This window comes from Marinobacter gudaonensis, assembly GCF_900115175.1.
In the GTDB taxonomy this organism is placed as follows: Bacteria; Pseudomonadota; Gammaproteobacteria; order Pseudomonadales; family Oleiphilaceae; genus Marinobacter; species Marinobacter gudaonensis.
Genome location: NZ_FOYV01000001.1, coordinates 113,125 through 170,352, shown reverse-complemented (window position 1 = coordinate 170,352; position 57,228 = coordinate 113,125). Strand labels below are relative to the sequence as shown.

The 57,228-nt window shown below is 59.4% G+C and carries 52 protein-coding genes and 1 tRNA gene (2 of these 53 cut by a window edge); 13 read left to right on the top strand and 40 right to left on the bottom strand.

What is annotated here, in order from left to right:
* The 3 genes in view from BM344_RS00850 to pta are tightly spaced (at most 36 nt apart) and all read left to right on the top strand, a layout consistent with a single transcriptional unit that may run on beyond the window.
* Positions 1 to 1,979: the 3' portion of a bifunctional diguanylate cyclase/phosphodiesterase gene (locus BM344_RS00850; RefSeq protein ID WP_091990644.1), read on the top strand. 433 nt of this gene lie to the left of the window's left edge; the window shows 1,979 of its 2,412 coding nt (coding positions 434–2,412); the start codon falls outside the window, past its left edge; it ends in the stop codon at positions 1,977 to 1,979.
* A 36-nt stretch (positions 1,980 to 2,015) separates the two neighbouring features.
* Entirely contained in the window at positions 2,016 to 3,212 is a 1,197-nt protein-coding gene (locus BM344_RS00845; RefSeq protein WP_091984915.1) for an acetate/propionate family kinase, read from the top strand.
* Between the two features lie 24 nt (positions 3,213 to 3,236).
* Positions 3,237 to 5,390 (top strand): phosphate acetyltransferase, encoded by a 2,154-nt coding sequence (pta, locus tag BM344_RS00840; protein ID WP_091984912.1) that lies wholly within the window; start codon positions 3,237 to 3,239, stop codon positions 5,388 to 5,390.
* 3 nt (positions 5,391 to 5,393) lie between these two features.
* Here pta and der read toward each other — a convergent pair whose 3' ends face one another.
* The 13 genes from der to trmJ all read right to left on the bottom strand — a co-directional run bounded on the left by der (position 5,394) and on the right by trmJ (position 18,149).
* The gene (gene der / locus BM344_RS00835) at positions 5,394 to 6,815 is read right to left on the bottom strand and encodes a ribosome biogenesis GTPase Der (protein WP_091984909.1); all 1,422 of its coding nucleotides are present in this window, start codon (positions 6,813 to 6,815) and stop codon (positions 5,394 to 5,396) included.
* Between the two features lie 9 nt (positions 6,816 to 6,824).
* Complete coding sequence (gene bamB / locus BM344_RS00830) at positions 6,825 to 7,994, bottom strand: outer membrane protein assembly factor BamB (protein ID WP_091984906.1); 1,170 nt, start codon at positions 7,992 to 7,994, stop codon at positions 6,825 to 6,827.
* Positions 7,994 to 8,650 carry a YfgM family protein gene (locus BM344_RS00825; protein ID WP_091984903.1) on the bottom strand — a complete coding sequence of 219 codons (657 nt, stop codon included), beginning with the start codon at positions 8,648 to 8,650 and terminating at the stop codon, positions 7,994 to 7,996. Before BM344_RS00825 ends, bamB begins: the two co-directional genes overlap by 1 nt.
* A gap of 52 nt (positions 8,651 to 8,702) precedes the next feature.
* Positions 8,703 to 9,983 carry a histidine--tRNA ligase gene (gene hisS, locus BM344_RS00820; RefSeq protein ID WP_091984900.1) on the bottom strand — a complete coding sequence of 427 codons (1,281 nt, stop codon included), beginning with the start codon at positions 9,981 to 9,983 and terminating at the stop codon, positions 8,703 to 8,705.
* Between the two features lie 49 nt (positions 9,984 to 10,032).
* Complete coding sequence (ispG, locus tag BM344_RS00815; protein WP_091984897.1) at positions 10,033 to 11,151, bottom strand: flavodoxin-dependent (E)-4-hydroxy-3-methylbut-2-enyl-diphosphate synthase; 1,119 nt, start codon at positions 11,149 to 11,151, stop codon at positions 10,033 to 10,035.
* 46 nt (positions 11,152 to 11,197) lie between these two features.
* Positions 11,198 to 12,265 (bottom strand): RodZ domain-containing protein, encoded by a 1,068-nt coding sequence (locus BM344_RS00810; RefSeq protein WP_091984894.1) that lies wholly within the window; start codon positions 12,263 to 12,265, stop codon positions 11,198 to 11,200.
* Positions 12,255 to 13,016, bottom strand: coding sequence for a type IV pilus biogenesis/stability protein PilW (gene pilW, locus BM344_RS00805; protein ID WP_091984891.1), 762 nt, complete (start codon positions 13,014 to 13,016; stop codon positions 12,255 to 12,257). Before pilW ends, BM344_RS00810 begins: the two co-directional genes overlap by 11 nt.
* A gap of 85 nt (positions 13,017 to 13,101) precedes the next feature.
* Entirely contained in the window at positions 13,102 to 14,214 is a 1,113-nt protein-coding gene (gene rlmN, locus BM344_RS00800; RefSeq protein ID WP_091984888.1) for a 23S rRNA (adenine(2503)-C(2))-methyltransferase RlmN, read from the bottom strand.
* A gap of 63 nt (positions 14,215 to 14,277) precedes the next feature.
* Entirely contained in the window at positions 14,278 to 14,706 is a 429-nt protein-coding gene (ndk, locus tag BM344_RS00795) for a nucleoside-diphosphate kinase (RefSeq protein WP_091984885.1), read from the bottom strand.
* A 68-nt stretch (positions 14,707 to 14,774) separates the two neighbouring features.
* Positions 14,775 to 15,923: an IscS subfamily cysteine desulfurase gene (locus BM344_RS00790; RefSeq protein ID WP_091984881.1), complete on the bottom strand. Its 1,149-nt coding sequence runs from the start codon at positions 15,921 to 15,923 to the stop codon at positions 14,775 to 14,777.
* Positions 15,924 to 15,946: 23 nt separating this feature from the next.
* Complete coding sequence (gene iscR, locus BM344_RS00785) at positions 15,947 to 16,444, bottom strand: Fe-S cluster assembly transcriptional regulator IscR (protein WP_091984878.1); 498 nt, start codon at positions 16,442 to 16,444, stop codon at positions 15,947 to 15,949.
* Positions 16,445 to 16,519: 75 nt separating this feature from the next.
* A complete protein-coding gene (gene cysE, locus BM344_RS00780) occupies positions 16,520 to 17,293 on the bottom strand; it encodes a serine O-acetyltransferase (RefSeq protein ID WP_091984875.1) in 774 nt (257 codons plus the stop codon).
* Complete coding sequence (gene trmJ, locus BM344_RS00775) at positions 17,286 to 18,149, bottom strand: tRNA (cytosine(32)/uridine(32)-2'-O)-methyltransferase TrmJ (RefSeq protein WP_091984873.1); 864 nt, start codon at positions 18,147 to 18,149, stop codon at positions 17,286 to 17,288. Before trmJ ends, cysE begins: the two co-directional genes overlap by 8 nt.
* Positions 18,150 to 18,333: 184 nt before the next feature.
* On the opposite strand from trmJ, the gene BM344_RS00770 reads away from it, so the two are divergent.
* Positions 18,334 to 19,134 carry an inositol monophosphatase family protein gene (locus tag BM344_RS00770; RefSeq protein WP_091990641.1) on the top strand — a complete coding sequence of 267 codons (801 nt, stop codon included), beginning with the start codon at positions 18,334 to 18,336 and terminating at the stop codon, positions 19,132 to 19,134.
* Between the two features lie 66 nt (positions 19,135 to 19,200).
* On the opposite strand, the gene secF is transcribed toward BM344_RS00770, so the two are convergent.
* The 18 genes from secF to BM344_RS00680 form a co-directional block, all read right to left on the bottom strand.
* Positions 19,201 to 20,154, bottom strand: coding sequence for a protein translocase subunit SecF (secF, locus tag BM344_RS00765; protein WP_091984870.1), 954 nt, complete (start codon positions 20,152 to 20,154; stop codon positions 19,201 to 19,203).
* Positions 20,147 to 22,021, bottom strand: coding sequence for a protein translocase subunit SecD (gene secD, locus BM344_RS00760; RefSeq protein WP_091984867.1), 1,875 nt, complete (start codon positions 22,019 to 22,021; stop codon positions 20,147 to 20,149). Before secD ends, secF begins: the two co-directional genes overlap by 8 nt.
* A gap of 94 nt (positions 22,022 to 22,115) precedes the next feature.
* Positions 22,116 to 22,394, bottom strand: coding sequence for a preprotein translocase subunit YajC (yajC, locus tag BM344_RS00755; protein WP_407656833.1), 279 nt, complete (start codon positions 22,392 to 22,394; stop codon positions 22,116 to 22,118).
* A 113-nt stretch (positions 22,395 to 22,507) separates the two neighbouring features.
* Positions 22,508 to 23,629 (bottom strand): tRNA guanosine(34) transglycosylase Tgt, encoded by a 1,122-nt coding sequence (tgt, locus tag BM344_RS00750; protein ID WP_091990640.1) that lies wholly within the window; start codon positions 23,627 to 23,629, stop codon positions 22,508 to 22,510.
* A 14-nt stretch (positions 23,630 to 23,643) separates the two neighbouring features.
* Positions 23,644 to 24,696, bottom strand: coding sequence for a tRNA preQ1(34) S-adenosylmethionine ribosyltransferase-isomerase QueA (gene queA / locus BM344_RS00745; RefSeq protein WP_091984861.1), 1,053 nt, complete (start codon positions 24,694 to 24,696; stop codon positions 23,644 to 23,646).
* Positions 24,697 to 24,731: 35 nt separating this feature from the next.
* Positions 24,732 to 24,818: transfer RNA gene (locus tag BM344_RS00740), tRNA-Leu, on the bottom strand.
* A gap of 82 nt (positions 24,819 to 24,900) precedes the next feature.
* Positions 24,901 to 26,124 (bottom strand): flagellar hook-associated protein FlgL, encoded by a 1,224-nt coding sequence (flgL, locus tag BM344_RS00735; RefSeq protein WP_091984858.1) that lies wholly within the window; start codon positions 26,122 to 26,124, stop codon positions 24,901 to 24,903.
* Positions 26,125 to 26,142: 18 nt separating this feature from the next.
* Positions 26,143 to 28,179, bottom strand: a complete 2,037-nt coding sequence (gene flgK, locus BM344_RS00730; protein WP_091984855.1) for a flagellar hook-associated protein FlgK — start codon at positions 28,177 to 28,179, stop codon at positions 26,143 to 26,145.
* Between the two features lie 5 nt (positions 28,180 to 28,184).
* Positions 28,185 to 29,171, bottom strand: coding sequence for a flagellar assembly peptidoglycan hydrolase FlgJ (flgJ, locus tag BM344_RS00725; RefSeq protein WP_091990637.1), 987 nt, complete (start codon positions 29,169 to 29,171; stop codon positions 28,185 to 28,187).
* A gap of 8 nt (positions 29,172 to 29,179) precedes the next feature.
* A complete protein-coding gene (locus tag BM344_RS00720; protein ID WP_091984852.1) occupies positions 29,180 to 30,277 on the bottom strand; it encodes a flagellar basal body P-ring protein FlgI in 1,098 nt (365 codons plus the stop codon).
* The gene (flgH, locus tag BM344_RS00715; RefSeq protein ID WP_407656785.1) at positions 30,274 to 30,975 is read right to left on the bottom strand and encodes a flagellar basal body L-ring protein FlgH; all 702 of its coding nucleotides are present in this window, start codon (positions 30,973 to 30,975) and stop codon (positions 30,274 to 30,276) included. Before flgH ends, BM344_RS00720 begins: the two co-directional genes overlap by 4 nt.
* A gap of 19 nt (positions 30,976 to 30,994) precedes the next feature.
* Positions 30,995 to 31,783 (bottom strand): flagellar basal-body rod protein FlgG, encoded by a 789-nt coding sequence (gene flgG, locus BM344_RS00710; protein WP_091984846.1) that lies wholly within the window; start codon positions 31,781 to 31,783, stop codon positions 30,995 to 30,997.
* Positions 31,784 to 31,865: 82 nt separating this feature from the next.
* On the bottom strand, positions 31,866 to 32,618 hold the full coding sequence (locus tag BM344_RS00705) for a flagellar basal body rod protein FlgF (protein ID WP_091984844.1): 753 nt from the start codon (positions 32,616 to 32,618) through the stop codon (positions 31,866 to 31,868).
* A gap of 91 nt (positions 32,619 to 32,709) precedes the next feature.
* The gene (locus BM344_RS00700) at positions 32,710 to 34,608 is read right to left on the bottom strand and encodes a flagellar hook protein FlgE (RefSeq protein ID WP_091984841.1); all 1,899 of its coding nucleotides are present in this window, start codon (positions 34,606 to 34,608) and stop codon (positions 32,710 to 32,712) included.
* Between the two features lie 27 nt (positions 34,609 to 34,635).
* On the bottom strand, positions 34,636 to 35,313 hold the full coding sequence (locus BM344_RS00695) for a flagellar hook assembly protein FlgD (RefSeq protein WP_091984838.1): 678 nt from the start codon (positions 35,311 to 35,313) through the stop codon (positions 34,636 to 34,638).
* 18 nt (positions 35,314 to 35,331) lie between these two features.
* Positions 35,332 to 35,781 carry a flagellar basal body rod protein FlgC gene (flgC, locus tag BM344_RS00690; protein WP_091984835.1) on the bottom strand — a complete coding sequence of 150 codons (450 nt, stop codon included), beginning with the start codon at positions 35,779 to 35,781 and terminating at the stop codon, positions 35,332 to 35,334.
* A gap of 28 nt (positions 35,782 to 35,809) precedes the next feature.
* Positions 35,810 to 36,208, bottom strand: a complete 399-nt coding sequence (gene flgB / locus BM344_RS00685) for a flagellar basal body rod protein FlgB (protein WP_091984832.1) — start codon at positions 36,206 to 36,208, stop codon at positions 35,810 to 35,812.
* A 227-nt stretch (positions 36,209 to 36,435) separates the two neighbouring features.
* Entirely contained in the window at positions 36,436 to 36,987 is a 552-nt protein-coding gene (locus BM344_RS00680) for a nitroreductase family protein (RefSeq protein WP_091984829.1), read from the bottom strand.
* A gap of 176 nt (positions 36,988 to 37,163) precedes the next feature.
* Between BM344_RS00680 and BM344_RS00675 the strand changes: the two genes are divergently transcribed.
* Together BM344_RS00675 and BM344_RS00670 are read left to right on the top strand one after the other, a co-directional pair.
* On the top strand, positions 37,164 to 37,475 hold the full coding sequence (locus BM344_RS00675) for an Mpo1-like protein (protein ID WP_091984826.1): 312 nt from the start codon (positions 37,164 to 37,166) through the stop codon (positions 37,473 to 37,475).
* 1 nt (position 37,476) lies between these two features.
* On the top strand, positions 37,477 to 38,916 hold the full coding sequence (locus BM344_RS00670; RefSeq protein ID WP_091984823.1) for an adenylate/guanylate cyclase domain-containing protein: 1,440 nt from the start codon (positions 37,477 to 37,479) through the stop codon (positions 38,914 to 38,916).
* Positions 38,917 to 38,919: 3 nt separating this feature from the next.
* Here BM344_RS00670 and queF read toward each other — a convergent pair whose 3' ends face one another.
* The 3 genes from queF to BM344_RS00655 are packed head-to-tail and all read right to left on the bottom strand — an operon-like array spanning position 38,920 to position 41,473.
* Complete coding sequence (gene queF / locus BM344_RS00665) at positions 38,920 to 39,738, bottom strand: NADPH-dependent 7-cyano-7-deazaguanine reductase QueF (protein ID WP_091984820.1); 819 nt, start codon at positions 39,736 to 39,738, stop codon at positions 38,920 to 38,922.
* Between the two features lie 14 nt (positions 39,739 to 39,752).
* Entirely contained in the window at positions 39,753 to 40,526 is a 774-nt protein-coding gene (locus tag BM344_RS00660) for an ABC transporter permease (protein WP_091984817.1), read from the bottom strand.
* Positions 40,523 to 41,473 carry an ABC transporter ATP-binding protein gene (locus tag BM344_RS00655; protein ID WP_091984814.1) on the bottom strand — a complete coding sequence of 317 codons (951 nt, stop codon included), beginning with the start codon at positions 41,471 to 41,473 and terminating at the stop codon, positions 40,523 to 40,525. The genes BM344_RS00660 and BM344_RS00655 overlap by 4 nt, the downstream gene beginning before the upstream one ends.
* Before the next feature lie 268 nt (positions 41,474 to 41,741).
* Here BM344_RS00655 and BM344_RS00650 point away from each other — a divergent pair, with 268 nt between their 5' ends.
* A complete protein-coding gene (locus tag BM344_RS00650) occupies positions 41,742 to 42,863 on the top strand; it encodes an organic solvent ABC transporter permease (RefSeq protein ID WP_091984811.1) in 1,122 nt (373 codons plus the stop codon).
* Here BM344_RS00650 and BM344_RS00645 read toward each other — a convergent pair.
* From BM344_RS00645 to BM344_RS00635, 3 genes are all read right to left on the bottom strand, one after another.
* The gene (locus BM344_RS00645) at positions 42,853 to 44,157 is read right to left on the bottom strand and encodes an HD-GYP domain-containing protein (RefSeq protein ID WP_091984808.1); all 1,305 of its coding nucleotides are present in this window, start codon (positions 44,155 to 44,157) and stop codon (positions 42,853 to 42,855) included. The genes BM344_RS00650 and BM344_RS00645 overlap by 11 nt on opposite strands.
* Positions 44,158 to 44,334: 177 nt before the next feature.
* Positions 44,335 to 44,871, bottom strand: a complete 537-nt coding sequence (locus BM344_RS00640; protein ID WP_228143512.1) for a hypothetical protein — start codon at positions 44,869 to 44,871, stop codon at positions 44,335 to 44,337.
* A 181-nt stretch (positions 44,872 to 45,052) separates the two neighbouring features.
* Entirely contained in the window at positions 45,053 to 45,331 is a 279-nt protein-coding gene (locus BM344_RS00635) for a PilZ domain-containing protein (protein WP_091984805.1), read from the bottom strand.
* Positions 45,332 to 45,518: 187 nt separating this feature from the next.
* Between BM344_RS00635 and BM344_RS00630 the strand changes: the two genes are divergently transcribed.
* Both BM344_RS00630 and BM344_RS00625 read left to right on the top strand, forming a co-directional pair.
* Positions 45,519 to 46,535 (top strand): Fe(3+) ABC transporter substrate-binding protein, encoded by a 1,017-nt coding sequence (locus BM344_RS00630; protein WP_091984802.1) that lies wholly within the window; start codon positions 45,519 to 45,521, stop codon positions 46,533 to 46,535.
* A gap of 147 nt (positions 46,536 to 46,682) precedes the next feature.
* A complete protein-coding gene (locus BM344_RS00625) occupies positions 46,683 to 48,371 on the top strand; it encodes an ABC transporter permease (RefSeq protein ID WP_091984799.1) in 1,689 nt (562 codons plus the stop codon).
* 40 nt (positions 48,372 to 48,411) lie between these two features.
* On the opposite strand, the gene BM344_RS00620 is transcribed toward BM344_RS00625, so the two are convergent.
* Together BM344_RS00620 and BM344_RS00615 are read right to left on the bottom strand one after the other, a co-directional pair.
* A complete protein-coding gene (locus BM344_RS00620) occupies positions 48,412 to 48,897 on the bottom strand; it encodes a thioesterase domain-containing protein (RefSeq protein WP_091984796.1) in 486 nt (161 codons plus the stop codon).
* Between the two features lie 132 nt (positions 48,898 to 49,029).
* Positions 49,030 to 50,697 (bottom strand): AMP-binding protein, encoded by a 1,668-nt coding sequence (locus BM344_RS00615; protein WP_091984794.1) that lies wholly within the window; start codon positions 50,695 to 50,697, stop codon positions 49,030 to 49,032.
* 276 nt (positions 50,698 to 50,973) lie between these two features.
* On the opposite strand from BM344_RS00615, the gene BM344_RS00610 reads away from it, so the two are divergent.
* The 3 genes from BM344_RS00610 to BM344_RS00600 all read left to right on the top strand — a co-directional run bounded on the left by BM344_RS00610 (position 50,974) and on the right by BM344_RS00600 (position 53,721).
* Positions 50,974 to 51,948 carry an ABC transporter substrate-binding protein gene (locus BM344_RS00610; RefSeq protein WP_091984792.1) on the top strand — a complete coding sequence of 325 codons (975 nt, stop codon included), beginning with the start codon at positions 50,974 to 50,976 and terminating at the stop codon, positions 51,946 to 51,948.
* Positions 51,949 to 52,014: 66 nt separating this feature from the next.
* Entirely contained in the window at positions 52,015 to 52,917 is a 903-nt protein-coding gene (locus tag BM344_RS00605) for an ABC transporter permease (RefSeq protein WP_091984790.1), read from the top strand.
* A 9-nt stretch (positions 52,918 to 52,926) separates the two neighbouring features.
* Positions 52,927 to 53,721 (top strand): ABC transporter ATP-binding protein, encoded by a 795-nt coding sequence (locus tag BM344_RS00600; protein ID WP_091984787.1) that lies wholly within the window; start codon positions 52,927 to 52,929, stop codon positions 53,719 to 53,721.
* A gap of 64 nt (positions 53,722 to 53,785) precedes the next feature.
* Here the strand turns inward: BM344_RS00600 and BM344_RS00595 are convergent, their stop codons facing one another.
* Entirely contained in the window at positions 53,786 to 54,595 is an 810-nt protein-coding gene (locus BM344_RS00595; protein WP_091984785.1) for a DUF6160 family protein, read from the bottom strand.
* 573 nt (positions 54,596 to 55,168) lie between these two features.
* Here BM344_RS00595 and BM344_RS00590 point away from each other — a divergent pair.
* Positions 55,169 to 57,228, top strand: the 5' portion of a protein-coding gene (locus BM344_RS00590) for an adenosylcobalamin-dependent ribonucleoside-diphosphate reductase (RefSeq protein WP_091984781.1). Its footprint extends 79 nt past the window's final position; the window shows 2,060 of its 2,139 coding nt (coding positions 1–2,060); its start codon is at positions 55,169 to 55,171; the stop codon falls past the right edge of the window.

Genomic DNA, 57,228 nt, shown 5'->3' with positions numbered 1-57,228 from the left:
TGTACGACGACCTCAAACGCAAGGTCGGCGTAATTCTGCTCACACAGTTTCTCAAGACGTTCTTTGTCTCCATCCTGATCATCTGGATATTTCAGCATTTTGTTGCCCGGCATCTCACGACCATGGCCAATTACGCCCGGGATTTCTCGCTCGAGTCCGGATCCCAACCACTGGTTCTGGATCGGCCAAACACCCCTGGCAACCGCAATGACGAACTGGGGCGGGTTACCGAGGCCATCAATCAGATGCGCGAACGCCTCAATGCCGACATGGAGCGCCAACAGAGAGATGCCGCCGAAATCCGGAAATTCTCCAAGGCGATTGAGCAAAGCCCCTCGTCGGTATTGATCTGCGATCGGCAGTGGCGGGTCGAGTTTGCCAACCAGAAATTCACGCAGCTGACTGGATACGAGGCCAGCAGCATTATTGGCAAACACCCGGGTGCGCTGGGCGACAACGACATCGAAAACCGCGAGAACCGGCACCTATGGCAGTCCATCCGGTTGCAGGTCCAGCGAGTGGGCGTCTGGCAGGGGGAAGTGAACAGCGTCCGACGCAACGGAGAACGCTTCTGGGAACAGCTCATCGTAACCCCCATCAAAGATGAGAGCGGCTCAACCACGGGCTATCTTATCCTCGGTGAGGACATCAGCATCCGTAAGCGTTATGAACAACAGCTGTTGCGTCAGGCGAATTACGACATCCTGACCGGCCTGCCTAACCGGATGCTGGCGCTGGACCGACTGAAGCTCGCTTTGGCCCAGGCACGGCGTGAAAACTCGCTGGTGGGCGTGATGTTCCTCGACCTTGATAATTTCAAGCATATCAATGACACCCTGGGACACGATGCCGGCGACAACCTGCTGATCGAAGCGGCAAGGCGGATTTCAAGCTGTCTGCGGGGCACCAGCACAGTCGCACGCCTGGGCGGCGATGAATTTCTCGTGATCCTCCCGGGACTGACCGGCCCGGAAGCCTCCTCCCAGGTGGCGGAGCGGATCCTGAAAACCTTCACACCGCCCTATATCCTGAACGGCCAGGAAGTTTTCGTCACCACGAGCATCGGCATTGCCATCTTCCCGACCGATTCCGACAACAGCGGCACCCTGCTCCAGCATGCCGATGCCGCCATGTACCAGGCCAAGCACATGGGCAAGAGCTCCTTCGCCCATTTTGCTCCGGAAATGACCGAGGTGTCCCACGAACGCCTGAAGATGGAATCGAGCATGCGCCGGGCCCTGGAGCTCAAGGAGTTCGAGCTCTACTTCCAGCCCATCGTTAACACGGATTCTGGCACCCTGGTCTCGGCCGAAGCCCTGCTGCGCTGGAACAATCCCTCCATGGGCATGGTTATGCCCGACCGCTTCATTCCTCTTGCCGAGGAAACCGGATTGATCACGCCCATCGGGGAATGGGTGCTGGAGGAGTCCTGTCGGGCCGCCGTTGCCTGGAAACGGGCCACGGGCCGGGACATCGGCATCTCGGTGAATGTGTCTCCCCGCCAGTTCCGGGACCCGGGCTTCACCGATGCCGTGATGCGGGCACTGTCTGCCAGCGGTCTTGCCCCGGACCAGCTCGAACTGGAAATCACCGAGCGTCTGATTCTCGACAACTCCATTGAGACAGCCGAGATTCTGCGCCAGCTCGACAAGGCCGGGATTCGGCTTTCGGTGGATGATTTCGGCACTGGCTACTCGGCACTCAGCTATCTCAAGAGCTATCCCTTTGATACGTTGAAAATCGATAAATCCTTTGTTCAGGATGTGATGAAGGAGCCCGAGGATGCCTCGCTGGTACGCGCCATTATCAACATGGCTCACAGCCTGGGTTTACGAGTGATTGCCGAAGGCGTGGAAGAGGAGTCGCAGACCCATTTCCTCAAGAAGGAAGGCTGCGACTTTTCCCAGGGCTATTTCTACAGCCGGCCATTACCGGCCCCGGACTTCGAAGCCTGGCTGTCCACAAATCACCGGGTGTAGACCCTCACATCCCTTAATCGCCGGACGTTTTTTGCCATGGAAGATACCGTACTTGTCGTCAACTGCGGCAGCTCATCGCTCAAGCTCGCTCTTTTCGATAACCGCCTGCAGAAACAGGCATCGGCCCTCGCCGAACGTCTTGGCCAGGACGATGCGTTCGCCCGCCTTGGGCACGAGGACACCCCGCTCACGCTGCCACCGGGAGCCAGTCACAGTCAGGCCCTGGAATCACTGGTGGAAGTCTTTCGTGAGCGCGGGTTGATGAGTTCTGCCCCCGTCGCAGTTGGCCACCGGGTGGTTCACGGGGGCGAAACATTCCGCGAGGCCGCCCTGATTGATGATAGCGTCATCAACGCTATCGAAAACTGTGCCGCGCTGGCGCCTCTGCACAATCCGGTCAACCTCTCAGGAATCCGGGCCACCCTGTCACAGTTTCCAGACGTACCGCAGACCGCAGTCTTTGATACCGCCTTTCACCAGACCCTGCCCAAACGGGCCTATCTGTATGCCGTTCCTGAGGCCTGGTATCAGGACTGGGGCGTTAGACGCTACGGTTTCCACGGTACCAGCCATGCCTACATAGTCCTTGAAGCTGCCCGCCTGTTGGACAAAACACCGGCGACAACGTCCATCATCTCCGCCCATCTCGGTAACGGCTGCAGCGTTACCGCCATTCGAGACGGCATCAGTGTGGATACCAGCATGGGGCTCACCCCGCTCGAGGGCCTGGTCATGGGAACACGAAGCGGCGATGTCGACCCGGGGCTCTTCGACTTCCTGGCCAGCAAGGGCATGGCGGCCGATGAGGTGCACCGAAGCCTGAATCAACGGGGTGGCCTGTTGGGGCTCTCGGGCCAGACCAATGACATGCGCACCCTGTGCGAGCTGGCCGACCACGGCCACGAGCCATCCAGGAATGCCATCGATGTGTTCTGTTTCCGGTTAGCCCGGTACATTGGTGCGATGATGGCGTCAGTGAAGGAACTTGATGGCCTGGTGTTCACCGGTGGCATCGGCGAAAACAGTGCCCGGATCCGACAGCAGACCATCGACAACCTGGAAATCTTCGGATACAAGCTGAGTACCGACCTCAATAACCATCACGGAGAATACAGCGATGGCCGGATAGAAAGCGCCGAATCCCGGTATCCGGTGCTGGTCATTCCGACCAATGAAGAGCTGATGATCGCTCGCGAGGCGCTGCAGCTTGCTGAAAATACCCCCAACGCGTGACCGATAACGCAAAGGAACCGCCCCATGGCCAAAAGCCTTTTCATTGCCCCGACCTCCATGGATTCCGGCCTCACGTCTGTCTGCCTGGGTCTGTTACGGGCCCTGGAGCGGGTCGGCGTCAGCGTCGGCTTCTATAAGCCCTTCCGCCAGACCGTTCACCAGGCTGAGGCTGTGCATAATGAAGGTCAGGATTCCTCCGTGGCCTTCGTTCGTGCCAGCAGCCACATGAATCCCCCCGACCCGCTGCCCCTGAAGCAGGCCCAGCAGCAACTAAACCGGGGCAAGTCTGACGAACTGATGGAAACCGTGGTCGGTGAATATCAGAAAGTCGCCCGGGAATTCGATGTGGTCATTATCGAGGGGCTGGTGCCTGACCGGACCGAGGCCTACATTGCCCGCCTGAATGTGGAAGTTGCCCGCAACCTCGGCTCCGAGGTCATCCTGGTGAGCACGCCCGGCCACCAGACCGCTCAACAGCTCGATGAAGAGCTGGACTTCTCCGCCCGCCTGTTCGCCGACCCGAGCGATCCGGACGTGATCGGCATTATCCTGAACAAGGTGGGCGAACCGGAGAAATCCGGCCTGGAACCACGGTCGTCAGATGATCAGGGCCCGGTTTCCGTAAAGTACCGCACCGAATGCCGGGTTTTCCGGGAGGAGCGCTTTCGGCTGATCGCGGAGATACCCTGGCAGCCCGAACTGCTGGCACCCCGAATCTCCGACATCGTCCGCGAACTCAAGCTTCCGGTCCTCAGTGAGGGGCAAATGAATGCCCGACGGGTTCAGCGGGTATCCGTGTGCGCCCGAAGCATCCGCAATATGACCGAGACGCTGCGACCCGGCACGCTGATGGTCACACCGGGCGACCGCGAAGACATCATTGTAACGACCGCCCTCGCCGCCCTGAACGGGGTTCCCCTGGCCGGCCTGATGCTGACCGGCGGACTGTTGCCGGATCAGCGCGTGATCGATCTCTGCCACAGCGCACTGCAAACCGGTCTGCCAGTGCTGGGTTCCGATGCCAATACCTACGAATCTGCCCATATGTTGGCGAACCTGTCCAACGCCATTCCTGTGGATGATCCGGCACGGATCGAAAAAGCCATGGAAGCCGTTGCAACCCGTATAGACACCGACTGGCTGCAGCAGCATCTTCGGGTGGAACGCCAGAGCCGGCTCTCTCCACCTGCCTTTCGCTACCAGCTTTCGGAGCGTGCCCGGGCGGCTGCCAAGCGGATTGTGCTGCCCGAGGGCAACGAACCGCGTACGGTACAGGCCGCCATCATCTGCCACCAGCGCAAGCTGGCCCGCTGCGCCCTGATTGGCAAGCCAGATGAAATCCGCCGGGTGGCCGGCTCCCAGGACCTGGAGCTGCCGGAGGATATCGAGATCATTGACCCCGCCGAAGTAAGAGAACGTTATATCGCACCCATGGTGGAACTGCGCAAGCACAAGGGCCTGACCTCTGATATGGCCGAGGCGATGCTGGAGGACAATGTGGTTCTGGGAACCATGATGGTAGCCCTTGACGAGGCCGACGGCCTGGTGTCCGGTGCTGTCCACACCACCGCCAACACCGTTCGGCCAGCCCTTCAGTTGATCAAGACCCACGACCACGCCAAGGTGGTGTCGTCGGTGTTCTTCATGCTGTTGCCGCAACAGGTGGTGGTTTACGGCGACTGTGCCATCAACCCGGACCCCACCGCGGAAGAGCTCGCGGACATCGCGATCCAGAGCGCCGAGTCTGCTGAAGCGTTTGGCATTGAGCCGCGGGTGGCGATGATCAGTTACAGCACTGGCGAGTCCGGCAGCGGCCAGGATGTCGACAAAGTGCGGGAAGCCACCCGGCTTGCCCGCGAACGTCGCCCCGACCTGCTGCTCGACGGCCCGCTGCAATACGATGCGGCCGCCATCGAGAGCGTCGGAAAGAGCAAGGCACCGGACAGCAAGGTGGCCGGCAAGGCGACCGTCTTCGTATTCCCGGACCTTAACACCGGCAATACCACCTACAAGGCGGTACAGCGCAGCGCCAATGTGGTGAGTATCGGGCCCATGCTTCAGGGCCTCAGAAAGCCGGTGAACGATCTTTCGAGAGGAGCCCTGGTGGAGGATATCGTGTTTACGATTGCCTTGACCGCCGTACAGGCGAGGCAGGTGGAAAACGCCACCAGGGGCTGAGGGTCAGCGCTTGACGCTTTTCTGGCGCTGCTTTTTGGGACGGCGACCCTGCTTGAGGTCGTTGTCCTTTTTGACCTTTTGCCGTGGTGTGAGTCGGTCAACCTTGCCAGCGAACGGGTTTTCACCAGCCTTGAACTCGAACCGGATGGGCGACCCGGTTACATTCAACACCTTCCGGAAGGTGTTCTCCAGGTACCGTTTGTAGGCACCAGGCAACGCATCCACCTGGTTGCCGTGGACTACGATTACTGGCGGGTTGGAACCACCCTGGTGGGCATACCGGAGCTTGATTCGACGCCCATGGACCATGGGCGGCTGATGCTGGGCAACCGCGTCCTGGAGGATGGCAGTCAGCCGGTTGGTCGGCCATTTCGCCATCGCAGACTCATAACAGGCTTGCACGGATTCGTACATCACTCCGACCCCAGAGCCATGAAGCGCCGAAATGTAGTGTTTGTCAGCGTAATCGAGGAAGTCCAGTCGCCGCTGCACCTGCTCCTTCACACGGGCCCTGTCCTCGGGGTCCATGCCATCCCACTTGTTAACGGCAATCACCAGGGAACGCCCGGCGTCCAGCACAAAACCGATCAGGTGCAGGTCCTGGTCCACGAGTCCTTCCCGCGCGTCGATCACAAGGATTACCACGTGGGCATCATCAATGGCCTGCAGCGTCTTGATAATGGAAAACTTTTCCACCACCTCGCGAACGTTCTTGCGACGGCGCACACCCGCGGTATCAATCAGGGTGTACTGATGCCCCAGGCGTTCGTAAGGAATATAGACGCTGTCTCGGGTGGTACCGGGCATGTCGTAGACCACCACGCGATCTTCGCCCAGCATTCGGTTAACCAGGGTGGACTTGCCCACGTTGGGTCGGCCGACCACTCCAATGCGAATGCCAGGGTACCGGTCAGCCCGATCCTGCTCCTGCTGCTCTTCGTCCGAAGGCAGAAGCAGGTCCAGCATGGACCGGATGCCCCGGTTGTGAGAAGCCGCAATCAGGAACGTGGACTCAAAGCCCAGGCTGTAAAAGTCAGAGGCGGCAATATCGGGATCCTGGCCATCGGTTTTGTTGACCACCAGATGGGCTGTTTTGCCGGACCGGCGCAGATTATCGGCAATCAGCTCATCGCCGGCAGTCAGGCCAGCACGGCCGTCCACCAGGAACAGCACGATGTCTGCTTCTTCAACCGCCTGCATGGACTGCCGGGCCATCTCGAGATCCAGACCTTGCTCATCGCCAGTCAGGCCGCCGGTATCGATTACGATAAAGCGCTGGCCCTCATAATAGCCCTCGCCGTACTTACGGTCCCGGGTCAGTCCGGGAAAATCGGCAACCAGGGCATCCCGCGAACGGGTCATCTGGTTGAATAGCGTGGATTTGCCAACGTTGGGACGTCCGACAAGGGCGATTACTGGCGTCATAATAGGGAATCAATCCTGAGGCTGAACCTTGAAAACAGCCATTTCGCCGCTGTTTCCAAAAACGAGCAGGTTACCATTGGCCAGCCGCTGTGCCGGTACGCGGATACCCTCATCGTCAAACTCGAGCTGCCCCACCAGGGCGCCGTCCTCACGGTTGAGTGCGTGCAGATACCCTTCAAAATCACCCACTACCAGGTAATCGTTGTACAACATGGGCTGAGTGAGCTGCCTCCACGCCAAGCGGTCCTGAGTCCATATTTCCCGGCGATCGGAACCGCGCAGGGCCACCAGATCGCCGTTGGCTGAGGCAAGGTAGATATCACCACCACCGACCATCGGTGAGTACAGACTGGAGGCCTTGCGGCTCCAGATTTCCTGCCCGGTACGGATATCCACCAGGGCAAGCTTGCCCTGGTAGCCAACCGCCAGGATGGCAGAATCCAGCACCAGTGGCTGGCCGGTTATATCAACCAGGCGCTCAAGCTCTGTACGGCCCTGGGGCTGGCCCACTTCGTACTGCCATACCGGCTGGCCCGCGTCGGCGGTGAGCGCGATCATCCGACCACTGGCAAAAGACGCTATCACTATGTCGCCGCCCACCAGGGGCGCGGCTGCCCCGCGAATGGAAAGTACCGGTACCGTGCCGTCGTACTGCCAGAGCTTCTCGCCACTGGCGGCATTGAAGCCCAGTACTTTGCCATCGATGGTGTGCGTCACCACCAGATTACCGTTGGACTGGGGGGCCGAGAGCACTTCCGTAGGCAGAGACTGACGCCAGAGTTCGGTGCCATCGGCCCGGGACAGCGCCACCAGTTCGGCGTCCTCTGTGGTCAGGTAGAGCCGGTCGTTATCGCCGCCGAGACCCGAAAAGATTCGGTCGTTGGTCTCACGTTGCCAGACCACCTTGCCCGCCTCGGACTCCACGGCGTACAGCTCGCCATCAGCCGATGCCGCATAGATGAGATCTCCGGCGTTGAGCGGCGCCAGGTACAGGAAATCGCCATCGTGGCCATCGCCCACCGACATGCTCCAGACTCGCTTGAACTCGGCCGTGGCTTCAATCTCTGGCAGAGGTGCTGGTTGCTCAAAGGTGTCGGTCGTACTGCACCCGGCCATTCCGGCCAGTAACAGCACCAGCAGTATGGCGCGTCCCCGTAGCCTGTTGTACAAAGAAGGCATCAAGCCCCCTCCCCGACACCCAGGTCTGCCAGTTTCAGCTCCAGCACCCCGCTACGGCCCTGCTGGCTTTGCTCACGGGCGGCCAGGTAGGCTTCACGGGCACCGTCGCGATCGCCCTGGGCAAGCAGGATGTCGCCGCGAAGTTCGGAGAAGATGGCATCAAAAGCGTCGGCGCTGCCGGCGGCATCGATGGTAGCCAGGGCGTCGTCGTATTGCCCGGCAGAGAACTGGGCCCGTGCCAGGCGATTACGAACCACCAGCGCCAGGGCCTGGTGCTCACCGGACTTTTCCAGGGCCCATTTCAGCGAGTCGATGGCCGCCTCGGGGTTCTCCTGCTGCATCATCTGCTGACGGGCAAGAATCAGGTTGCCGTAGATGGCGTAGGCGCTGTCGGTATAGTCATTCCGCAGGGTCTCGGCCACAAAAGCCACGGTCTCGCCACTTTGCTCGTCACTCTGGTCGCTGAACGCATTGAGCAGGTTGGCAAACTGGTTCGCCGCCTCGGTGCGCTGCTGAGCCTCGTAGTTCTGCCACGCCTGCCAGCCAAATACGATGGCCAGCGCGGCGCCAATACCAATGAGCAGGGAGCTGCCGTTTTTCTTCCACCAGTCCTTGATGGCCTGGATCTGTTCCTCTTCGGTGCGCAACTCTGCCATGAAAACTCCTGTCGTCGAATTTTTGCTTTTGTATCGGTCAATCGGTTCTGGTTCAGCCGCCTAGCACGTCGGCCAGCACGCCGGCGAGTTCGGCCTGCGCCACTTCGCTCTGGGGCTCATCCGCTCGCAGGGGTTTCAGCCCAACGGTCTGGCTGGCCACTTCGTTCTCGCCGAGAATGACGGCGTAGCGGGCGCCGCTGCGGTCGGCTTTCTTCATCTGGCTCTTGAAACTGCCACCGCCACAATGGCAGACAATCACGCGACCGGGCAGTGCAGCCCGCAGCTGTTCCGAGAGCACCAGGGCCGGCGCCAGAGCACCCTCACCCATGGCTGTCACATAGACATCCGCGTTGCTGTTCACCTCATCCGGAATCAGTCCCAGCGTCTCGAGCAGCAGGATCAGGCGCTCGAGGCCCATGGCAAAGCCAACGGCAACGGTAGGCTTGCCGCCGAGCTGCTCGACCAGTCCGTCGTAGCGACCGCCGGCACATACTGTGCCCTGGGCGCCGAGGCTGTCGGTGATCCACTCAAAAACGGTCTTGCCGTAGTAATCAAGTCCTCGAACCAGCGCCGGATTCACCGAGTAGCGAACGCCGGCAGCGTCGAGCAACGCTTTCAGCCGCTCGAAATGTTCCCGGGATTCCTCGTCGAGATAATCATCCAGGCTCGGAGCCTGCTCCAGGATCTTCCGGGTTCCCGGATCCTTACTGTCGAGGATACGCAAGGGATTGCTTTCCAGCCGGCGCTGGCTGTCGGCGTCCAGCTCGGATTTGAACTGGCTCAGGTAGTCCACGAGCGCTGAACGATAGACCTTCCTGGCCTCGGAGGTACCGATGGAATTGATTTCCAGGCGGGTGTGTTCGGCGAGCCCGAGTTCCCGCCAGAGGCGGGCCGTCAGGATCAGCAGCTCGGCATCTATGTCCGGTCCCGGGATGCCAAAACATTCCACGCCAATCTGGTGAAACTGCCGATACCGGCCCTTCTGCGGACGCTCGTGGCGGAACATCGGCCCCGTGTACCACAAACGCCGGGTCTGGTTGAACAGCAGGCCATGCTCCTCAGCAGCGCGCACGCAGCCGGCGGTGCCCTCAGGACGGAGGGTCAGGCTATCGCCGTTGCGGTCCTCGAAGGTGTACATTTCTTTCTCGACAATGTCGGTCACCTCGCCGATCGACCGCTTGAACAGGTCTGTCTGTTCCACGATGGGCATTCGGATTTCCTGGTACCCGTACTGGGCCAACACCCGGCGCACCGTGGACTCCACAAATTGCCACACGGGCGTCTGCTCCGGCAGGATATCGTTCATCCCGCGAATTGCCTGAATCTTTGCCAATGTAAACCCTTAAATCTTTCTGGATGGTGTGCCTGGATCTCGCAGCGGATCAGCTCTCCGAACGGGCAATGATCGCGTCTTCCTGCTCTTTTCGACGCGCTACTTCCTCGCGGATCAGCCGCTCAAGGTCATCGGTCAGGGTCGCGTTGTCCAGCTTCTGGTTGGGCTTGCCCGCCATGTAGAACAGGTTTTTCGGGCTACCCCCGGTCAACCCCATATCCGCAACCTTGGCTTCACCGGGGCCATTCACAATGCAGCCGATAATGGCGACATCCATGGATGTATTGACGTCTTCCAGACGGGCTTCCAGATCGTTCATGGTCTGGATCACATCGAAGTTCTGGCGTGAACAGCTAGGACAGGCAATAAAGTTGATGCCCCGGCTTCTCAGGCGAAGACTCTTGAGGATGTCGTACCCGACCTTGATCTCCTGGACCGGGTCAGCTGCCAGAGATACGCGAATGGTATCGCCGATGCCATCCATGAGCAGCATGCCAAGACCAATGGACGACTTGACGGTGCCTGAGCGAAAACCGCCGGCCTCAGTGATGCCTAGGTGCAGGGGCTGCTCGATCTGCGCGGCGATCTTGCGATAGGCAGCAACCGTCATGAACACTTCCGACGCCTTGAGGCTCACCTTGAAGTCCTGGAAATCATGGCGATCAAGAATATCGATGTGGCGCATGGCCGACTCGACCAGAGCTTCCGGCGTGGGCTCTCCGTACTTCCGCTGAAGCGCTTTTTCCAGCGAGCCGGCGTTAACGCCAATCCGGATGGGGATGTTGCGATCACGGGCGGCGCTGATTACCGCACTGACCCGATCATCTCGGCCGATATTGCCGGGGTTGATACGGAGGCAGTCGACACCGAGTTCCGCCACTCTCAATGCAATCTTGTAGTCAAAGTGGATATCCGCCACCAGCGGAAGCGACACCTGCTTGCGGATCCGGCCAAAGGCCTCTGCGGCGTCCATGGACGGGACCGACACACGCACAATATCGGCGCCGGCGTCCTGCAATGCGCGGATCTGGCCTACCGTTGCGTCCACATCGCAGGTGTTGGTGTTGGTCATGCTCTGCACCGATATCGGCGCGTCGCCTCCAACGGGAACATTACCCACCATGATCTGGCGGGATTTGCGTCTGACTATCGGGGAATCCTGTTTCATGTCGTGCTGACCGAGATCGAAAATTGAGCCAAATTCAGAATGTCATTCAGAGCGTCAGGGTAAATTCTGTCCGGTTATTAACAACCCGGAACCCGTCGATATCCACCGGTTCACCCTCAAAACGAATGGATTCAACCGCATCAACCGCGCCAATGACAACCCTCAGCGGCGCCGCGCCGGTTACATCAATCCGGTCACCGTCCCGCTGAAGGGAATTCACCAGTCGATTGCCGGTCGAGTCACTGACCTGAACCCAGCAATCGCCATTAAACACGATCTGAAGCCGACCGGAATCCGAGGCTTCACCAAACCCGTTCGGGTCTTCCAGCACCGGCTCGGGACTCTGCACGACCTGAGGAATCGGCTCAGACACCGGTGCTTCCTCCGCCTGCATTTCTTCGGCCGGCGCTTCTTCTTCGGCAGTGGACTGGATATCGATCGTCGAATCCACCGCGCTCACTTCAACCGCTGTACTGGCAGAAGCCTCAGGCTCCTCGCTTACTGCGGTTTCCTGTGCCGGGAACTCGGACGCAGACTCCGACGCCATCAAGTCCGACTGGGCCGATGGCGAATCCGCGACCGGCTCTGAAGCCGACTCAGCACTACCGCTACCCGCGGCCTCACCCTCGCCCGGGTCGACCACAGAAGACTGCGGCTCGGACATCGCTTCCGGTGACGTCACATCAGAGCCGTCCTGAGGCAACACAAAGGAAAACACCAGATAGCTCGCAACCCCAAGAACCACTAATAAAAACAGCACCTTGGCAAGCTGGCGCTTTCGACGTCTGCGACGTTCAATATCCACCAGCGGGTTGGCTTCCTGTTCCTGCTCCTTCTGGACACGCAATGGCTCCAGTTCTTGGTCCAGATTGGCAATCACCGCGTCGGCGTCGAGACCAACCTGCTTCGCGTAGGCCCTGACATACCCTTTGAGAAAGAGTTCACTGTCAATTTTGCTGTGATCGCCCGCTTCGATGGCCTGGATCACCGACGGCCGCAGGTGCTGGGCGCGGGCGATGTCGCTCACACTGAGGCCCGCCTGTTCGCGAGCCTTCTGTAATTGCTGACCTACCGGCTCCCTGGCGACCGGCTGTTCATTTTCTTCAGTTGCCATTAGAAATCAGCACCTTGTATTGTTGGTATTCAACTGACTCCGGATAGTTGTTCCTGAGCTGGAGCACCAGACTCGCCTCCTGGTCACGATCGCTGAAGTGGCGAGCGATACGGATACCAGTGAGCAGGCTCTCCGGCGAGTGCACCAGCCGCGGGTTGCGCTGCATCATCGATAGCAGGCGCGAATAATAGCGGGCGGCATCATCGAAGTTTCCCAGCTCTACCGAGACCCGCGAGAGCGCCAGCAGAGGCCGGGCGTCCCCACGGGTGAGCTCCACCGCCCGGCGATAGGATGTAGCGGCTTCGTCCAGTTCACCGAGGCGCTCCTGGGTCATACCCAGATTGAAAAACACCGACCCACGGTCCTGGTAGGATGTATCCCGTGCCGCAGCAAGAAACTGCTCCCTTGCATCTGACATACGCCCCTGCCCGAACAGGAAAGCTCCGTAGTAGACCCGGGCCCGGGTGTAACCTGGGTCTTCCGCGATGGCCTGTCGGAAATTTTTCTCAGCCAGCTCCGGTTCACCCTCGGAATTGTACACCAGCCCCATGGCCGCCCTGGCGCCAGGGTAATCGGAGTCCAGTTTCAGGGCCCGGTCCAGATGGTGACGGGCCCGGTCGAGGTTACCCTGGCCGATATACGCTGTAGCCAGGGTGACGTAATTCTCCAGTGCTTCCTCTCGATCAGCCTCCCGGGCAAACCGACTGTCTGTAGTAGTAACGCAGCCTGTGACAACGAGGGTCAGCAGCATGGCTGCGATCGTCAAAACACGTCGGTTTGCTGGCGCTCTTGTCACTGGTCTCCCCTTCCTTAGCTGGGCTCGATCACGTTCCGGTTCAGGGATTGACCTGCTGAACCTGGATATACCTCTGGCTTCTTCGGGTGCGGTCTTCCACCCTGCCAACAAGCTGACCGCAAGCAGCATCGATGTCATCGCCCCGGGTCGTCCGGATGGTGGTGATGTAGCCCGCCTCGTTAAGAACCGCCTGGAACCGCCGTGTCGCGTTCATGCTGGGCCGCCTGAAATCGCTTTCCGGGAACGGATTGAAGGGGATCAGGTTGATCTTGCAGGGAAGATCTCGCAGAAGCACCGCGAGTTCGCGCGCATGCTCGGGCTGATCATTCACCCCCTCAATCACGGTGTATTCAATGGTTGCCTTCCGCTTGTCAGGCAGCCTTGCAAAATAGCGCTTGGTCGCCGCCAACAGCTCTGAAATCGGGTATTTCTTGTTCAGCGGCACCAGCTTGTTACGCAGCTCATCATTCGGGGCATGAAGCGAGATGGCCAGTGAAACATCGGTAACTTCAGAGAGTCGATCCAGGGCCGGTACCACGCCGGAGGTGCTCAGGGTTACCCGGCGCTTGGAGATACCGTAGGCCAGGTCCTCCATCATCAGGTTCATGGCATCCACCACGTTCTCGAAATTGAGCAGCGGCTCGCCCATCCCCATCATGACAACGTTCGTGATCGGCCGGTCCGGACCCGGCTCGAAAGGCATGAACGCCTTGCGTGCCACCCACACCTGGCCGATCACCTCGGCCGCCGTCAGGTTGCGATTGAAGCCACGCTTGCCGGTAGAACAGAAAGTACAATCAAGGCTGCAGCCAATCTGCGACGATACACACAGGGTGCCTCGCTCCCCATCGGGAATGAGCACGGTCTCAACGCTGTTGCCGTTGTCCATGCGCATCACCCACTTGCGGGTACCGTCCTTCGACGTTTCGTCGTAGACCACCTCGGGCCCCCGAATTTCAGCCACCTGCTTGAGCTTCTCACGCAGCGCCTTACTGACATTGGTCATTTGATCGAAGTCATCGACACCGCGCTGGTGGATCCATTGCAGGATCTGGGTGGCACGGAAACGCTTCTCCCCCAGGGACTCGAAGAAAGCCTCGAGCTTTGCTTTCGGCATTCCCAGAAGGTTGGTTTTTTCAGCGGCCGCTGTCATTCAATAACCTCGATCAGATAACCAATGCGGAGACGGCCGGACGGCCGTCTCCCATCGACGCAATCAGCCCCGCGGACAGATCTCGTCGTCGTTGAAAAAGTAGGCGATCTCGCGCTCGGCAGACGCAGCGGAGTCGGAACCGTGAACCGCGTTGGCGTCAATGGAGGAGGCAAAATCCGCACGGATGGTGCCGGCTTCAGCTTCCTTCGGGTTGGTTGCACCCATCAGGTCACGATTTTTCAGAATGGCGCCCTCGCCTTCCAGAACCTGAACCACCACGGGACCAGAGGTCATGAAGGCAACCAGGTCGTTGAAGAAAGGCCGTTCCTTGTGCTCCGCGTAGAAGCCCTCCGCCTGCTCCTGGGTCAGGTGCATCATCTTGGCCGCAACGATGTTCAGGCCAGCTTTCTCGAAGCGGCTGTAGATTTCGCCGATTACGTTTTTGGCTACAGCATCGGGCTTGATAATAGAGAGCGTGCGCTCAGTTGCCATGGTCTTTCTCCAGTTTGTGGATGGTAAAAATTCAGGCCTGCGATTATACGCAGTCCGGGGCAAACTTCCTACCGCACAGCGCGAAGCCGGCTAACAACATCAACAATTTGCGAGGTGGCGAACGCCACCTCTTCCGGCGTAGTGAATCGACCCAGGGAAAAACGCAGGGCTCGGTGGGCCTGCTCATCGTCAAGACCAATGCCCCGAAGCACATAGGAAGGCTCAACCGTAGCGGAGGCGCAGGCGGAGCCGGAAGAGACCGCGAGGTCCCGAAGGCCCAGCATCAAGGATTCCGCCTCAACGCCCTCAAAGGAAAGATTGACCAGACCCGGCACTCGATGTTCCCGGCTGCCATTCAAGCTAACACCCTCAAGGTGTTCCAGCCCGGCAAGAAACGCCACCCGAAGCGCCTCCAGCCTGGAAATTTCTTCGTCCAGCTGTGCCTGGGCCAACGCGAAGGCCGCGCCCATGCCCACGATCTGGTGCGTGGGCAGGGTGCCCGAGCGCATCCCCCTTTCGTGCCCGCCGCCGTGAATCTGGGCCTCGATGCGTACATCCGGCGATCGGCGCACGTAAAGGGCGCCCACCCCTTTCGGGCCATACACCTTGTGGCCCGACAGCGACATCAGATCCACCGGCATGGTGGTCACATCAACCGGCAGCTTGCCCGCAGCCTGCGCGGCATCGACGTGAAAAAGCACGCCACGCCGACGTAGCTCTTCACCAATGGTGGCAACATCCGTCACCGTCCCCAATTCGTTGTTGACGAGCATCAGTGTAACCAGCGTGGTGTTGTCCCGGACTGCCTCGAACACCTGCTGTGGCTGGATGGTGCCGTCTGGCTGCGGATCCAGCCACGTTACCTCCACGCCGTTCTGCTCCAACCATTTGCAGGTATCCAGCACGGCCTTATGTTCGATCTTCGACGTCACGATGTGGGGATTCACTGCGTTGGCAACCGCACCCTTGATGGCCAGGTTGTCGGATTCCGTCGCCCCCGAGGTCCAGACAATCTCTCTCGGGTCAGCATGGATCAGGCTCGCGACCTGCTTCCGGGCTGACTCGACGGCTGCCTCAGCCTGCCACCCGTACGCGTGGGAGCGAGACGCTGGGTTGCCGAAAACACCTTCCAGGGTGAGGTATTTGACCATTTCATCTGCAACGGCGGGATCAACGGGCGTCGTAGCCGCGTAATCCAGATAGACGGGCTTTTTCATGGGTTTCAGGCTTTGTGTATCTGTCAGGCCGGCGCCTGATCGGACAGGCGTTCGGTGTTGATTGTTTCGCAACCGTCGTCAGACTGGCGGCGATTCTGCCGGTCCGCAACTTCGCGAATTTCATGTTTCTTCATCAAGTCTCCCAGGCTGATTTCGCTGAGAAACTGATGAATCTGATCGCTCAGATCGGACCAGAGGTGGTGGGTGAGGCACTTCTCGCCATTCTGGCAGTCACCCTTGTTACCGCAGCGGGTGGTATCGAGGGATTCGCTAACCGCATCGACCACTTCCGCTATGTAGACGTCGGTTGCCGGTCGGCTGAGGCGATAACCTCCGCCCGGCCCCCGAATGCTGGTGACCAGCTTCTGCCTGCGCAGGCGGGAGAAGAGTTGTTCCAGATAGGACAGAGAAATTTCCTGCCGGGCCGAGATGTCAGCCAGACTCACCGGCCCCTGATCTCCGTGCAGAGCCAGGTCAAGCATAGCCGTGACGGCATAGCGGCCTTTGGTGGTCAACTTCATAGGGTCAGCCCCTGACGGGAATGAATCTCAAAACGCCTGTCGAGTATGAATTGACCAACCATTTCAGTCAAGTATTCACCGACGCACCTCATCGTCGTCCCTCACGCAGTCGAAATCCTCTTCCTGCAGGGGCGGAAGCTTGCCATTCTGGTACTCGCTGTTCACTTTCCTCAGGGCCTTGCACATATTCTCGATGCGATCATCCACCACATGCATATGGTCAAGCAGCGAACGCATCGCCCGAGCCACCGGGTCCGGCATCTCCTCGGTTACGCCGTAGGCATCGAAACCCATCCGCTCTTCCATTTCCTTGCGCCGGACATCGTCCTCGCCCTTGCGCTTCACCACCACGCGTCCCGGGATACCAACCACCGTGGCTCCAGCAGGTACCGCCTTGGTAACCACCGAATTGGATCCGATCTTGGCACCCTCGCCAACCTCAAATGGCCCCAGAATCTTGGCACCGGCCCCCACCACCACGTTATTACCAATAGTGGGATGCCGCTTACCCTTGTTCCAACTGGTGCCGCCAAGCGTCACACCCTGATACAGGGTGACGTCGTCACCAATGACCGTGGTCTCGCCGATTACGACCCCCATTCCGTGGTCGATAAAGAATCTTCGCCCGATGGTCGCGCCGGGATGAATTTCTATCCCCGTCAGCCACCGCGCAATGGTCGAAATCGTACGCGCCAGCCATTTCAGTCCCAGCCGCCAGAGCCAGTGAGAAAACCGGTGGAAAAGCAACGCGTGCAGACCCGGGTAGTTGGTCAGCACCTCGAACGTGTTCCGGGCCGCCGGATCGCGGTGAAACACACTGTTAACGTCTTCCCGCAAACGCTCAAACATCGCCATTGTCCTGTCCCGCAACCGTGCTTCCGGCCTCGGTTGATTTACTGTTGCCCCGCGCACCAGCCGCTTTCTGAACGGCGGTCAGGATGCCGCGGAGTATATTGATTTCCATCTGATCCAGTCTGGCTCTCTGAAACAGCCTCCGCAAGCGGGTCATAAGCTGCCTGGGGTTTTCCCGGCGGTGGAAATCCACATCGATCAGCACCTGCTCCAGATGGCCAAAGAAACCTTCCACTTCGTCAACCCTCGCAGGCGGCACATCCCAGCCTTCGTCTCCGGGGCGCGCCATCGGCTTTAAGTATGGGCTGGCCTGACCATCTTCAAGGCTCCTCAGATAATGCATGCGCAATTCGTAGCACATGACCTGGACAGCCATGGCCAGGTTCAGGGAACTGTAGTCCGGGTTAGATGGTATATGAATGTGGTAATGACACCGCTGAAGCTCGTCATTGGTGAGGCCACTATTCTCCCGCCCGAAAACCAGCGCCACCGGGCCGCTGCCGGCATGGTCTGCCGCGGCCACCGCGGCTTCCGGCGGTGCACACACGGGCCAGGGCACCTTCCTGCCCCGGGCGCTGGTGCCCATAACCAGTACGCAGTCTGCTAACGCCTCTTCCAGCGACGACACCACCCTGGCGTGATCCAGCACGTCTGCAGCGCCGGCTGCCCGGGCATAGGAGGCCTCATCGGGAAAGGATGCAGGGCGAACCAGCCAGAGATTGCCCAGCCCCATGTTTTTCATGGCGCGGGCCACTGCGCCTATGTTGCCGGAATGGGACGTTTCAACCAGAACAATGCGGATCTGGTCCTGGAAGGTTTCGGTTCCTTCCTGTGGCAGTGCGCTTTTATGCATTCTGAGACGTTCCAAGGTTGATAGTCGGGCCGCGAATGATACCAGAAACCAACCCCGCTCCGCGCCTCCGAAGAAGCCGCACCCCGTGACTCATCCGTGCTATTGCTGAGTCAAAAAACATACAAGGCCTGTGATCTTTTGCTATCATACGCGGCCTTCACACACCCGGATAATGATCACTCAGATGCAACCAGCGATTAAAATGGCCCTGCGCGTTGCGCGTCAGGGGTCTGACTACCTGAAAGCCCATTTCGAGCGCCAGGAACCCACCGGCAAGGACGACGCAGACCGTCGCCGCCAGCTGGAACGGGTTGAGCAGTCCATCTACGACAACTTCGTCGAACAGCTGGAGAAGGCCTACAAGGACCACAGCATTGCACCTCTGAACGAAGCCAATGCGGGCGACAGTGAAAAAAGCTGGCACGTTTTTCCGGTACTGGGACGCGAGAACTTTCTCCGGGGCATTCCCGAGTTTGCCCTGGCCCTGTGCCAGAAGCGCAACAATCGGACCGAGAACCTGTTGATCGTCAATCCGGTTACAGGCGAGGAATACTCTGCCAGCCGTGGCCACGGGGCCGCCCTGAACAGCCGGCGTGTTCGCACCTCTGAGATCAAACTGACCGAGAAAGCCGCCATTGCCACTAACGTTCTGGATCAGGCTCGCAGGAGTGATGATCCGTTGCTCTGGGGCGAGATGGCAGCCACCCTGGCGCGGGATTCCGGTATGTTCCGCACCTCAGGCTGCGTGGTTCTGGACGTTGCCCGCGTGTCTGCAGGCCTGATGGATGCAGCCATTATTTTCCGGCCGGAGCCCGCTGAGCTGGATCTGGGCGTTACCCTGGCGATGGAATCTGGCGCCCTTACCGGTGATTTCTCCGGCAATCCGTCTACCGCCGGTGCCCGCCAACTGGTTGTCGCCAACCCGAAACTGTTCCGGGAAGTCCTTAAGGTTCTGCACCCGTTCCGGGGCCGCCTGCCGCGCTGATCCAGCAGCCGAACGCGGACACAAAAAAACCGCCCACTAAGGGCGGTTTTTTTATGGGCCGGACATTTACATCCGGTTAAGCCATTCCGGGGGCTGCTCTTCCTGGTCCGGATCGCCTACGCCCTCCTTGGGCGGGACAATCAGGTCTTCGCGGGTCACACCCATCACCATCAACAGGTTGGCAGACACGTAAATGGAGGAATAGGTACCCACCACAACACCGATGATCAGCGCCAACGCGAAGTTGTTGATGGCCTCTCCACCGAGCAGATACAGGGCCAGCAGAACCACCAACGTTGTACCGGATGTGTTGATGGTCCGGGCAATGGTCTGGTGGATGGATTCGTTAATGATGTCCCAGGGCTCGCCCACCCGCATCTTCCGGAAATTCTCCCGAATGCGGTCCGCGACCACGATGGTATCGTTCAGGGAGTAGCCGATAACCGCAAGCAGGGCGGCGAGTACCGTCAGGTCAAACGTCCACTGGAACAGGGCAAACACACCCAGCACGATGATGACGTCGTGAGCCAGCGGCACTACCGACGCGATACCGAACTTGAACTGGAACCGCATGCCCACGTAAATCAGTACCACGGCAAGGGCAATCAGCAGGCCCAGGCCGCTGTCTTCCTTCAGCTGCTCACCGACCTGAGAGCCGACAAACTCGGAGCTCACCAGTTCAAGGTCTACGCCACCCTCCTTGAGGATTCGCGTCACCTCCGGTGCCAGCTTGTCGTTGTCGGCCTCGGCCATCCGGACCAATACTGTTGTGTCGGCGCCGAAATTCTGAACGGAGAACTGCTCGTAGCCTGCACTGTCCAGCCTGTTACGGATGTCGTCCAGCTCGGGCGCCTCGGCGTATTCGAATTCCACCGAGGTACCCCCGGTAAAGTCCATGCCCAGGTTCAGACCACGGGTGGCCAGCAGGGCTATGGAAATAACGATCAGGGTTATGGAAAGGCCGGAAGCAATCTTCCGGAGCCCCATAAAATCAAACGGTTGCTTCTGATCTTCAGACATTGGCGAGCTTTCCTCCGATCGACAGTTTCTCGACCCTGCGGCCGCCGTATACAAGGTTGACGATGCTGCGGCTGACCATCAGGCCGGAGAACATCGAGGTGAGGATACCGATACACAGGGTCACCGCGAAGCCTTTCACGGGGCCAGAGCCCATGGCAAACAGGATTACTGCCACCAGCAGCGTGGTGATGTTGGCATCAAAGATGGAGACGAATGCGCGGGAGTAACCGGCGCTGATGGCTGTCTGGGGCGGAACCCCGGCCTTCAACTCTTCTTTTATGCGCTCGAAAATCAGCACGTTGGCGTCCACGGCCATACCCACGGTGAGCACGATCCCCGCAATACCCGGCAGCGTGAGTGTGGCGGAAAGAATCGACATGCACGCCACCAGCAACATCAGGTTGAGGGTAAGTGCGATGTTGGCAATCAGGCCAAACCCACGGTAGTAGACCAGCATGTAGAGCAACACCAGACCAAAGCCGAGGGCAACCGACATCATTCCTGCATCAATGTTCTTCTGACCCAGGCTAGGACCAATGGTGCGCTCCTGGACAAAGTACATCGGTGCCGCCAGGGCGCCTGCCCTCAGCAGCAGAGCAAGTTCTGCGGCCTCGGGGATGGAGTCCAGACCCGTTATCCGGAAGCTGCTGCCCAGCGCTGACTGAACCGTGGCAAGACTAATGATGCCCTTCTCGACGACCCGGTTCTCAAATTCCCGGGGTTCGCCATCCACCATTCGCGTCTCGGTCTCGGTCCGGTATTCAATGAACAGAACCGCCATACGACGACCGATGGCGTTACGGGTAGCTCTATTCATCAGGTCGCCACCCACCGAATCCATGGTGATATTCACCTGGGGCTGGCCGTTTTCGTCAAACGCCTGCTGGGCGTTGGCCACGTTGTTACCAGTGGCGATGACTTCCTGCTCGAGCCGGGCGGTACGCTGTGGCTGGTCGCGGAAACTGAACTCTTCCGTCTCACTGCTCGGCGCGTCCTGACGTGCCTCCATACGGAACTCGAGGTTGGCCGTGGCACCAAGAACACGCTTGGCCTGCGCCGTATCCTGCACGCCGGGCAGTTCGACGATAATCCTGTCCGCACCCTGCTGCTGCACCAGTGGCTCGGCAACACCCAGCTCGTTTACACGGTTACGGATGGTGGTCAGGTTCTGCTCCAGGGCGTAGTCCTGAATGGCGGAAATCTCGGCTTCCGACAGAGTAAGCACAAGAAGGTACTCGTCGCCCTGGGTCTGCTCATCCAGCAGGAATTCGTTGTACTGGTTACGCACCAGATCAAAGGCTTCTGCCCGGGAGGCTTCGTCCCGGAAGCTGAGAACGATTTCTCGGTTATCCTGGACATCGCCGCCGCGATACCGGATCCGCTCTTCCCTCAATTCACGTTTGATCTGCCCGGACATCGCTTCAAGACGCTGGGCTACCGCCGTTTCCATATCCACTTCCAGCAGGAAGTGAACCCCACCGCGAAGATCAAGACCCAGCTTCATGGGGCCGGCGCCAAGGCTCCGCAGCCAATCCGGCGTGGAGGCAGCCATGTTCAGCGCCACCAGATATTCGTTACCCAGGGCGGCCTGAACCAGGGGGCGGGCCCGCAACTGATCGTCGGAGGTGGTGAGGCGGATCAGGGCATCCCGCTCCTGCAGGGAACTGCTTTTGACTTCAATTCCCTGCTTTTCAAGCACATCCACCGCCCTGTCGAGCACACCGGCATTGACTTCGGTACTGCTGCGGGCGCCGGTGATCTGAATGGCGTAGTCGTCGGGGAAGAGGTTGGGCAAGGCGTAAATAAACCCGATCACGAGCGCGACCAGGATAACCAGGTTTTTCCAGAGCGGATACTTGTTCAGCATGGGATCCCTTGTAGCCGGCCTAGCGGCCGGCCTTGGTGTTTCTGCCAGGAAGATTCCAACCGGCCACCGGGGATGGCCGGCTCAATGGTCCCGCTCAGATGTCCTTGAGCGTACCTTTGGGCAAGGCCGCGGCAACGGCAACTTTCTGCACCTTGATCTCGACATTGTCAGCGACCTCTACAACGATGAAATCGTCGGTCACCTTGGTAATCTTGCCAGCCACACCGCCAGAGGTAACCACTTCGTCACCCTTGTTCAGGCCGGACATCAGCGCCTTGTGCTCTTTCGCGCGCTTGGACTGCGGCCGCCAGATCAGGAAATAGAAAATCAGGATAAAGCCGGCAAAGAAGATCACCTGGCCCATAACGCCCATCCCCTGCGCACCAGGATCCTGAGCCAAGGCCAGAGTGGGCATCAGCGCCATCAGTGCGGCAACGAGCATTTTGATTGATTTCATCGAGTATCTCCGTTGGTTGAGCAAATCGTTTAAACCTTGTGCAGGGGCGGCACAGCCTCCCCGCGCAGGGCGTAGAAGTTGGTTACAAAGTCCGACAATGTACCTGCTTCAATGGCCCCACGCAATCCGGCCATGAGGTTCTGGTAGAACCGCAGGTTATGGATTGTATTCAACTGGGAGCCAAGCATTTCTCCACACTTATCCAGATGATGCAGATAACTTCTCGAAAAATTCTGGCAGGTGTAGCAGTCACAGCGTTCGTCCAGCGGCGCGGTATCGTGACGGTGTCGCGCGTTGCGGATCTTGACGATACCGGTGGAGGTGAACAGATAACCATTCCGGGCATTGCGCGTGGGCATCACGCAGTCGAACATATCCACGCCACGACGCACTGCCTCCACGATGTCCTCTGGCCGCCCTACTCCCATGAGATAACGGGGCTTATCCTCGGGCATTTTCGGCGGTAGATGGTCGAGGATGCGGATCATGTCTTCCTTGGGCTCCCCCACAGACAGCCCGCCAATCGCATAACCATCAAAGCCGATGTCGGTCAGGCCTTCCAGGGACACATCCCGCAGCCCTTCGTACATCCCCCCCTGAACAATGCCGAACAGCGCCGCCGGGTTGCCCTCGTGGGCATCCTTGCTGCGCTGGGCCCAACGCAGGGACAATTCCATGGATTCCTTCGCCTGGCGCTCGGTCGCCGGATAGGGAGTACACTCATCAAAGATCATAACAATATCCGAGCCCAGATCCCGCTGAACCTGAATGGCAATTTCCGGGTTAAGCTCCACGGGTGAGCCGTCCACCGGTGAGCGGAAGGTCACGCCCTCCTCGGTTATCTTGCGCATCTCACCCAGGCTGAACACCTGGAATCCGCCGGAGTCGGTAAGGATGGGACCGTGCCACTGGGTAAAATCGTGCAGATCGCCGTGGGCCTTCACCACCTCCGTACCTGGCCTCAGCATCAGGTGAAAGGTGTTGCCCAGAATAATTTCTGCGCCGATTTCCTGGATGTCCCTGGGCAGCATGCCCTTCACCGTGCCGTAGGTGCCTACGGGCATGAACGCCGGGGTTTCAACTGTGCCCCGGGGAAAGGTCAGACGCCCGCGACGGGCACGACCGTCCTCACCCAGTTTTTCAAACGACATGAAACAGGTCTGGCTCACATGGCCTCCGCGCCGCGACTGGGCTGTTGTCCGGTAATAAACATGGCGTCACCGTAGCTGAAAAACCGGTAGCGTTCCGAGACGGCTTCCCGGTAGGCGGCCATGACGTTGTCGTAGCCGGCAAACGCACTGACCAGCATGATCAGGGTGGACTCCGGCAGATGGAAATTGGTGATCAGGGCGTCGACGGTCTGGAACCGGTAACCCGGGTAAATGAAGATGTCGGTTTCGCCCTGAAAGGCCGACAGCCGTCCGTCTGCACTGGCTGACTCCAGCGAGCGCACAGACGTGGTACCAACCGCCACCACGCGACCACCGCGGGCGCGGGTGCGCTCAACCGCGTCCACCGTCTGCTGGCTGACCTTGACGATCTCGCTGTGCATGGTGTGGTCCTCAATCCGGTCTACCCGGACTGGCTGGAAGGTCCCGGCGCCAACGTGCAGCGTTACAAATGTGCTTTCAACGCCCGCTGCCGCCAGGGTTTCCAACAGCGGCTCGTCGAAGTGCAGACCGGCAGTAGGTGCAGCGACGGCCCCTGCCTCGCGCGCGTATACGGTCTGGTAGCGCTCCCGGTCGGTACTCTCGTCGGGTCGATCCACGTAAGGCGGCAACGGCATGTGGCCGATGCGCTCGAGCACCGCCAGCAGTGGCTCTGCCGATTCGGTCTCCAATTGGAACAGTGCGTCGTTACGGCCAGTCATCCGAAGCGCGGAGCCGTCTTCCAGGAACACCCTCTGTCCTGGTTTGAGAGCTTTGGATGCGCGCACGTGGGCCAGCATCTCATGCTCACCCGTTACCCGCTCCACGAGCACCTCAACCTGACCACCGGTTTCTTTCCGGCCAAACAGTCGGGCCGGAATGACACGGGTGTCGTTGAATACCAGAAGGTCTCCCGGCCGGAGCATGGACGGCAGATCACTGAACACCCGGTGGGTAAGTTCGCCAGTGGGACCATCGAGGCAAAGAAGTCGGGACGCACTGCGCTCTTTGAGCGGATAGCGGGCGATCAGCTCGTCCGGCAGGTCGAAATGAAAATCGGAGACATTCATGAGCTGGACTAATAACGACGCCGAAGGAAAGAAGATGGTAGCGGCGGGCGGACTCGAACCGCCACGGGTTTTACCCCAACGGATTTTGAATCCGTCGTGTCTACCAATTTCACCACGCCGCCATCGGAGAGTGTGGGCGATTATACTGAGCTCATTCGCGAAAGCAATAAGCCAGCGAGCACAATGGCCCGCCGGCTCAGCCCTTTACAGCCGATCGAACAGAGAAAGCTGGGACACCTGGGCAAACGACTGCTGCGCAGCCTGCAGGACAAAGCTCTGGAAACTCAGGTTGCTGATGGCTTCGGCGTAGTCCACATCCTGTAACTGGGAGCGTATCTCGTTGCTGTAGACCGAGGAATCCTCAAGAAACGTCTTGGTGGATTCAACGGCGTTCATGCGTCCGCCCAGCTCGGTCTGCTTCAGGATGATGCTCTCCTGGGCGTTATCCAGATTGATCAGGGAATTGGCGATCAGATCGTCGTACTGGGCCTGGCCCTGGGGCGTGGTCTTGTCAATGCTGTTCAGGCCGGCAATCAGGTTTTCGATAGTACCGAACACCGACTGCTTCTCGTTGATCTTCAAGGTAAAGACATCACCTGCCCCGGGCACGACGTCAGCGAGAGTCACTTCCATCCCGGCGACGTTAAATGGCTCACCGCTCTGGTAGGTGGGCGGGGTCACGGTCAACACATCGCCCTGGCTGTCAGTGGCAATGACGTTGCCACCGGCGTCAACTTCCAGAGTAATGTCGTCGGGGAACGAATTCGGATACTCGGCTGCAAGCGCGGCCTCGTTCACCAGGCTGACCCCGGAGATTGATGCGCCCGCAGTAGCCACGTTGGTGTGTTCACCGGTAATCGCAGCCGGTACCCGGACGAAGATATCCTTGCCGTTATCGCTGATGGGCACGGTCACACCATCGTCTATCTCCAGTACACGCTGGCCCTCGTCACCCTGGTAGCGCCAGCTTCCGGTCGCATCCTGCTCAAATGCCTTCACCGAGCCCTGGAATCCGCTGAAGATATATTCGCCTGAGGCATCCCGGGTGTTTGCAATGTTGGCCAGTTGCCCAAGGCGCTCCTGCAGTTCGGAGGAGATGGAGCGCCGGTCATTGGGAGAGAGCGATCCATTGCCAGCCTGAACGGTGAGCTCCCGAATGCGCTGAATCACATCGATGGAGCTGGAAAGCGCATTCTCTTCCTGTTTCAGTCGATTTTCGGCCAGATCCACATTGCGCTGGTAGGTCTCCACCCGCGACAGCTCCTGATTCAGTTTCAGGATACGGGCCGCGGCTACCGGATCGTCCGAGGGCTTGTTGACACGCTTGCCAGTGGAGATCTGTTGCTGGGTGTTATTCAGGCTGCTGTTCAGTTCCTGCAGCCGATTGATGCCGCCCGAAAAAATCTGTTGCGATGAAATCCTGATCATGTCAAATCACCTCACCAATTACCGGAAGCTCTGCAACAGCGTGTTAAACAGGTCCTGAGCGACGGACATCACCTGGGCCGAGGCGTTGTAGGCCGCCTGGTACTGGATCAGCCTGCCCGCTTCTTCATCCAGGTTGACACCCGACACCGATTCCCGCTGATTAGTCGACTGCTCAAGAAGGGTTTTGCCCGCGTCCACATCCAACTGGCTTTGACGGGTTTTCACCCCGATATCCTCAACCAGGCCCGCGTACCCTTCCGCAAAACTCTGGCTGCCGCCGTTCAGAGTGTTCGCGGTGCCCAGGGCCGCCAGCAGCTCGGCGTTGCGGTTGTCGGACACACCGTTGGTGTTGTACTCGATGGTGAAGGTATCTCCCACCGCGGGCTCGCCCGTCATGCGGAACTGGTAGCCCTGGTAGAGCGCGCCTGCAACCGCAGGGTCCTCCTCAAACAGGGTGTTGATCTGGTTCGGATCGTAATTGCCGCTGGCTACCACCGCGCCGGATGGCGGTGCCTCGGTTACCTGATACTGCAGGCCCGTGGGACCACCCGCCGTGAAGGACACCGTCAGGGGTCCGTTGGCAAGCTCTCCGGCGGTCTGGAAGCCCGGCAGCAAGGAGTTGGTAAACGGGTTACGAACATCCAGCATGGTGCCCTGGTCGATTTTGCCGGTGCCAATGTTGGCGTCACTGGCGGTGGCCCGTATCGGGCTGGCAAACGCCAGGTCCTCTTCCCGACTGACCACAAGACCGATGGCCTCTGCGGCATTGCGGCTGGGCTGGATCAGGAACTTGTCGCCGGCATTGAAGGTGCCGCCCTCCACCCGGATGTTAAAGCCCGGCATGCTGATCTCAGACTGCGGCGGATCCGGCAGACGACCCTGGTTCACGGTTCTACCGCTGGCCTGGTCAATCAGCTCGAAGTTGCGGCCATCGCCGCTGAACTGAAGCGTCCAACGACCGGCGGGCAAAGCCGAACTGTCTGTTATTTCCACGGCAAGCTGGCCCGTGGTGGTAATGGCATTGTTGCCATTGGGCACAACACGGCTGCGCTGGGCCTCCAGGGAATTGATGTCATTGAAGAAGGGGCCACCGAGGTCGCCTTCCAGATCCATTCCGATCTCATGCTGCTGGTTGATGGCGTCAGAGATGGCCAGGGCAATCCGCCCGAGTTCGTCGAATGCCGGCTTCAGCCCCTCATTGTCAAAACGCATCAGGCCACCGAGCTTGCCGCCGGTAATCTGTTCATCAATATTGAGCGTGCGGCCGCCATTAGTCAGGGTGAATTCCAGGCGGGTTGGGTCTTCGGCACTCTCCCGGGTGCCCAGGGTCGATGGGTCGCTGCCAACCACCAGGGCCAGACCGTTTGACAGTGACACGTTCACCTGGCTGCCTTCGGTGGGCGTTACCTTGATACTGACCAGCTCGGACAATTGACGAAGTTTCTCATCCCGCTTATCCAGCAGCTCGTTGGGCATCCGGCCCTGGGCAATGCCCGGTGATTCGGATATCGCCAGGTTCAACTCGGCAATGCTCTTGATCAGGGTATTGGCATCTTTAACGCCCTGCTGCATCTGTGTCTTGATGGACTCGCGCTGCTGGATGAATTCCTGATTGAGCGCCTGGAATCGATTGATCACCTGCTGGGCTTCGCTCAGCACAAGCTGGCGCTGGGGTAAAGACGTGGGATCCTCGGCGGCGTTCTGCAAACTGGCGAAGAAATTGTTCAGGGCATTGCTCAGCCCGGTGGTTTCGCCACCCAACAGGTTGTCGAGCCGGGACAACTCCGAGTTCAGCGCCTCCTGCTCCCCATACAGAGTGCTGTCCTCGCGCACCTGTTGCACCAGGAACTCGTTGGCCAGCCGGCGAATGTCGGACACGTTGACACCGCTGCCGATGGAACCGGCGCCCGTGCGCTGGCCTTCCTGGGTCTCGAACAGCACCTCCTGGCGGCTATAGCCAGGGGTGTTGGCGTTGGTAATGTTGTTACCGGTGGTGTTCAGTGCCGTCTGATGACTCAGAATGCCGGTCAGACCAATACCTATCAGCCCCGCCATATCGCTTACTCCTTCATTCCTTCACTGCCCAGGGACAGCGTCATCAGTGAATCACGGCCCATGATCTGTCGAATCTTGCTGCCGTATTCGGGGTCGGTTGCATAGCCGGCCTGCTGCAGCCTTTCGGCAAACACCTCAGGCTGGTCTGCTACCGCCAGCACCTCCCGGTACCGAGGGTTGGATTCCAGGAACGACACGTAATCACGGAAGCTGGCCTCATAGTCCGGATAGGCCCGGAAACTGGCCTGCTCTTTCATGGGCAGACCTTCCCGATATTCGGTTGTGGTGATGGATACCGCATCGCCCTGCCAGCGACGATCGGCCTTGATGCCGAACAGGTTGAAGCTGGGCTCGCCCTGTTCACCCCTGATCATGTGGCGTCCCCAGCCGGTTTCGAGCGCGGCCTGGGCAACCATCAACTTCGGATCAATGCCGGAGTCGCGGCTTATCCTCTGGGCCACGGGCAGCAACTCACGAACGAAGTGTTCCGGCGACTCGAAGCGTTCGGGGAATACCGCTGCCTCTTCAGTGGCCGCAGTTGACACCTGGTCCGCCATAGCGGTCACTTCCCGAACCTGCTCGGGCAGACGGATGGACAGCGCAGGAAGGCTGCGATCGTAATCCGCCAGCGTGGCCTTGTGCCCTGCCAGACGATCACCCTCCCCGTCCATGCCGGGAATCTGGCGACTGAGCTGCCGTACAAGCGCTTCGGCCAGACCACTGCCCTTGCCACCGGCCATGGTCAGGCTCATCTGGTTGTCGAACATGTCCCGGTAAAGCTCGGACTGGTTGCTGTTGAGGTAGTTGCCTTCGGCGAACACATCACCAGCCTTGCGCATAGACTTGAGCATTTCGGACAGGAACAGGCTCTCGAACTGGCGCGCCACTTCCCGAAGCGCCGCCTGCTTGTCAGTCCGGGCCTGGGCTTTGAGCGCGTTCAGGCCGTTGAAATCGGTATAGACCTGCGCCTGTTGAACCTTGTAATCCTGCATCATGCCACCTAGATCACGATCAGCTCGGCGCGCAATGCACCGGCCTGCTTGAGCGCCTCGAGAACGGCCATGACATCGCCGGGGGCGGCACCCACCTGGTTAACCGCCTGCACAATCTCATTGAGCGTGACCGCCGGGCCAAACTTGAACATGCGAGCCGGCTCCTCGGTAATGGCAATCTGGGTATCCTGCTCCAACGCGGTTTCACCCTCGGCGAACGGGTTGGGCTGCACCACTTCCGGGTTTTCCTGGATAGTGACGGTCAGGTTGCCGTGGGTCACCGCCGCGGGGCTGACTTCCACATTCTGGCCCACCACGATGGTGCCGGTGCGGCTGTTAATGACGACTTTCGCGGCCGCCTCAGCCGGATCCACTTCGATATTCTCCAGAATCGACAGGAAGCTGACGCGCTGTGACGGATCACGGGGTGCCCTGACCGAAACAGACGTAGCGTCGTGGGCGTAGGCCATATCCGGGCCCAGCTGGCCGTTGACCGCTTCAACCACCCGCCGGGCGGTTGTGAAATCCGGGCGCAGAAGGTTGAAGGTGATGGTGTCGCCCCGGGTGAATGGAGAGGAGACTTCACGCTCAACTGTGGCACCGTTGGGAATGCGGCCCACGCTCGGAATGTTCACGGTAATCCGGGAGCCATCCTGTCCCTGGGCGCCAAAGCCGCCCACCACCAGGCTGCCCTGGGCCATGGCATACACCTGGCCGTCGGCGCCCTTGAGCGAGGTCATCAGCAGGGTGCCCCCACGAAGGCTGTCAGCGTTCCCGATGGAGGACACGGTAATGTCTATTTCCTGGCCCGCCTTGGCGAACGGCGGAAGCGTGGCGCTCACGGTCACCGCCGCCACATTGGCCAGGTTCGGGTTCACTCCTTCGGGCAAAGTGACCCCGAACTGGTTCATCATGTTGCGAAACGTCTGGTTGGTGAATGGTGCCTTGTCGCCGGTGCCGTCCAGGCCAACCACCAGGCCGTAGCCAACCAGCTGGTTGTTGCGTACACCCTTGATCCTGGCCAGGTCTTTAAGACGATCGGCCATGACCGGTGCCGCCACCATGGTCAGAACCAGGACCCAGGCAAACAGTCTGCGAGCACTCATAGCGGCCACCACTCACTGTTGAAGAAGCGCGCCAGCCAGCCCATCTGGTTGGCCTGGTCAAAGTCACCGGTGCCGCCATAGGCAATGCGGGCATCGGCAATGCGGTTGGAGGCCACCGAATTGTCCGGCTGGATATCCTGGGGCCGAACCAGACCGGTCAGGCGGATGTACTCGTCGCCATTGGTCAGGGACAGCCATTTTTCACCGCGGATACGCAGCACGCCGTTGGGCAGCACTTCGGTCACCGTCACGGTAATGCTACCGGCCAGGCTGTTGCTCTGGTCCGCTTCCGCCGAACCCTCGAAATCCCGCTCGTGGTTCAGGGACGTGTTGATGCCGAAATTGCTCTTCCCGAGAATCGTGGGCTCAGGCAGCGTGATTTCGTTGTCCTTGGTAATGCTGGTCTCGGCATTCTTGCTGGCCCGGGTGGACTCCTGAAGCTGCACCGTCAGCACGTCGCCAACATTCAGTGCCACGGTATCGCCGTAGAAGTTGTAGTTACGGGATACCTGGTAGATGGAGCCGGAATCCGGGTCCCGCTGCATCATGGCCTGGGGCCGAACCGGGGCAAACTGCGGGTCGTCGGGAACCGCACGGGGGCGGCTCATGGCGGTACAGCCCTGCACCACAACCAGCAGGGCAATCACCGCCAGGCGCAGGCCCTGGCCGAGGGTCGGGTTGGAGGTCATTGGGTTCATGACATCACCTCAGGCGTCATCAGCCTATGTTGTTGGTAATGAACTGGAGCATCTGGTCGGTGGTCGAGACCACCTTCGAGTTCATCTCGTAGGCGCGCTGGGTGGTGATCATGTTCACCAGTTCCTCAACGACTTCCACGTTCGATGCCTCTACCGTGCCCTGCTCAATGCTGCCGAGGCCGGCCAGGCCCGCCTCGCCTTCGGCAGGATCACCGCTGGCGTTGGTGGCTTTGAACAGGTTGTTGCCGATGGCCTGCAGTCCCTGCGGGTTGATGAAGTCCACCAACGTGATCTGACCAAGGTTCACCGGCGCGGCCTGATCGTCCGTTACCGCAGTGACGGTGCCGTCCTTGCCGATGGTGATGTTGGTAGCGTTTTCCGGCACATTGATCGCCGGCTCCAGCGGATAGCCGTCCGGATTGACCACGTCACCGTCGGCGTTCAGCTGGAACTGACCGTCACGGGTGTAGGCAATCTGTCCGTCCGGCAGCTGCACCTGAAGGAAACCACGACCATTGATGGCCATATCCAGCGGCTGCTCCGTGATCTGCAGGTTGCCCTGGGTGAACTGCTTGGCGGTGCCAACAACCCGCACACCGGTACCCAGCTGCAGCCCGGAGGGCAGTTCGGTGTTCTGCGTTGTCAGACCACCCGGCTGCCGGTTGATCTGGTACAGAAGGTCCTGAAAAACCGCCCGGTCCCGCTTGAAGCCGGTGGTATTTACGTTCGCCAGGTTGTTGGAAATGGTGGACATGTTGGTGTCCTGAGCGCTCAACCCGGTTTTGCTGACCCAAAGTGCTGGATGCATGCTGTCTACTCCTTGCCGGTGGTCGTCAGGCGGCCAGAATTTGCCGCTTCAGGCCCGCCAGGCCAATGTCTTCAGTCGTTACTTAAAGGTTCTGCAACAGCCGTGCCGTTGCTTCGGAATTCTCGTTGGCAGTGGTCATTACCTTCACCTGCATCTCGTATTGGCGAGACAACTGCAGGTTGGAGATCATCTCTTCCACCGCATTCACGTTGGAGCTTTCAAGGAAGCCGGAAGCGACTCGCAGATTGGCGTCCGGCGGCTCCGGGCCATCCAGTGCCTGGTCAGGCTTGCGACGCATGTGGCCATCCAGGCCTTTCTCCAGAGCCTCCGGAGGCGGACTGACCAGTTTCAGGCGATCAACCTCCACCAGCTGGTCAGGCGGGCCGCCCACCGGCACAATCGACACCGTGCCATCGGCACCGATCTCGACATTGTCAAAGGGAGGAAGCGCCACCGGTCCGCCATTACCCAGGACCAGTTCGCCGTTGGCCAGCCGAACCAGACCGTTCACGTCGATCTGCAGGCTGCCGCTGCGGGTGAACACCTCTTCGCCCTGGTCGTTCTGGATGGCCAGCCAACCCTCGCCCTCAACCGCAACGTCCAGTTTTCGGCCGGTTTCCATCAGCGCACCCGCGGACAGATCCGTGCCGGGCCTTTCCGTCATGGCATAGGCGCGGGTCGGGTAATGCTCCCCGAACACAGGCATGCTTCGGGCCTGAGCAAAGTCTTTCTTGAAGCCGGTGGTACTGACGTTCGCCAGGTTGTTGGCGTGGGCCTGCTGGGCCAGCATATTCTGCTTGGCGCCAGACATACCGATGTAGAGGGCTTTGTCCATGGGAAAACTCCTGCCGGAATTTTGACTGTTTCCAGTCTTCCTGCAGGAGTCATGCCATGTTCGCTATGACGCTGGTTTTACGGCTGCGAGATTAGCGGAGGTTGATGATGGTCTGGGTGACCGCATCGGAGGTTTCAATGGTCTTGGCGTTGGCCTGGTAATTGCGCTGGGCAATGATCAGGTTTACGAGCTCAGACGACAGGTCCACGTTGGACTCCTCCACCGAGCTCGCCTTGATAGAGCCGAGCGTTCCGGTGTCGGGCGCGCCAATAATCGGCTGCCCGGATTCGAAGGTTTCCACCCAGGTGGTGTCGCCCACGGGATTCAGACCGTCGGTGTTATTGAAGGCCGCCAGCGCCACCTGTCCCAATGCCTGGGACTGCCCGTTGGTGTACCGGGCAAACAGAACGCCCTGGTCGGATACATCCAGGCCCGACAGCCGGCCGGTGGTGTAGCCATTCTGCTGCTGGTCGTTCACGCCAAACGCCGCGCCGTACTGGGTGGTGCCGCTGAGGTTGATCACAAAGGCCGAGGTGGTGGGCGGCTCGGGAATCGGAGTTACCACGGTCTCGCCCGGCGCAGGAGGACCATCTGCCCCATTGGGCTGGCCGCTGTCGTCCTTCGGAATCCAGTCGTCGATCAGAATCTCACCGCTCGGATCGCCGTTGATGGACTGCAGCGCGCCGTCTTGATCAAAACGGGCGGTAAACGGTGTCACATCCGTGCCGCCGACGAACTCACCGTCAATCTGCGCGTACACGGACCACTCGCTCACACCAACGCCGTTACCGGGCGACGGATTTTTTACGAAGAACTGGGTCAGCTCGTGGGAGTTGCCAAGGCTGTCATAGACAGTCGTCGATGTGGCGTGGTTATAGGTGCGCTGATCCAGAGGGTTGAACTCATTGGTCACCCGGATTGGCGATGCGTTGAAGGCAAGCTCGAAATCGTTGTCGGCGGTGGTGGATGTAACACCGGCAACCGACCGGTCGGCCGTGACGTTCACATCACCGTTCACGGTATCGGAATCGCTGTTGCCGTTACCGTCCGCAAAGCTGTAGCTGAGGGTTTCGCCCTGGTTATGAATCACCCGCAGAACATTGGTACCGCCGGAACCGGCCACAATGGAGGCGGAGATCGCGGTCTCGCTGGAGTTGTTGATCGAATCCACCAGGTCCTGCAGCGAGTTGATATTGGAGGTATCGAGAGTCAGGGGCGAACCGTTGATATCCAGACTGAAGGTAAAATTGCTGGCACCGCTGATGAAGGCGTCGTTCAGATCCTGGGCGCCGTCGAAGGTGACAGTCGTCGTTGCCGACGCGCTCATCCCCGGCGCGTTGTTGATCTCGGCCGCCGCTTCCCTCGCCGTCGAGGTTGCGGTCAGATCAACCGGAAAGTTCGGAGTGCCGTCCGTATATTGAACATCAAAGGTCTCACCGGAAATTGCACTGAAAGCCAGTGGCCCGATGTCCCGAACGCGGGTTTCGAGCACGCTCTGGCGCGAATCCAGGTTCAGATCGGAATCCAGGTTGGTGGTCCGCCTCGGCGCCAGGTTATCGGTCTCGATCTGCAGGTCGCCGCGAATGCCTGAGAGGTTGCCGTCTTCATCTGCGGTATAGCCCTGCACCCGCATGTTCTGGTTATTGATGACAAAGCCTTCCTTGTCGATCGAGAACTGGCCGGCGCGGGAGTAGCGAATTTCACCGCCATTATTGAGGATGAAGAAACCGTCGCCGCTGATGGCCATATCAAGGCCATTGTCGGTGAAGCTGATGTTGCCCTGACCGAACGACTGCTTGACAGCCTGAACCCGCACGCCATCACCAATCGGGTTGGTCCCGGCGCTGAGAAAGCCACTGGCGTAGAGATCGCCAAACTGGGCCTTGCTGCCCTTAAAGCCCACGGTGCTGGCGTTGGCAATGTTGTTGCCGGTGACGTCCAGATCCACCGATGCCGCGCGAAGGCCACTCAAACCTGTATTAAATGCCATGGTTAACCCCCTGGTGTATCACCGGACTCAGTTAATTTGTTTCACATCAGACAGGGCAATCGAGCCCATGCCTGCAAGATTCAGAGTTATGGAACCGCCCTGCCCCAGGGACACGCTGTCAACGTTCGCGCTCACCATGGTGCCCAGCTGCTGGGGACCATCGGGGTAGGAAGCCTCGGCAACAATCCGATAGGGACCTGGCGGCAAAGGATTGCCGTTACCGTCCTGGCCATCCCAGCGGAACGACACCACGCCCGCCTGGCTGCTGCCCATATCGATCTGCCGCACCCGCTCGCCGTTCTTGCCTTCAATCGACAGGCGAAGACCTCCGGTGGACGCCGGTACCTCGATGGTGCCGGTGATTTCACCTTCTGCGCCCAGGATGCCGAACTGGGAGGGTGCCAGAACCGACTTGCCCACCATGGCAGAGGCCTGTAGCGCCTGGGTGGAGCGGAACTGGCCCACCACATCCTCCACCGTACCGGACAGATTCTGCATCTCCTCCAGAGAGCTGAACTGGGCCAGCTGGGAGATGAACTCGCCGTTGTCCTGGGGCTCCAGGGGATTCTGATTCTTCAACTGCGCCAGCATGAGCTCCATGAACTCGTTACGGCCCAGTTCACTGGTACCGCTGCCTGTCTGCTTCTGCTGCGCCCGGTACTGGCTCAGAACATCCGACGCGTCTGTTGCATTTACTGCAGTCATGATTTGCTCCTCACCGAATTACTGCTGACCAAGCGTCAGAATGCGTTGCATCATGGACTTGGCGGTATTCATGACATCCACGTTCATCTGGAAGCTCCGGGACGACGACATCATGTCCGCCATTTCCTCCACCACGTTCACGTTCGGGTAGAACACGTAACCGTCCTCGTTCGCGGCCGGATGGTGGGGCTCGTAGCGCATCTGCAGCTCTTCCTGGCTCTCGACAATACCGTCCACACGCACGCCCGCTCCGGGGCCCTGATCGGCCGCCATCGGGAAGTTGCCCTGGCCCGGGTTCATCATCGACTGCTGGATGGCGGCAAATACCGGCTTGCGGGCCCGATAGGTGGTATCGGTGCTCGAGCTGGCGGTCTCTGCGTTGGCAATGTTGGATGCGGTGGTGTTCAGCCGCAGTGATTGCGCGGTCATGCCGGAACCGGCGATATCAAAAATGCTGCCCAGTGACATGAGAAATCTCCTTCGCTAATCCTGTGGCTTACTCGCCCTTCAGGGCCTTGGTCAGGCCGCTGAACTTGCTGTTCAAGAACTGAAAACTGGCCTGGAAATCCATCGCATTACGCATGAATCGGGTCTGCTCCTGCTGTGCATCCACCGTATTACCGTCCACAGAGGGCTGGTGCGGCACCCGGTAAAGCAGTTCGCCGTCAGCACCCGCGGTGGATGTATCCATATGCGCATCATGGGTTTTGCTCATATTGAATCCGCTCATGGACTCCTGGGCCTTCTGCATCATCGCCTGGAAATCAACATCCCTGGCCTTGAAGCCCGGGGTGTCGGCGTTTGCCAGGTTGTTTGCCAGCACTTCAGCGCGCTTCACACGGGCCTCCACTGCGTGCTGATGAATGCCCAGAGCGTTGTCGAAGGAAATTGCCATGTTGCCTCCAGATACTTCGTCAGCAGAGCGACTCAACATTGCCGCCTGCGTTTCATGACAGGATCAAAGCAAGGCGAATGCCAGAATTCGGAAAGTGGCTGAAAATAGCGGGGAGAGCGGTATTTGCGGGCGGGTTTCCGGCCGCTGGGCAACATCGGGCAGAACGAAGGACGCGAAAAAGCGGCAAGGAACTTCCCCCGAAGAAGGGGGAAATTCCGGCGATCAGGCTACGGCCACTGGCGGACGAACTCGGCCACCTCCGGGCGCGGAATGGCGGGCTTTGCCTGGGCCACCCGACCGGTGTAGAGAAAACCGACGATCTGCTCATGCTCCTCAAGGCCCAGCCCCTCCCGGACGGCAGCGTTGTAGGCAACGGCACCGGTACGCCACATGACGCCAAAACCCGCTTCCTGGAGCGCCAGCTGGACAAAACTCATGCCCACCGCGGCAGACATCACCTGCTCGATTTCCGGCACCTTCGGGTGAACCACCGGGGAGGCAATACCGACAATGATCATCGGGGCCCTGAGCGGCGCCCGACGCAGCTTTTCGATCTCTTTTTCGTCACTGTTGTTGGCACAGGTGGCAGCAAACAGCTGGCCCAGTTTCTCCAGGCCCTCACCCTGTACCACCAGATACCGCCAGGGGCGTAACAGAGCGTGGTCTGGAGCCCTGGCGGCACAGGCGAAGGCCTTCTCCAGGGTAGCGGCATCCGGAGCGGGCGCCTCCAGCCTGGGCTGCGAGGAACGGTTCAGCAGGAAATCAGTAACGGATGTCATAACGGCTCACTGTCAGGTGAATGAAAGAACGCACGCAGCCATCCCATGCCGGTGAATTGTGGCCCGTACGTAATGCTGTTAATCTTTAGTCGTAGTCGAGAACGCCAAACACTCGCCAATAACAAACAAAAAAGCTGACTCGCAGCGACTGTCTTACAACGAAGAGTGGCAACGCAATGAGCAATGAACAAACCTTCAACAGCTTTTCCGAATTCTACCCGTACTACCTTGAAGAACACAGCGATGCCATCTGTCGTCGTCTGCACTTTGCCGGCAGTCTGCTTGTGTTGATCGTGGGTGCCTGGGCACTGACCTCGGGCAAGTTCGTCTGGCTTTTGGCGTTGCCAGTCATCGGATACGGATTTGCCTGGGTAGGCCATTTCAAATTCGAGAAGAACCGCCCCGCGACTTTCAAATACCCACTGTACAGCCTCATGGGCGACTGGGTCATGTTCCGTGACATGCTGATCGGCAGGATTCGTTTCTGAAATGATGAGCGCGCCGCCTGATTTGCGCAACGCCAGCAGCTCCGCTGGCCGGGCGATGGCCATTGAAGGCGCCGGGAACCCGGTGGCCATTCCGCCCATGCCCGATTACAACGGCCGGATTCTCGCATACACGTCCACGGCGGCGATCATCGTCACGGGGGTACTGCAGAATGCCTTCGATTTCTGGCTGCTCTGGCTGGTTGCCGGTGCCCTCACCTGGCCACACATTGCCCACGCCCTGACACGACGGACGTTTCTGCGCAACTCACCACGCATCCGGCAGAAAATGCTGATAGTCGATTGCGTGATCGGTGGCGGTTTTATCGGGTGCATCGGCCTGATTGTCATACCCTCCCTGGCCGTTGCATTGATGCTCATGTTCAGTTGCCTGATCGTGGGCGGCATGCGGCAATGGTTCCTGGGCACCATGTTCATGATCGCCGCCATTGCAGTATCCGTGGCGATTCTTGGCCCGGCCCCGGGTCCCCACTCGCCGCTGCTGACCAGCATCGTCTCGATCCTGTCCACCGGCCTGTACATCTGCGTTACCGCCTACTATTCGCATCAGCAGGCACGGGCCCTGATGCTGGCCAAAACCCAGATCCAGAACCAGCGGGAACAGTCCATCGCCCTCTCCCACAAGCTTTCCAAATACCTGTCGCCCCAGGTCTGGCAGTCCATCTTCACCGGTGAGCGCGATGTGCGCCTGGAAACCCAGCGCAAGAAGCTCGCCGTGTTCTTCTCGGACATCAAGGGCTTTACCGAGCTCTCGGAAGAGATGGAGCCAGAGGCGCTCACCGAGCTGCTGAACCACTACTTCAACGAAATGTCGGAAGTGGCCCTCAAATACGGCGGCACCATCGACAAGTTCGTCGGCGATTCCATCATGGTGTTCTTCGGTGACCCTACCAGCCGTGGGCAGCGGGAAGACGCCTTTGCGTGTGTATCCATGGCCATTGAAATGCGCAAGCACATGAAGATCATGCGCCAGAAGTGGCGCAGCCAGGGCATCAAGACGCCCCTGGAAATTCGCATGGGCATCAGCACCGGCTATACCACCGTGGGCAATTTCGGCGCCGAAAACCGCATGGACTACACCATTATCGGCAAGGAAGTGAACCTGGCCAGCCGCCTGGAGTCACTGGCCCAGCCGGGCGAAATCCTCGTTTCCTACGAAACCTTCTCCCTGATCAAGGACAAGATCATGTGCCGGGACAAGGGCGAAATCACCGTGAAGGGCTTCGGCAAGCCGGTACCTATCTATGAGGTGGTCGACTTCCGGCGCGACATGGGTCCCCACCGGAGCTTCCTGGAGCACGAGCACAGTGGCTTTGCCATGTACCTGGATTCCGACAAGGTGACCGAGAAAGAACGCCAGTGCATCCTCTCGGCACTGGAAGACGCCGCAGATCGCCTGCGGCGCGAGGAAGACCTTTCCTGACCCTTACTGCCGGATCAGTCGTGGTCCGGCATCCTGCCCCGTTTCGGTACTGCGCCATGGATTGATGTCCAGCCCCCCGCGCCGGGTATAACGGGCGCACACCGTCAGAGATTCCGGCCGGCACCGGGCCATGATGTCCGTGAACACGGTCTCCACGCAGTGTTCGTGGAAATCCTGCTTCTGACGGAAACTGACCACATAACGCAGCAGGCCCGCCCGGTCGATCCGCGGCCCGGTATAGCTGACCAGCAACGTGGCCCAGTCCGGTTGGCCGGTCACCGGGCAGTTGCTTTTCAATAAATGCGAGCACAGTTGCTCGGTAACGACGGTACCGCCAGCAGACAGCGAATCAGGCGAGTACTCGTAGACCGGCTCGGTCACCGGCTCGTCATCAACCAGCTCGAACCCCGCCGGGCGGCCGATGGCCTCCCCGGACTCATCAACGCTGTGCAGGCGCACCTGCACCGACCCGCCACAGGCACTGGAAAGATCCTGCGCAATCACCTCGGCCACCTGCTCCCGGCTGGAATAAACCGCCTGGTTGAGGGAGTTCAGGTACAGCTTCAGGGATTTGGATTCGATAATGGCCGGCGATGCGGCCGGGAACACCAGCTCTGCCCAGGCTACCTCGGGTACGCCGCCGGGGCGAAGCCAGGACACTTCCCAGGCCTGCCAGAGATCCTCGCCAAACCAGGGCCAGCGACCATCCTCAAGACCGAGCCGCCGACGGTTTTCTTCCCTGGCAACGGGAAACAGCAGGCCCGGGTCATACCTGTCCGGATAATCGCTTGTCTTGCCAAGCGGCGCATCATTAAGTGCCATAGAAGGTCCTGAGGTCAGTGGCGAATACCCTTGCCACGCGCCAGCATCTTCAGGGAAATGAAGGCCAGGATGGCAATGAACACCAGAATCATACCAAGAGAAACGAAGGGATTGACGTCCGAGACACCAAGGATGCCATAACGGAACCCGTTGACCATGTACAGGATCGGATTCGCCATGGAAACCCCCTGCCAGAACGCCGGCAGCATATCGATGCTGTAGAACACGCCACCGAGATAGGTCAGCGGCGTAAGCACAAAGGTCGGCACGATGGAGATATCATCGAACTTGGTGGCCAGCATCGCGTTGATGAAACCGCCCAGAGAAAACAGCGCCGAGGTAAGGAATACCGTCAACACCATCATTGGAACGCTGTGAATGGATAACCGCGTGAATGCCAGGGACAGCAGGGTCACGATCAGGCCAATACCGAGCCCGCGCGCCATGCCGCCAGTCACATAGCCAGCCAGGATCACCCAGTTAGGCACCGGCGACACCAACAGCTCCTCGATACTGCGCTGAAACTTCATCGAAAAGAACGAAGACACCACGTTCGAGTAGGAATTGGTGATCACCGCCATCATGATCAGCCCCGGGACGATAAACGCCATATAGTCGAACCCGCCCATCTCACCGATGCGCGAACCGATCAGGTTGCCGAAGATGATAAAGTAGAGCGTCATGGTCACCGCCGGCGGCAACAGGGTCTGGGCCCAGATGCGGGTAAACCGGCGAATTTCACGAACCACGATCGTACTGAAGGCAGTCAATATGGCCTGTGGGCTCATGCGGCGCCCTCCATGGCCTTGCGACTCTCCGCCGCGTTCTCCTCCACCATGCGGATGAAGAGCTCCTCCAGCCGGTTGGCCTTGGTGCGCATGCTCACCACCTTGATGCCCAGTTGCTCAAGCTGCACGAATACCTGGTTCAAGCCCTGCCCTTTCTCCACGTCTACTTCCAGCGCGCCCTCGTCGTCCAGGCGGGTGGCAAATCCGGACAATTCCGGAGCGGTATCCAGCGGCTCTTCGGTATCGAGCACAAAGGTCTCCAGGCTAAGCTGCTGCAGCAGCGCCCGTTTGCTGGTGTGCTTGAGGATACGTCCGTGGTCGATGATGGCGATGTTGCGGCAAAGCGCTTCCGCCTCCTCAAGGTAGTGCGTGGTCAGGATAATGGTGGTGCCCTGGCGGTTGATCTCTTCCAGGAAGGTCCACATCGACCGGCGCAGCTCGATATCAACACCGGCGGTGGGTTCGTCCAGGATCAGCAGCCTGGGTTCGTGCACCAGGGCGCGGGCAATCATCAGGCGCCGCTTCATGCCACCGGACAACATGCGCGCCGGCGTATTCCGCTTCTCCCACAAGCCCAGCTTCTTCAGGTATTTCTCCGCCGACACCGATGCCTGCTTGAGCGGTATACCATAGTAACCCGCCTGGGTAGTCACAATGTCGAACACCTTCTCGAACTGGTTGAAGTTGAACTCCTGCGGCACCACACCGAGGTTCAGCTTGGCATCGGAAAGATGGGTATCAATGTCCTTGCCGAACACCCGGACCTTGCCCCCGGTTTTGTTCACCAGTGAACAGACAATACCCAGGGTGGTGGATTTACCCGCGCCATTGGGGCCAAGCAACGCAAAAAAGTCGCCCTCGGCGACGTTCAGATCAATCCCCTTCAGGGCCTGGAAGCCATCGCCATAGGCCTTGGTCAGGCCCTCAATTTCCAGTGCATTGGTCATAGACGATTCCGATCCTGCGGTGGGCAGGGGCCAGTCGGCCTGGCGCTCTGCCGGAATTTAGAATGCTATTTATTGTGACTGTCCCCGCAATTTCAAGGGGCTGGAGCCGAGAGCTTCGGGCTCGCCCCGCTTGCGGATCAATCATGGAAACTGCGACAGGAATCCCGATATGAGGCAATACCCGTCCCTATAATGCGGTTACAACAACTTACAAAAGACGCCGCAAACCGGTTCAGGCGTGCTGAAACGAGGGAATGTACGACACACCATGAGATCCGTTCACCGCTTCCAACTGACCTTGACCCTGGTAGGCACCCTGGTATTGGCTGGCTGTTTTGACGACAGCGGCGGCTCCGCTGCCGACGACACCCTCGCCGGCCGGCTGAATTTCAATGGCGTCAGTGGCCTGGGCTACCAGACTGCCAGCCAGTCCGGCACTACCACAGACAGCGGCGAATTCCGCTACTACCCGGGCGAAACCGTTGAATTCCGCGTAGGCGATCTGTCGTTGGCGCAGGGAATACCCGCCGGCCAATACGTCACCTTTCTCGAATTTTTTCCGGAGGTGCGAACAGCGCTGCAGGCACCCCTGGTCGACAGCGAGGGATTGAGCACCCACACGCTTAGGGAGCAGCAGTTGCTGCAAAACGTCCCGCTGAATAACCTCTCTCGATTGCTCATCGCCCTGAACTGGACCGAGAACATCGGCGAGGGCGAGGGTATCGAAATCCGCGAGCGGGTGATCAGGCAGCTCAACGCGGCCCTGCCGGGCCTGAGCTCGCCCATCGACTTCAACGTCAGTGAAGCGGAGTTTACCGCCGAGGGATCGAACGTGTCCCCGGCCAATCAGCTGCTGGCCGAGATCTGCTTCTACCCGGAAGACGATCCGCTGTGTCAGCCGCCCCCTACCCTCGAAGAAATTGACAACGCGCCGTCACGACCGCTGGATGAAAACGCCATCGACCCGGACGTGGTCTACAGCGAGGATCTCGCTGCTCTCCGTTCCCGCATCCTGGAGTCCGTGCGTACAGTGACAGAGATAGACAACGAAGCTGTGAAAACCTACCTCTCGCGGGAACTGAAAGCGATCACTACGGCAGTGGCGAATCGTTACTATCTGGATGAGGAAGTGGCCAGTGTTCCGGCGGGTGATACCGCCATTAAGTCCGTGGCCATCCGGAAGATCGGTGGTGACCTGGCCCTTGCCGAGCTGGAGGCCATCAGCACCCGCCCCCAGGATGTTCAGATACATGCGACAAACTGGCAAAGCGGCGAGGTGGAGTACTTTGTTGCGGGTCCTGCGGGCGGAGAATCAGAACTCCTGCTGAGCTTCCGCCCGGAGGACACCTATCGGTGGGTCCGCAAACAGCTGCGGGTGCTTATCCGTTAATCAGTCGTCCCAGGCCCCAGCGCGATTCAACGCCGGTTACATCGTACATGGCCGGGTCCATTCCCTCGGTGCCATGGGGCAGACATTCACGGATCTGGACCGCTTCGGCTGCGTCGCGGTCCTCGTTGTAGCGCGCCAGATCGATGATCTTCGCGGTTTTCAGGGGCCGTGCCTCGGCGTCTGTCATCACCATCACCCGGGGCCAGAGCCGGCGCTCCGGAGAGTGCGAAACCACGATTCCCCTCTGACCGTCCGTCAGCTCGACCAGACTCCCCGTTGGGTAGATACCAATCGCCTGGATGAAGTTCTCCACCAGATCTTCCTGAAACTCTATATTGCGCATCTCGTACAGGAGAGTCACCGCCTTGGCAGGGGTGAGCGGCTCGGAATGCTTGCGGGGGGCAATCAGCGACTCGAAGAACTCTGAAATACCAGCCACTTTGGCCAGCAGAGGAATCCGGTCACCCCGAATACCCTCGGGGAAACCCGAGCCGTTATGGCGCTCCCGATGGCACTGAACCACACTCAGTACCGCGCGTGAGAGCCCGCTGTCCTGCAGCATGGCAACACCCCGGTTGATGTAACCCCGGTAGGTTGTGTACTCCTCGGCGTTCAACTGCCCTTCCCGGGCGAGCATGTCCGCGGGCAGGCTGGTTTTTCCCACCTGAGACAGCAGGCAGCCAAGGCCCAGATGATTCAAAAGCCCTTCGTTCAGGCCAAGGTGACGCCCGCACACCAACGCCCAAACGGCAGTATTGAGGGCGTGCCGGTACAGATAGCTGTCATGGGCCCGGGTGCGGCTCAGCCACAGCAAGGCGTCCGGTTGCCGGATGACACTGCTCACCATCTTGCTGGTAATCGTGGCAATCGGCCGCAAGTCGGGCACGCCTTCGGATCGCAGGGTGTCGAACAGCTGACCCAACGCGTCTTCCACGTCATCCAGAAGGCGTTTGGACGTCTTAAGTTCCTTCTTGAGCGTCGTAACCGTCTCGTAGGTTACCGGCTCCCGAATGCTAAGGGGCGGCAGCTGCAGTTGCTCACGCCCACCGCGCCTGCCAGCCGCACGACCGAATACCGGTTTGCTGTTGCCCTTCACAGCCCGCGATTCGCGAATCTCGGCGACGTCGATCATCACCCACTTGCAGTGGGATACGAGTGCACGGATATCGTCCTGGGAGCGGATGTGAAAGCCCTGGATCGGGAAAGGCGTCTGGTGCCAAGGCCTGTCCAGATCGGACACGAACATGCCAACTTCCAGATCATGTACCGCCACTTTCTTTTGTTGGACACCCACGGGACCACCTCACGATATAGACGTTTCGATGGCTACCATTCTGACTCAACGCCCGGAAGACACAATTACAAATTCGTATCGAGGAGTAACCCAAAGGCCACAAAAGGTAACGCTAATATTCAGGAGGCAACAAAGTGTAGCAATGTGATGACCGTCACACTGGAACGTCAGAAAGTGTCACTCTGCGTCACATACGGAGTCGTCAAAGCGGGGCGGCTTTGCAATCAGGGACCCTCGCGGAGCCTTGCGCACATAGACGGTATAGGGCACTGCTGAGGCCCGGAGGTAATCCAGATTGCGGGCGTCATCACCCTGCCCTTCAGCGACCACCGCAGGCTCACAGGACACCAGAAGTTCCAGCTTACTGCCTACCCCGGCAATGCGAGCGGCGGGATCCTGGGGATTGATGGCCATGCATCGGAACCCGGGCGTTGCCGGTTGACCGGTGGCGGCTACGAGGTCCTGCCCCTTCTCTCCACAAGCGCGGATGCCGGTAGCACACTGCCCGGCCTGATCGTCATCCCCGTCCCTCAGGCGCCACACCCTGTCACTGCACTGGGTCTCCAGCTTGACCGAGGTTGCCCGGTTCCCGAGGAACCACCAGTCCGGATACTCGGCGGTCTGCCAGGAAAGGCGAACCTGCCTGGGTTCGCCAGAGGAGTTGGCAGCCGGAAACATAGCAAAATGGGAGTAGTAACTGGCACATCCGGACACTGACAACAGCACCAGGCATGCAGCCAGCGGCCTGGCCAGGAAGCTAGCTGACGGTCGTCTGGCCCCGGTTTTTTCAGATTTAAGGCGGGTTGGTCTGAGGACAGTCATCGAACGGGCGCATTCCCTGGCATCGGTAACAAACGCTTGTCATTATCCATGAAGAACCGGGGCAATCCGCCTATCAGTCACCATTTTCATCAAATTGCAGTCCGTAGCCGTCATTGGTTTTGCGGACAACGACCATCTGCAATGTCGGAGCTGGCACTGGCAGTCCCTGCACCTGAACCGTCACCCTGTCACCGATTTCCGGGGCAAAGGGCTCGGAATCGACGACAACAAAGACGCCGCCGTCGGAAATGTCACGGGTCGAGAAGACAAACTCGCCCAACTCCCCATGCACCACTTTCACTTTCGCACTCATGGCAGTGCGAATGTGCTCTCTTCGCTCAGTCCCGGACATCAATGGATCCCACTACTTTTTGCATAGTTTTTATGATCTTCCGAAGCATAGCACCATTTTGCTGAAAATATCCCAGAGGAGTTATTGACTACACCTGTAACACAAATGAGAATAGTTGCTGTTTTTAACAGCCTGTGCAATTCAATACAGGCCAAAGACACCGTAACGCCCTGAAAAGGACAAAACTATGCGTATGAAACTGGCAGTTACTGCCGCAATGGCCCTGAGCGCCCTTCCCCTGACAGCCTCCGCCGAGGGAGAGGTAAACATCTACTCCTACCGTCAGGCATACCTGCTTGAGCCCCTGCTCAATGCATTCGAGCAGGAAACCGGCATCAAGGCCAATGTGGTATTTGCCAAGCAGGGTCTGGCTGAACGCCTGGAGCGCGAAGGCCGCAACAGCCCGGCAGACGTGGTCATGACTGTGGACATCTCCCGCCTGAACGAGCTCGTTGAGCGCGACCTGGTTCAGCCGGTGGACAACGACGTGCTGGAAGAGAACATTCCGGAAAACCTGCGCCACCCAGAAGGCAAATGGTTCGCCCTGACCACCCGCGGACGTCTGATTTTCGTCTCCAAGGAGCGTGTTGAAGAAGGCGCGATCACCACCTACGAGCAACTGGCTGACGACAAATGGGAAGGTCGCATCTGCACCCGCAGCGGCAAGCACCCGTACAACATTGCCCTGTTCTCCTCAATGATCGCCCACCACGGCGAGGCGGAGACCGAGCAATGGCTCGAGGGCCTGAAGGACAACCTGGCGCGTAAACCCCAGGGCGGCGATCGTGACCAGATCAAGGCCATTGCCGAGGGCGTATGCGATGTCGCCATCGGTAACAGCTACTACTACGGCAACATGCTGCAGGATGAGAGCCAGCGCCCGATCGCCGAACAGGTTCGCCTGGTATTCCCGAACGCCGAGGGCCGTGGCACCCACGTCAACATCAGCGGCATCTCTCTGACAAACAGCGCCCCGAACCGGGAAAATGCCATCAAACTGATGGAATTCCTGTCCTCGCCGGAAGCCCAGCGCATCTACGCGGAAGCTAATACCGAATACCCGGCTAACCCGGCAGTGGAGCCCTCCGGTCTGGTCACCGAGTGGGGCGAGATCAACCCGGACAACCTGTCACTTCAGGAAATTGCCGATCATCGCAATGCAGCGGTGAAACTGGTTGACCGCGTCGACTACGACGGCGAGTGACCCACGGTTGGTGGGGGCGGGTTCGCCGCCCTCGCCTTCCGGGCAAACCGCCGGTGTCCTGCTGTCAGTCGTTGCAGGCGCCACGCGAGCTGTCTACAATCTGCCCCCTTGCTCGGGTAACCGCACGTTTTTAAAGACAGGAACATCATGACAGAGGCCGCAACCAGCACACATCCCGGGGTATCCCAACCCCTGCTGGCCAAACGCACCTCTGCCCGATGGCTGATCAGCGCTTTCATAACGACCGCCATCGTCGCCCTGCCTGTGCTGTCTGTCATTTTTCTGGCCTTCTTCCCGGAAGAGAACATCTGGCCTCACCTGATAAACACCACACTGCCGAGATACCTGACTACCACCGTGCAATTGATGATCGGGGTAGCCGTGATTACCCTGGTGGTTGGCCTGTCTTCGGCCTGGGCGGTCACCATGTGTGAATTTCCCGGCCGCAAGTTCTTCGAGTGGGCCATGCTGCTCCCCTTCGCCGTACCGGCCTATGTCATTGCCTATGTATACACCAGCCTTCTGGACTACGCCGGCCCCGTTCAGGGAGCACTCCGGGACTGGTTCGGCTGGACCAGCGCCGCAGACTACTGGTTCCCTGAGATACGGAGCCTGGAGGGCGCCACGTTGATGATCGGCCTGGTGGTATACCCTTATGTCTATCTGCTGGCCCGGGCCGCCTTTCTGGAGCAGTCGCCGTCACTGTTCGACGTCAGTCGAAGCCTGGGCCACTCTGCCATCAGCACCTTCTTCCGGGTGGTTCTGCCCATCGCCCGCCCGGCCATTGCCGTTGGGCTGTCGCTGGTGTTGATGGAAACCCTCAACGACTTCGGCACCGTTGATTTCTTCGCCGTCCAGACCCTCACAGCTGGCCTGTTCGATACCTGGATGAACCTGGGCAACCTGGGCGGCGCGGCCCAGATTGCCACCACCATGCTTATTTTCGTGGTGATTCTGGTGACCCTGGAGCGTTATTCCCGCCGGCGCCAGCAGCAGTACGCCGCCCGTGATAACCGTGAGCCGATACGCCGGTTCAAGATGTCTTTCGGCCGCCAGATGATCTGCCTCGCCGTATGCGCGGTTCCTGTGCTGCTGGGTTTTGTCATTCCCGGTGCGACGTTGGGCCTGTATGCCTGGGAGTATTTTGACGAGAGCTGGAATCCTGAGTTCGTCCGCAACACGTTCAACAGCCTGTTCCTCTCAAGCGCCGCCGCCCTGACCACCCTGCTGATTGGCATCACCCTGGCCTACAGTCGCCGGCTGCACAACACCCGGGGCATGCAGGTCCTGATGCGTCTCTCAAGCCTCGGTTACGCCATGCCCGGGGCCGTGCTTGCGGTTGGTGTAATCGTGCCTCTGGCGGGGTTTGATAACTGGCTGGACAGCCTGATGCGGGAGTTTTTTGGCATCAGCACCGGGCTGCTGTTGAGCGGCACTGCCTTCGCCCTGGTGTTTGCCTACACGGTACGGTTCCTGGCGGTGTCTGCCGGCAGCGTGGAAAGCGCCCTGCAGAAGATTACTCCCAGCATGGACATGGCTTCGCGCTCGCTTGGCCACACCCCCGGCAAGACCCTGGTGCGGGTGCACCTGCCCATGCTTCGGGGCACTCTGATAACGGCCGCCCTGGTGGTGTTCGTGGACTGTATGAAGGAGTTGCCGGCCACCCTGATTCTGAGGCCGTTCAATTTCGAGACCCTGGCCACCTACGTGTACCAGTTTGCCTCCGATGAGCGCCTTTTCCACAGCGCACTGCCAGCCCTGATCATTGTGCTTGCCGGCATTGTCCCCATCATTCTGATGAGCCGGTCGATCTCGAACAGCCGGTCAATTGCCTGAGCCTCCGGTTTCAGCAGGCTTTGGCAGACTTTAGCAGACCTTAAAGACTCACCCGGGATTTCACGTCCCGAACTACAAAGCGGCCCTGAAACACCGCCACCGGATCGCCTTCGGGTGCCGCCGTGGGCTGACCACAGAACACCTCGGCGGTCAGGTCCAGGCGCCCCTTGCCGTGTTTCGCCAGACTCTTGCGGAACCGTTCCGGAACCTCTTCCCCGGGCAACCGGCAAACCACGTAAAAGTCGGAGGTCACCGGCTCCAGGTAATCAATGGTGCCGTTCTGAACCACCACCGTTGCCCTGAGTCCCAGGTCCCACAACGCCAGTTCGGTTACGCCCCAGGCGGTAGTAACCGCCGCCGCGTAAACGCTTCCACCGAAGCCCGTTCCCTGGTGGTTGCTGTTCGGTTCCAGGGGCGCGCTCAGAAGCAGCGAATGGCCATCCCAGGAATGCAGTTGAATACCCATGGCCCGGGAGAGGGGTATCTCGTCATGGACACGTTTCTGGAAAAGGGACAACTGGCTCATAACATCCTCCTGATATCGTTCCAGTTTAGGCCTGCGCCTGCCTTTTCCCTATGCGACTAACGTCGGTTTTTACCCCTACAAAAAAAGAGCCCGGCAATGCCGGGCTCTCTCTCGCCTGCAGACAGTCAGGCGTTACTGCCAGATCACCGGCTGACGCTTGGCGTACCAGCTGTCCACCTTCTCCTGGTAGGCGTCCTCGACCACATTGCGCTTGAGCTTCAGCGTCGGGGTCAGGAAGCTGTTTTCGATGGACCACTCATCGCTGACCACGGTAATGAACGCCAGCTGCTCGTGGGGGTCCACGGTCTTATTCACATCTGCAATCAGCTTCTTGAAGCTTTCCTCGATTTCCTTGCGGAAGGCCTCATCGGCCATCTTCGGCCGCACTTCCTCACCCAGCATGACCAGTGCATGAGGCTGGGTCTGGTTGGCGCCAGACACGCACACCATTTCAATGGCGTCGTGGGACATGAGCCGGTTTTCAATCGGCGCTGGGGCAATGTACTTGCCCTTGCTGGTCTTGAAGATCTCCTTGATGCGGCCGGTCAGCTTCAGGCGCCCCATCTCGTCGATCTCACCCTTGTCGCCGGTTTTCAGGAAACCGTCTTCGGTGAAGGCCTCGCGGGTTTTCTCCTCATCCTTGTAGTAACCCATCATGGTGGCCGGGCTCTTGATCTGCACTTCGCCCTCTTCGCTGATGCGTGTTTCCACTCCTGGCAGCGACTCACCCACGTAACCGGTGCGCGAGCGGCCCGGCTTGTTCATGTGTGAGTAGGCAAAGTTTTCCGACATGCCATAGCCTTCTAGCAGCTCAAGGCCAAGATTGCGGTACCAATCCAGAACATCGCTGGCCAGCGGCGCGGAACCACTGCCCGCCAGTTTCACCTTGTTCAGACCCAGGCCCTTGAGAATCTTCTTCTTGATCAGCTTGTTCACCACCGGAATCTTCAGCAGACGCTCCAGCTTCTGCTTGGGCAGTTTCTGCAGCACGCCGTGCTGGAACTTCACCCACAGACGCGGTACCGAGAGGAACAGGGTCGGCTGCGCCCGCTGCAGGTCCTGCACGAAGGTGTCCAGCGACTCGGCGAAGTACAGCTGGAATCCCGCGTAAAGCGAGGCCAGCTCAACAAAGGTGCGCTCGAATACGTGAGCCAGCGGCAGATAGGACAGCATGCGCTCATCGGAACCGACCTTCAGGACTTCCATCCCACCTTCGGCGGCAAACGCCATGTTGCCGAAACTGAGCATCACGCCCTTGGGCTTGCCGGTGCTGCCTGAGGTGTACACGATGGTGGCCAGCTCGTCGGCGTCCCGGTGAGTGTTCTCCTCAAGGGGAGGATACTTGGCAATGATGTCGTCCCAGGTTTCAAAATCATTTGGCGGGCTCAGCGGGTAGGATATGCAGCGCACGGACTCCGGCACGCCCGGCTTCATCATGTCCCAGTCGTCGAGCTTGCCGACAAACACCACCTCGCACTCGGCGTGGTTGAGGATGTAATTCACGGTGTCGGCGTTCAGGGTGGGATAAAGGGGAACGGAGATGTGGCCGGCCATCCAGATGGCCCAGTCAGTCATGATCCAGTGGGCGCAGTTTTTGGAAATCAGGCCAATTCTGCTTTTTTCCGGCAGATTGAGGGATTTCAGATAAGAAGCCATGCGTCTGGCTTCATCAACTGCGCGACCCCAGGTGTATTCCACCACCTTGCCATCGCCGATGGGCTGGGTCATGTACAGCGCGTTCGTTTTTTCTTTCTCCCAGTGATAGAGCATATCCAGCGGGAGTTTGTTTGTTGTGTCCATGGACCTTCCTTGCAATTCGTTATTCGAGTTATGGGTGACTTATTATTAGACTTTCGTAGGGTATTTCAACACATGATAGGCCGTCAAAACGTGACCGACGCAAAATAATTTCTGATCGCACCTATTTTAATCACGACAGATTACCCCACCCGCACCGAAAGCCCCAAAAAGCCTGCGGCAACCGGCCAGACACTACCCCGTAGGCCATGAGCCTGTGGTAAACTTGCGCACCTTCTGAATTTCAACATCACAGTCAACCAATCCGGAGATGGGCATATGGCCAAACGTACCCTGCGCACCCTGTTGGGTGCCACCCTGCTGGCAATGGCAACCCTCGTGCAGGCAGACGAACCCCGCACTGTCGCGATCACCCAGATTGTAGAGCATCCGGCACTGGACGCCGTTTACCAGGGCATCAAGGACGAGCTGGCTGAACGTGGTTTCAAAGAAGGTGAAAACCTTCAGGTGATGCACGAAAGTGCCCAGGGCAACTCGGCCATCGCCGCCCAGATCGCCCGCAAGTTCGTGGGTGAAAACCCCGATGTCATCGTCGCTATCGCAACACCCTCGGCCCAGACCGTAGCAGCCGCGGCCCGCAACACGCCGGTAATTTTCTCCGCCGTAACCGACCCGCTGGGTGCCAAGCTGGTGACCAACTTGGAAGCCCCCGGCGCCAACATCAGCGGCGTGAGCGACATGCTGCCACTGGACAAACACCTCGACATGCTCCTGCGCATCGTACCCGACGCCAAGCGCATCGGTACCGTGTACAACCCCGGTGAGGCCAACGCGGTATCGCTGGTAAACCTGTTGGAGGAGCGCCTTGCCGCCCGCGGCCTGGAACTGGTTAAAGGCGCAGCCACCAAGACCTCCGAGGTACTCGGCGCCGCCCGCTCCCTGGTAGGCAAGGCAGACGCTATTTACCTGACCACCGACAACACGGTGATCAGCGCGGCCGAAGCGGTAATCTCGGTTGGTGAGCGCGCCGGCATTCCGGTGTTTGCCGCCGATACCGCTACCGTTGAACGTGGCGCTGTGGCTGCCCTGGGCTTTGACTACTACGACCACGGTCGCCAGACCGGTGTGATGGTTGCCCGGGTGCTGAACGGCGAGAAGCCGGGCGACATGGCCGTGGAGACCATGGAGAAGCTGGACCTGTTTGTGAACCCGGCCGCCGCCGAGCGCATGGGCATCACCCTGTCTGACGAACTGATCGCCGAGGCAGAAAAAGTCATCGACAGCGCCCAGTAATCCCGAAACCCAACGGGCAGCCCTCACAAGGGGCTGCCCGTTTCTATTTAATGGTGATACCCGACCATGCTGAGTAACATCGCCCTCTATGGCGCTATTGAAACCGGCCTGATCTACGGCCTGGTAGCCTTCGGCATCTACCTGTCCTTCCGGGTGCTGGACTTTCCCGACCTTACCGTGGATGGCAGCTTTCCCCTGGGCGCAGCCGTAGCGGCCGTACTGATCATCGACGGCTGGAACCCCTGGCTGGCCACTGGCTGTGCAGTTCTTGCCGGAATGGCCGCAGGTGCCGTTACCGCACTTCTGAACGTAAAGCTCAACATTCTCAACCTGTTGGCGTCCATCCTCACCATGATTGCGCTGTATTCGGTAAACCTGCGCATCATGGGGCGCCCCAACGTGGCACTGCTCACCGAAGAAACCGTGCTCACGCCCTGGTACGACCTGGGCCTGCAATTCCACCAGGTACCGGTGTTGCTGTTCGTGATCGTGGTGTTCATCGCCCTGATCCTGCTCTGGCGGTTCATGAAATCCGAAACCGGCCTGGCCATGCGCGCCACCGGTGCGAACGCCCGCATGGCGCGGGCCCAGGGCATCGCCACGGGCGCCATGATCGTGCTCGGCGTTGCCCTTTCCAACGGCCTGGTGGGCCTCGCGGGCGCCCTGTTCGCCCAGAGCCAGGGGGCCGCAGACGTCACCATGGGCGTAGGTGTGATCGTCATTGGCCTGGCTTCGCTGATCGGCGGTGAGGCGGTCGTCACGCCCTCCACCGTGTTTCGTGCACTGATCGCCTGCGTGGTGGGGGCCATCATCTACCGTCTGGCCATCGCCTTTGCCCTGAACGCCGATTTCCTGGGCCTCCAGGCCCAGGACCTGAACTTGATTACGGCGGTTCTGGTAACCCTCGCCATTGTTCTGCCCGGCGTGCGCACGTCCATCGCCGGCAAACTGTCACGAAAAAAGGCCTGAGGAGACAACATGATCAGTGCAACCGATCTGCGGCTCACCTTTGGCAAAGGCACACCGCTGGAAAACCCCGCCCTCCGGGGCATGAGCCTCACCGTGAACCAGGGCGAATTCGTTACCGTGATCGGCAGTAACGGCGCAGGCAAGTCCACGTTTCTCAATGCCCTCGCCGGCGAAGTGTTGGTGGACAGCGGCCAGATCATCGTGGACAACCTCGATGTCACCAAACTGCCCACCCACAAGCGTGCCGGCCGCGTGGCCCGGGTATTCCAGGACCCGTTGGCGGGCACCTGCGAAGGCCTTACCATCGAGGAAAACCTGGCCCTGGCCATCAAGCGCGGTCAGCGCCGTGGCCTTACCTCGGCGGTCAAACGGCAGTATATGGAGCAGTTCCGGGACAGTCTCTCGTCCCTGAACCTGGGCCTGGAAAAGCGGCTGGGCGACAAGATGGGCCTGCTCTCCGGCGGCCAGCGCCAGGCCGTCAGCCTGCTCATGGCCAGCCTCACGCCCTCCAGCATCCTGCTGCTGGACGAGCACACCGCGGCCCTGGACCCAAAAACCGCCGCTTTCGTGCTGGAGCTGACCACCAAGATCATTGAGGAGCAGAAGCTGACGGCGCTGATGGTGACCCACAGCATGAAACAGGCGCTCGACGTTGGCAGCCGCACGGTGATGTTGCATCAGGGTCAGGTGGTGTTCGACATCGCCGGCGAGGACCGGGAGGGTCTGGAGGTTAAAGACCTGCTGGGCCTGTTCGAGAAGCAACGCGGACTGGAAGTGGACGACGACAGCCTGCTGCTGGGCTGAAGCCACGGCAGGAATAAAAAACGGGGCCTTAGCGGCCCCGTTTGTTTTTAACGGCAGGATCGGCTCAGTGGCCGTAAATGCGCATGGCCGTATTCGAGATGGCCAGGTTGTCCATGGCTACCGAGCCGATGGAAACACCGCCCACGAGCACGCCACCAATCCGCATATCTGCCTCGAAGAGCTCCATATCCACGGCAAGCGCTTCATCGCCAGCGGCGTTGCTGCCCTTGTAGATATCGAGATCTACGTTCGCGAACAGCCTCAGGGGCTGCGGCGCCGACAGGTCGTAATCCGCACCGGTCAGTTGCAGGTCGCGGATGCCGAGGGCCAGGAACGGCACATCGAAATCAAGATCGTCAATTGCGATATCCGTGAGCAGATTCAGCTTGTCGGTGGCAGTATCGATCCGAATGGTGCCGGAGCCGATCAACATGTCCATGTTGAAGTTATCCAGCACCGTGGTGCTGCCGCCGGTACCTGTCAGGTTCCAGGCGCCGGTGCTCATCCGGAAATCCACCGCGTTAAACGTGATAGGCAACAGATTGATGATGGCATCGCCATCCTGGGCAATGTCTATATTGATCCGGATGTTGTCCAGCCGATCAGTCGCCTGCCCGTTCAGGTTCAGGTTCATCTCCGAGAACATGTCGGTGCGGTTCGCACCGCCGATAAAGATATCGTTGACCTCAAGAGAGCCTTCATCGGTGTAGATGAAGCGATCGATGTTCAGTCGGGTTTCCAGCTCGATGGTCACACCGGCCTGGCCGGTGATATTGCCCATGGCCGAGTCGTCCAGCATCTGGATCTCGGCCATGGCCACGGGAGGCACACCCGCGACACAGAGCGCTAGCAAGGTTGGTTTCAGGCCTTTCATTATTATTTCCTTGTTTTGGTATTGGTCACATCCTGTGGGCCACTGCAATGTTCGACACCACCCTCATACTTTAACGACACGTATCGACGGGGTACGTGCAGAAGTCACATTCTGTCGGGCTTTGCAGCGCCATTGCCGGTGAATTTTTAACCACAACATATAGTAGTTATGAATTTTAAACCGCAACGCGCGGTTTTCCGGGAATTTTCGCCGATGCAAGCGCTCAACGATTGATTTTCTTTGCAGCATGCTCCCGTTCAATAGTTGCGTTCTTATTCACACAACACTATATCCTGTTATACTCCTCAAAAAATAAGCCCACATATAGGGCCAAAAACTTCCAGGCGGTCACAGCATCACAAGTGGCCGCAGGCGGCACCAGCCGCGCCAACACAACGATCTACAGACATAACCGGGCATCCGGGAGCAAAACCGCCTTCACAGGCAACCACCATATCTAGTGGTTTACACGGCTCCGCGGAACAAATCGCCCATGGCATTGATCAAAAGGGGTGCAGCATTGCTCCGCAGTGCTGTCAAAAAGAAGACATACTGGACATACCGAGGGTGGCAATGAACGCTAAGGCACAGGCAGTGGTAACGACAATTCCGATGCAGGAAGCCTCAATCGACATCTGGCACAGCAAATACCAGCTGAAGACCAAGAATGGCGATCCCGTAGACAAGGACATCAACGCAACCTATGAGCGCGTTGCCAAGGCCCTTGCCGAGGTGGAGAACAAATCCGTACGCACCCAGCACATGAAGAACTTCATCTGGGCCCTGCAGAACGGCGCCATCCCGGCCGGCCGGATTACCTCCAACGCCGGTGCCGAAGCGCACAAGCCGGCCACCTCCACCATCAACTGCACCGTCTCCGGTACCGTTCAGGATTCCATGAACGACATCCTGGAGAAGAACCACGAAGCCGGCCTTACCCTCAAGGCAGGCTGTGGCATCGGTTATGAATTCTCCACCCTGCGCCCGAAAGGCGCCTACGTGGCCGGTGCCGGCGCCACCACTTCCGGCCCGCTGTCGTTCATGGATATCTTCGACCGCATGTGCTTCACCGTGTCCTCCGCCGGTGGCCGCCGCGGTGCCCAGATGGCCACCTTCGACGTGCACCACCCGGACGTGATCGACTTCATCCAGGCCAAGCGCGAAGACGGCCGCCTGCGCCAGTTCAACCTCTCCCTGCTGATCACCGAGGACTTCATCGAAGCCGTGCGCAACGGCGACGACTGGCACCTCTCCTTCCCGGTGACTGAGAAAGAAGTGGAAGACGAAGGCCTGGACCTGAGCGACACCAGCCAGTTCGTGTACCGCGATTTCCCTGTGCAGAAAGGCTATGTGGTAAACGATGAAGGCAAGGTGGCCTGCCGCATCTACCGCACCCTGAAAGCCCAGTTCATCTGGGACACCATCATGACCAGCACCTACGACTACGCCGAGCCGGGCTTCATCCTGATCGACAAGGTCAACCAGATGAACAACAACTGGTTCTGTGAAGACATCCGCGCCACCAACCCCTGCGGCGAGCAGCCCCTGCCCCCGTATGGCAGCTGCCTGCTGGGCTCCGTGAACCTGACCAAGTTCGTGGACTACCCGTTCACCGATAAGGCCAGCTTCAACTATGAGAAATACCGCAAGGTAGTGGGCATCTTCACCCGCATGCTGGACAACGTGGTCGAGATCAACGGCCTGCCGCTGGCCGAGCAGCGCCACGAAATCACCTACAAGCGCCGCCACGGCATGGGCATCCTGGGCCTGGGCTCCACCCTGGCCATGCTGCGCATGCCGTACGGCTCTGAAGAATCCGTACAGTTCACCGAGGAAGTGGTGCGCGAGATGGCCGTGGAAGGCTGGCGTCAGTCCCTGGCCCTGGCCGAGGAAAAAGGCGTGGCGCCGATCATGGACGACGAGTTCGAGATTGACGCCAAGATGCTGAACAAGTGCCCGCAGCTGAGCAAAGACGGCTACAAACTGGGCGACAAGGTGAAAGGCCGCATCCTGCACGCCAAATACAGCCGCTACATGCAGCAGATTGCCAGCGTGGAGCCGAAGCTGGTTGAAGAGCTGGCCGAGAAAGGTGGCCGCTTCACCCACCACACTTCCATCGCGCCCACCGGCACCATCAGCCTGTCGCTGGCCAACAACGCCAGTAACGGCATCGAGCCGAGCTTCTCGCACCACTACGCGCGCAACATCATCCGCGAAGGCCGGAAGACCAAAGAAAAAGTGGACGTGTTCTCCTTCGAGCTGCTGGCCTACCGCCACCTGGTGAACCCGGGCGCCATGCCGTTCTCCGAGGACGAAGACAAGCAGCTGCCCGCTTACTTCACCACCTCTGATGACGTAACACCGGCGCAGCACGTGGACATCCAGGCCGCCGCCCAGAAGTGGGTAGATTCCTCGATTTCCAAGACCGCGAACGTTCCGACAGACTTCGCCTATCAGGATTTCAAAGACATCTACCTCTACGCCTACGACAAGGGCCTGAAGGGTTGCACCACGTTCCGCTTCAACCCGGAAGCCTTCCAGGGCGTACTGGTAAAAGAGAAGGATCTGGAAAACACGCTGTATGAGTTCACCCTGGACGACGGCAGCAAGGTGACCCTCAAGGGCAACGAACA

Excerpts from the sequence above, each read along its gene's own strand:
- BM344_RS00845 (WP_091984915.1), top strand. The coding sequence starts at position 2,016 with ATGGAAGATACCGTACTTGTCGTCAACTGCGGCAGCTCATCGCTCAAG.
- pta (WP_091984912.1), top strand. The coding sequence starts at position 3,237 with ATGGCCAAAAGCCTTTTCATTGCCCCGACCTCCATGGATTCCGGCCTC.
- der (WP_091984909.1), bottom strand. The coding sequence starts at position 6,815 with ATGACGCCAGTAATCGCCCTTGTCGGACGTCCCAACGTTGGCAAATCC.
- bamB (WP_091984906.1), bottom strand. The coding sequence starts at position 7,994 with ATGCCTTCTTTGTACAACAGGCTACGGGGACGCGCCATACTGCTGGTG.
- BM344_RS00825 (WP_091984903.1), bottom strand. The coding sequence starts at position 8,650 with ATGGCAGAGTTGCGCACCGAAGAGGAACAGATCCAGGCCATCAAGGAC.
- ispG (WP_091984897.1), bottom strand. The coding sequence starts at position 11,151 with ATGAAACAGGATTCCCCGATAGTCAGACGCAAATCCCGCCAGATCATG.
- BM344_RS00810 (WP_091984894.1), bottom strand. The coding sequence starts at position 12,265 with ATGGCAACTGAAGAAAATGAACAGCCGGTCGCCAGGGAGCCGGTAGGT.
- pilW (WP_091984891.1), bottom strand. The coding sequence starts at position 13,016 with ATGCTGCTGACCCTCGTTGTCACAGGCTGCGTTACTACTACAGACAGT.
- rlmN (WP_091984888.1), bottom strand. The coding sequence starts at position 14,214 with ATGACAGCGGCCGCTGAAAAAACCAACCTTCTGGGAATGCCGAAAGCA.
- ndk (WP_091984885.1), bottom strand. The coding sequence starts at position 14,706 with ATGGCAACTGAGCGCACGCTCTCTATTATCAAGCCCGATGCTGTAGCC.
- BM344_RS00790 (WP_091984881.1), bottom strand. The coding sequence starts at position 15,923 with ATGAAAAAGCCCGTCTATCTGGATTACGCGGCTACGACGCCCGTTGAT.
- iscR (WP_091984878.1), bottom strand. The coding sequence starts at position 16,444 with ATGAAGTTGACCACCAAAGGCCGCTATGCCGTCACGGCTATGCTTGAC.
- cysE (WP_091984875.1), bottom strand. The coding sequence starts at position 17,293 with ATGTTTGAGCGTTTGCGGGAAGACGTTAACAGTGTGTTTCACCGCGAT.
- trmJ (WP_091984873.1), bottom strand. The coding sequence starts at position 18,149 with ATGCATAAAAGCGCACTGCCACAGGAAGGAACCGAAACCTTCCAGGAC.
- BM344_RS00770 (WP_091990641.1), top strand. The coding sequence starts at position 18,334 with ATGCAACCAGCGATTAAAATGGCCCTGCGCGTTGCGCGTCAGGGGTCT.
- secF (WP_091984870.1), bottom strand. The coding sequence starts at position 20,154 with ATGTCTGAAGATCAGAAGCAACCGTTTGATTTTATGGGGCTCCGGAAG.
- secD (WP_091984867.1), bottom strand. The coding sequence starts at position 22,021 with ATGCTGAACAAGTATCCGCTCTGGAAAAACCTGGTTATCCTGGTCGCG.
- yajC (WP_407656833.1), bottom strand. The coding sequence starts at position 22,394 with ATGGGCGTTATGGGCCAGGTGATCTTCTTTGCCGGCTTTATCCTGATT.
- tgt (WP_091990640.1), bottom strand. The coding sequence starts at position 23,629 with ATGTCGTTTGAAAAACTGGGTGAGGACGGTCGTGCCCGTCGCGGGCGT.
- queA (WP_091984861.1), bottom strand. The coding sequence starts at position 24,696 with ATGAATGTCTCCGATTTTCATTTCGACCTGCCGGACGAGCTGATCGCC.
- flgL (WP_091984858.1), bottom strand. The coding sequence starts at position 26,124 with ATGATCAGGATTTCATCGCAACAGATTTTTTCGGGCGGCATCAATCGG.
- flgK (WP_091984855.1), bottom strand. The coding sequence starts at position 28,179 with ATGGCGGGGCTGATAGGTATTGGTCTGACCGGCATTCTGAGTCATCAG.
- flgJ (WP_091990637.1), bottom strand. The coding sequence starts at position 29,171 with ATGCAGGATTACAAGGTTCAACAGGCGCAGGTCTATACCGATTTCAAC.
- BM344_RS00720 (WP_091984852.1), bottom strand. The coding sequence starts at position 30,277 with ATGAGTGCTCGCAGACTGTTTGCCTGGGTCCTGGTTCTGACCATGGTG.
- flgH (WP_407656785.1), bottom strand. The coding sequence starts at position 30,975 with ATGAACCCAATGACCTCCAACCCGACCCTCGGCCAGGGCCTGCGCCTG.
- flgG (WP_091984846.1), bottom strand. The coding sequence starts at position 31,783 with ATGCATCCAGCACTTTGGGTCAGCAAAACCGGGTTGAGCGCTCAGGAC.
- BM344_RS00705 (WP_091984844.1), bottom strand. The coding sequence starts at position 32,618 with ATGGACAAAGCCCTCTACATCGGTATGTCTGGCGCCAAGCAGAATATG.
- BM344_RS00700 (WP_091984841.1), bottom strand. The coding sequence starts at position 34,608 with ATGGCATTTAATACAGGTTTGAGTGGCCTTCGCGCGGCATCGGTGGAT.
- BM344_RS00695 (WP_091984838.1), bottom strand. The coding sequence starts at position 35,313 with ATGACTGCAGTAAATGCAACAGACGCGTCGGATGTTCTGAGCCAGTAC.
- flgC (WP_091984835.1), bottom strand. The coding sequence starts at position 35,781 with ATGTCACTGGGCAGCATTTTTGATATCGCCGGTTCCGGCATGACCGCG.
- flgB (WP_091984832.1), bottom strand. The coding sequence starts at position 36,208 with ATGGCAATTTCCTTCGACAACGCTCTGGGCATTCATCAGCACGCAGTG.
- BM344_RS00680 (WP_091984829.1), bottom strand. The coding sequence starts at position 36,987 with ATGACATCCGTTACTGATTTCCTGCTGAACCGTTCCTCGCAGCCCAGG.
- BM344_RS00675 (WP_091984826.1), top strand. The coding sequence starts at position 37,164 with ATGAGCAATGAACAAACCTTCAACAGCTTTTCCGAATTCTACCCGTAC.
- BM344_RS00670 (WP_091984823.1), top strand. The coding sequence starts at position 37,477 with ATGATGAGCGCGCCGCCTGATTTGCGCAACGCCAGCAGCTCCGCTGGC.
- queF (WP_091984820.1), bottom strand. The coding sequence starts at position 39,738 with ATGGCACTTAATGATGCGCCGCTTGGCAAGACAAGCGATTATCCGGAC.
- BM344_RS00660 (WP_091984817.1), bottom strand. The coding sequence starts at position 40,526 with ATGAGCCCACAGGCCATATTGACTGCCTTCAGTACGATCGTGGTTCGT.
- BM344_RS00655 (WP_091984814.1), bottom strand. The coding sequence starts at position 41,473 with ATGACCAATGCACTGGAAATTGAGGGCCTGACCAAGGCCTATGGCGAT.
- BM344_RS00650 (WP_091984811.1), top strand. The coding sequence starts at position 41,742 with ATGAGATCCGTTCACCGCTTCCAACTGACCTTGACCCTGGTAGGCACC.
- BM344_RS00635 (WP_091984805.1), bottom strand. The coding sequence starts at position 45,331 with ATGTCCGGGACTGAGCGAAGAGAGCACATTCGCACTGCCATGAGTGCG.
- BM344_RS00630 (WP_091984802.1), top strand. The coding sequence starts at position 45,519 with ATGCGTATGAAACTGGCAGTTACTGCCGCAATGGCCCTGAGCGCCCTT.
- BM344_RS00625 (WP_091984799.1), top strand. The coding sequence starts at position 46,683 with ATGACAGAGGCCGCAACCAGCACACATCCCGGGGTATCCCAACCCCTG.
- BM344_RS00620 (WP_091984796.1), bottom strand. The coding sequence starts at position 48,897 with ATGAGCCAGTTGTCCCTTTTCCAGAAACGTGTCCATGACGAGATACCC.
- BM344_RS00615 (WP_091984794.1), bottom strand. The coding sequence starts at position 50,697 with ATGGACACAACAAACAAACTCCCGCTGGATATGCTCTATCACTGGGAG.
- BM344_RS00610 (WP_091984792.1), top strand. The coding sequence starts at position 50,974 with ATGGCCAAACGTACCCTGCGCACCCTGTTGGGTGCCACCCTGCTGGCA.
- BM344_RS00605 (WP_091984790.1), top strand. The coding sequence starts at position 52,015 with ATGCTGAGTAACATCGCCCTCTATGGCGCTATTGAAACCGGCCTGATC.
- BM344_RS00600 (WP_091984787.1), top strand. The coding sequence starts at position 52,927 with ATGATCAGTGCAACCGATCTGCGGCTCACCTTTGGCAAAGGCACACCG.
- BM344_RS00595 (WP_091984785.1), bottom strand. The coding sequence starts at position 54,595 with ATGAAAGGCCTGAAACCAACCTTGCTAGCGCTCTGTGTCGCGGGTGTG.